This window comes from Moritella sp. PE36 (genome assembly GCF_000170855.1).
Lineage (GTDB): Bacteria > Pseudomonadota > Gammaproteobacteria > Enterobacterales > Moritellaceae > Moritella.
Genome location: NZ_ABCQ01000035.1, coordinates 1 through 50,117, shown reverse-complemented (window position 1 = coordinate 50,117; position 50,117 = coordinate 1). Strand labels below are relative to the sequence as shown.

Annotated in this window: 35 protein-coding genes and 5 pseudogenes; 15 read left to right on the top strand and 25 right to left on the bottom strand. The window is 41.3% G+C overall.

The genetic code is table 11. The features are described from left to right. Positions 1–237: 237 nt before the first annotated feature. Positions 238–423, bottom strand: coding sequence for a hypothetical protein (locus PE36_RS16690; protein ID WP_006033230.1), 186 nt, complete (start codon positions 421–423; stop codon positions 238–240). 271 nt (positions 424–694) lie between these two features. On the opposite strand from PE36_RS16690, the gene PE36_RS16685 reads away from it, so the two are divergent. Then, positions 695–1,462: a spermidine synthase gene (locus tag PE36_RS16685; RefSeq protein WP_006033229.1), complete on the top strand. Its 768-nt coding sequence runs from the start codon at positions 695–697 to the stop codon at positions 1,460–1,462. A 147-nt stretch (positions 1,463–1,609) separates the two neighbouring features. Here the strand turns inward: PE36_RS16685 and PE36_RS16680 are convergent, their stop codons facing one another. From PE36_RS16680 to PE36_RS16620, 13 genes are all read right to left on the bottom strand, one after another. Beyond that, entirely contained in the window at positions 1,610–1,957 is a 348-nt protein-coding gene (locus PE36_RS16680) for a DUF2956 domain-containing protein (RefSeq protein ID WP_006033228.1), read from the bottom strand. Between the two features lie 199 nt (positions 1,958–2,156). Continuing rightward, positions 2,157–3,116 carry an HlyD family secretion protein gene (locus PE36_RS16675; RefSeq protein WP_006033227.1) on the bottom strand — a complete coding sequence of 320 codons (960 nt, stop codon included), beginning with the start codon at positions 3,114–3,116 and terminating at the stop codon, positions 2,157–2,159. Continuing rightward, complete coding sequence (locus PE36_RS16670) at positions 3,116–3,442, bottom strand: DUF3302 domain-containing protein (protein WP_006033226.1); 327 nt, start codon at positions 3,440–3,442, stop codon at positions 3,116–3,118. The genes PE36_RS16675 and PE36_RS16670 overlap by 1 nt, the downstream gene beginning before the upstream one ends. A gap of 180 nt (positions 3,443–3,622) precedes the next feature. Next, positions 3,623–4,687, bottom strand: a complete 1,065-nt coding sequence (locus PE36_RS16665; RefSeq protein WP_006033225.1) for a TIGR01620 family protein — start codon at positions 4,685–4,687, stop codon at positions 3,623–3,625. Beyond that, positions 4,684–6,108, bottom strand: a complete 1,425-nt coding sequence (locus PE36_RS16660) for a YcjX family protein (protein ID WP_006033224.1) — start codon at positions 6,106–6,108, stop codon at positions 4,684–4,686. Before PE36_RS16660 ends, PE36_RS16665 begins: the two co-directional genes overlap by 4 nt. A 226-nt stretch (positions 6,109–6,334) precedes the next feature. After that, positions 6,335–7,291 carry a c-type cytochrome gene (locus PE36_RS16655; protein ID WP_006033223.1) on the bottom strand — a complete coding sequence of 319 codons (957 nt, stop codon included), beginning with the start codon at positions 7,289–7,291 and terminating at the stop codon, positions 6,335–6,337. Between the two features lie 88 nt (positions 7,292–7,379). After that, positions 7,380–8,315: a metal-dependent hydrolase gene (locus PE36_RS16650; RefSeq protein ID WP_006033222.1), complete on the bottom strand. Its 936-nt coding sequence runs from the start codon at positions 8,313–8,315 to the stop codon at positions 7,380–7,382. Between the two features lie 168 nt (positions 8,316–8,483). Beyond that, positions 8,484–9,779, bottom strand: coding sequence for a DEAD/DEAH box helicase (locus PE36_RS16645; RefSeq protein WP_006033221.1), 1,296 nt, complete (start codon positions 9,777–9,779; stop codon positions 8,484–8,486). A 192-nt stretch (positions 9,780–9,971) separates the two neighbouring features. Further along, the gene (gene nirC, locus PE36_RS16640) at positions 9,972–10,799 is read right to left on the bottom strand and encodes a nitrite transporter NirC (RefSeq protein WP_006033220.1); all 828 of its coding nucleotides are present in this window, start codon (positions 10,797–10,799) and stop codon (positions 9,972–9,974) included. A gap of 185 nt (positions 10,800–10,984) precedes the next feature. Beyond that, positions 10,985–11,311: a nitrite reductase small subunit NirD gene (nirD, locus tag PE36_RS16635; RefSeq protein ID WP_006033219.1), complete on the bottom strand. Its 327-nt coding sequence runs from the start codon at positions 11,309–11,311 to the stop codon at positions 10,985–10,987. Next, positions 11,308–13,869: a nitrite reductase large subunit NirB gene (gene nirB, locus PE36_RS16630; protein WP_006033218.1), complete on the bottom strand. Its 2,562-nt coding sequence runs from the start codon at positions 13,867–13,869 to the stop codon at positions 11,308–11,310. The genes nirD and nirB overlap by 4 nt, the downstream gene beginning before the upstream one ends. Positions 13,870–14,110: 241 nt before the next feature. Beyond that, positions 14,111–16,858, bottom strand: coding sequence for an HD domain-containing phosphohydrolase (locus PE36_RS16625; protein WP_304412100.1), 2,748 nt, complete (start codon positions 16,856–16,858; stop codon positions 14,111–14,113). A gap of 270 nt (positions 16,859–17,128) precedes the next feature. Beyond that, a complete protein-coding gene (locus PE36_RS16620) occupies positions 17,129–19,981 on the bottom strand; it encodes an HD domain-containing phosphohydrolase (protein ID WP_006033216.1) in 2,853 nt (950 codons plus the stop codon). Positions 19,982–20,479: 498 nt separating this feature from the next. On the opposite strand from PE36_RS16620, the gene PE36_RS16615 reads away from it, so the two are divergent. The 5 genes from PE36_RS16615 (at position 20,480) to PE36_RS16595 (ending at position 28,872) form a co-directional block, all read left to right on the top strand. Continuing rightward, positions 20,480–20,800: an isoamylase early set domain-containing protein gene (locus PE36_RS16615; protein WP_006033215.1), complete on the top strand. Its 321-nt coding sequence runs from the start codon at positions 20,480–20,482 to the stop codon at positions 20,798–20,800. A gap of 33 nt (positions 20,801–20,833) precedes the next feature. After that, entirely contained in the window at positions 20,834–23,095 is a 2,262-nt protein-coding gene (glgB, locus tag PE36_RS16610) for a 1,4-alpha-glucan branching protein GlgB (protein WP_006033213.1), read from the top strand. A 62-nt stretch (positions 23,096–23,157) separates the two neighbouring features. Next, positions 23,158–25,656 (top strand): glycogen/starch/alpha-glucan phosphorylase, encoded by a 2,499-nt coding sequence (locus PE36_RS16605; RefSeq protein WP_006033212.1) that lies wholly within the window; start codon positions 23,158–23,160, stop codon positions 25,654–25,656. Positions 25,657–25,833: 177 nt separating this feature from the next. Then, positions 25,834–27,150 carry a glucose-1-phosphate adenylyltransferase gene (gene glgC / locus PE36_RS16600; protein ID WP_006033211.1) on the top strand — a complete coding sequence of 439 codons (1,317 nt, stop codon included), beginning with the start codon at positions 25,834–25,836 and terminating at the stop codon, positions 27,148–27,150. Between the two features lie 153 nt (positions 27,151–27,303). Continuing rightward, the gene (locus PE36_RS16595) at positions 27,304–28,872 is read left to right on the top strand and encodes a glycogen synthase (protein WP_006033210.1); all 1,569 of its coding nucleotides are present in this window, start codon (positions 27,304–27,306) and stop codon (positions 28,870–28,872) included. A 179-nt stretch (positions 28,873–29,051) separates the two neighbouring features. On the opposite strand, the gene PE36_RS16590 is transcribed toward PE36_RS16595, so the two are convergent. The 3 genes and pseudogenes from PE36_RS16590 to PE36_RS16580 all read right to left on the bottom strand — a co-directional run bounded on the left by PE36_RS16590 (position 29,052) and on the right by PE36_RS16580 (position 31,364). After that, positions 29,052–30,326, bottom strand: a complete 1,275-nt coding sequence (locus tag PE36_RS16590) for a DEAD/DEAH box helicase (protein ID WP_006033209.1) — start codon at positions 30,324–30,326, stop codon at positions 29,052–29,054. Positions 30,327–30,578: 252 nt separating this feature from the next. Then, positions 30,579–30,821 (bottom strand): annotated as a pseudogene (locus PE36_RS16585) (GFA family protein); the annotation flags it as partial. A 123-nt stretch (positions 30,822–30,944) separates the two neighbouring features. Next, positions 30,945–31,364: a VOC family protein gene (locus tag PE36_RS16580; protein WP_006033207.1), complete on the bottom strand. Its 420-nt coding sequence runs from the start codon at positions 31,362–31,364 to the stop codon at positions 30,945–30,947. A 572-nt stretch (positions 31,365–31,936) separates the two neighbouring features. Between PE36_RS16580 and PE36_RS16575 the strand changes: the two genes are divergently transcribed. Beyond that, a complete protein-coding gene (locus tag PE36_RS16575; protein ID WP_006033206.1) occupies positions 31,937–32,554 on the top strand; it encodes a lipoprotein receptor-related protein in 618 nt (205 codons plus the stop codon). Positions 32,555–32,794: 240 nt separating this feature from the next. Continuing rightward, a complete protein-coding gene (locus PE36_RS16570) occupies positions 32,795–33,145 on the top strand; it encodes a hypothetical protein (RefSeq protein ID WP_006033205.1) in 351 nt (116 codons plus the stop codon). A 963-nt stretch (positions 33,146–34,108) separates the two neighbouring features. Here the strand turns inward: PE36_RS16570 and PE36_RS16560 are convergent. Together PE36_RS16560 and PE36_RS16555 are read right to left on the bottom strand one after the other, a co-directional pair. Next, complete coding sequence (locus PE36_RS16560; RefSeq protein WP_006033203.1) at positions 34,109–35,089, bottom strand: hypothetical protein; 981 nt, start codon at positions 35,087–35,089, stop codon at positions 34,109–34,111. Next, positions 35,086–39,909 (bottom strand): Ig-like domain-containing protein, encoded by a 4,824-nt coding sequence (locus tag PE36_RS16555; protein ID WP_157517801.1) that lies wholly within the window; start codon positions 39,907–39,909, stop codon positions 35,086–35,088. Before PE36_RS16555 ends, PE36_RS16560 begins: the two co-directional genes overlap by 4 nt. Before the next feature lie 394 nt (positions 39,910–40,303). Between PE36_RS16555 and PE36_RS25040 the strand changes: the two are divergent. Continuing rightward, positions 40,304–40,478 (top strand): annotated as a pseudogene (locus PE36_RS25040) (transposase); the annotation flags it as partial. An 85-nt stretch (positions 40,479–40,563) separates the two neighbouring features. After that, positions 40,564–40,848: pseudogene (locus PE36_RS25035) on the top strand (IS1595 family transposase); the annotation flags it as partial. A 207-nt stretch (positions 40,849–41,055) separates the two neighbouring features. On the opposite strand, the pseudogene PE36_RS24125 reads toward PE36_RS25035, so the two are convergent. Then, positions 41,056–41,184, bottom strand: a pseudogene (locus PE36_RS24125) (transposase); the annotation flags it as partial. 747 nt (positions 41,185–41,931) lie between these two features. On the opposite strand from PE36_RS24125, the gene PE36_RS16550 reads away from it, so the two are divergent. Continuing rightward, a complete protein-coding gene (locus PE36_RS16550) occupies positions 41,932–43,125 on the top strand; it encodes a DEAD/DEAH box helicase (protein WP_006033201.1) in 1,194 nt (397 codons plus the stop codon). A gap of 84 nt (positions 43,126–43,209) precedes the next feature. On the opposite strand, the pseudogene PE36_RS24120 reads toward PE36_RS16550, so the two are convergent. Then, a pseudogene (locus tag PE36_RS24120) lies at positions 43,210–43,424 on the bottom strand (integrase); the annotation flags it as partial. Between the two features lie 278 nt (positions 43,425–43,702). After that, a complete protein-coding gene (locus PE36_RS16545) occupies positions 43,703–44,119 on the bottom strand; it encodes a hypothetical protein (RefSeq protein ID WP_006033199.1) in 417 nt (138 codons plus the stop codon). Positions 44,120–44,582: 463 nt separating this feature from the next. On the opposite strand from PE36_RS16545, the gene PE36_RS16540 reads away from it, so the two are divergent. Together PE36_RS16540 and PE36_RS16535 are read left to right on the top strand one after the other, a co-directional pair. Then, positions 44,583–45,173, top strand: coding sequence for a glutathione S-transferase family protein (locus tag PE36_RS16540; RefSeq protein WP_006033198.1), 591 nt, complete (start codon positions 44,583–44,585; stop codon positions 45,171–45,173). Positions 45,174–45,410: 237 nt separating this feature from the next. Next, positions 45,411–46,277 carry a DNA replication terminus site-binding protein gene (locus tag PE36_RS16535; RefSeq protein ID WP_043994668.1) on the top strand — a complete coding sequence of 289 codons (867 nt, stop codon included), beginning with the start codon at positions 45,411–45,413 and terminating at the stop codon, positions 46,275–46,277. Between the two features lie 10 nt (positions 46,278–46,287). Here the strand turns inward: PE36_RS16535 and PE36_RS24615 are convergent, their stop codons facing one another. Continuing rightward, on the bottom strand, positions 46,288–46,722 hold the full coding sequence (locus tag PE36_RS24615; RefSeq protein WP_198138628.1) for a TM2 domain-containing protein: 435 nt from the start codon (positions 46,720–46,722) through the stop codon (positions 46,288–46,290). Between the two features lie 206 nt (positions 46,723–46,928). Here PE36_RS24615 and PE36_RS16525 point away from each other — a divergent pair, with 206 nt between their 5' ends. After that, positions 46,929–47,348 (top strand): HPP family protein, encoded by a 420-nt coding sequence (locus PE36_RS16525; protein WP_043994667.1) that lies wholly within the window; start codon positions 46,929–46,931, stop codon positions 47,346–47,348. A gap of 66 nt (positions 47,349–47,414) precedes the next feature. Here the strand turns inward: PE36_RS16525 and PE36_RS16520 are convergent, their stop codons facing one another. Further along, positions 47,415–48,677: a multidrug effflux MFS transporter gene (locus PE36_RS16520; RefSeq protein ID WP_043994666.1), complete on the bottom strand. Its 1,263-nt coding sequence runs from the start codon at positions 48,675–48,677 to the stop codon at positions 47,415–47,417. Between the two features lie 108 nt (positions 48,678–48,785). On the opposite strand from PE36_RS16520, the gene PE36_RS16515 reads away from it, so the two are divergent. Then, a complete protein-coding gene (locus tag PE36_RS16515; protein ID WP_006033192.1) occupies positions 48,786–49,280 on the top strand; it encodes a MarR family winged helix-turn-helix transcriptional regulator in 495 nt (164 codons plus the stop codon). Between the two features lie 63 nt (positions 49,281–49,343). On the opposite strand, the gene PE36_RS16510 is transcribed toward PE36_RS16515, so the two are convergent. Next, positions 49,344–49,868 (bottom strand): hypothetical protein, encoded by a 525-nt coding sequence (locus PE36_RS16510; protein WP_006033191.1) that lies wholly within the window; start codon positions 49,866–49,868, stop codon positions 49,344–49,346. Positions 49,869–50,117 lie beyond the last annotated feature (249 nt).

The window sequence follows — 50,117 nt, the reverse complement described above, 5'->3', positions numbered from 1 at the left end:
CATAATATGACAAATCAAAGAAAACGCAAATAGGGAACACTGTAAAGAGGAGTAAAGAACAAAAAGTGACCTTTACACGCCCAGTGCGTCTAAAGGTCAAAAATACGAATGTCGCTGAGTGATGACACTGTATATACTACAAGGAAATTATTTGTATCTACTACAAGAAAGACTATATCGAGTACTCATCAAATTACCCTGGTCTTGCACAAAGGTAAAAATCGTATTTCACTAAAACTAATTAATGGCGATTTGAATAAGGTCAATCAGCTCATTTTCCGTCGCAGGTTCACGCGCTAAATCGAGTTCAGGTCCCGCGCCACCACTTAAAGAGTAAACCTTCGAACCACAGTGATCGTAATGATACCAAGTACCATCAATACACACGTCCGTGTAACATTTAGGATTGCGTAATAGTTCCATCTTTACCACCTTTTAATCATGTGTGAATCACTTTACATACTGTTCACATGACTATAAACCCATAGGTTGATACCAGCCATTGATACAGATCAACTTACAATTAGTTGAACCCTTTGTAACCACTTTATTTCGATAACTTGCAACACAGGCACGCGTCATTTATCATCAAGGGGCTTAACTCCCTCACGATAAACTCGCTAAATGCGATGAACTCATCACAAAAATAAGCTTAGACGTTAGAGCTTGCAAGGCATAGAAAGGTTAAAATACGATGGATATTAATGGTACCTGTATTTCACACACAGTCGATGAGCACGGCCCCATTTATGTTTACGAAACAAAGAACAGCCGGATCCTCAGCTTTGATGGGAAGATCTATCAAAGTTTCATGAAACTGAATAACATTAATGGATTAGCGCTCGGCTACACCAAGGCTATGATGGCGGGGTTATTTTTTATTCCCACAGTAACAACAGCGACCATCATGGGACTCGGCGCAGGCTCAATGGCAAAGAACTTGCTCAATAGCTTCCCCGAGTTGAACGTACACGCGGTTGAATACCGTGAAGCAGTAGCTAAAACAGCAAAAGAATACTTCTACTTACCCGATACAGATCGTCTCGTTATTCATATCGACGATGCTGTAAATCACATGAAAAACACCGTCATGAAAAGCGATATTATCTTTTCAGATCTATACAACTCGGAAGGTATGGAACCGAAACAAGTACAAGCATCTTACTTGCGTGATTGTAAAAACGCGCTCAACGAACAAGGTGTCCTGGTACTCAATATCTGCCATACGACACTTGAATTACAAAAAGAGTTAGATGCATTACTCGCGCTGGAATTTGACAACCAATTGCTTAGTTTCGCCGTAGACAGTAGCAACACGATCGTACTCGCATTCAAAAACAGCATCCCTTCAATAACAAGAACAGAGCTGCTGAGCAAAGGTAAATGGCTGCAAGAAGAAATGAACATTCCGATGCTACGCTATGCTGAATTACTTTGGGATACGCAAGATTTATGCGGGTAGCAAGCGAACAACACCCACGATGTATAAGAATAAATGTCGTTGTATAAGAATAGGTGTCGTTGCATGACACCTATTCTTATATGCTAAATAGAGATTTGATGCGGTCTGCAACCTACTTCGTGCGTTCACGGGTAGGTAGCAAAACGATTAACCGAGTTTAATCACACCATTTTGTACAAGATAACCTGCAAAACCAGCCCAGCTTAGCGCTAATAATGCCCATGGTAATCGACTTGACCTTACTTGTGTTTGTTCAATTTCAATCTCTGCTTCATTTTCTTTTGCTGCTGTCGCTGTATTAGATCTTATTTTTTGTTTTTTCTGCTTATCAAGTTGTCGAGCTTTAGCTTTATGCTGCTTTTTGTATTCTGCGATGCCCTTCTCAATACCTGCTGCGATCAATTTAGTCTGCTCTCGACTTTGACCTGGTTTTTTAATGCCGCTAGCAATGCGTGTCGATTCAGTTTGCACTTCTGTTGATACTTTCTGTGTCATGGATTTTTCACTCTTAATTCAGTTAACTTGATGATAAATAACTCAGGTCCATGTTGCAAGTTGGAAAAATTAAATGGTGAGGATTGCTAACGGTTTGCTATATCTACTTACAATCATAAAGGTAGTAATAAACTATCCATAAAAAAGGATTATAACCGCAGCTATAACCCTTTTGAATAACGTGATTAACTAAACGTTTTTAATGGAACGGGAAGAAGTAGTTCATCCAAGACGCCATACGTAACAATATCTTACGCATAATTGCCACATGTTCAAAATGCGTTGAATAGATAGCAGTTTGACCATACGCACCGCCCATCATCACATCGCTATATTGAGCAAAACGTGGGTCATCAATTTCAAACAATACCGGGATACGACCTGGAACACGTGCACTCTGAACAGAAATTAACGTACCTGATGCCTGTATTTGCCCTTCAGGGATTGCCGGAATCGCACCTACCACTTTCGCGCTAAATACCTTACCTGGAAGACCATCAAAAATCACTTCAGCTTTAGAGCCTTTTTCAAGCCGTAGCATACTGTTTTGACGATACCAACCAACCAGCATTTTTTCACCTTGATGCTTAAATACCATCACAGGTCGCAATGGCAGACTCACCGCGCGCATACCAGGGCGTAATGCTTGCTGCACCACATAGCCATCGGTCGGTGCACGGACGACTGTACTATCAAGATCATGCAACGCAATCTCACGCTTAGCGGTTAAATCATCAACTTGGGCTCGGGTAAGATCAACATCACGTTGTTTACCTATACCTTTACGATACAGTGCCTTAGCGCGTTTAAAGTCAGATTCTGCAACTGTTAAATTCGCTTCAATTGAAGCAAGCTTGTCTTGAAATTTCTTAGGATCTAACTTAAATAGCACATCCCCTTTTTTCAATAACTGATTAGGTTTAACAGGTACTTCAATTACAGTACCGGTAACCGCTGGCATAATTGGCGTAGTGACATAATATTCACGACTAATTTCTGAAAACGGATGGTTATAATTCATCGTAAAGATCAAGCCGCCAATCAATATGATCCCGCCAAGAATAGCAGTTGGCACACTCCATTTGTTTAATGGGATCTTAAATATTTTGAATATGGCAATACATAAAGCGGTATACGTTAATATGAGTAATAAATCCATTATTCACTCCCTCCTTCTAACGCATTAAGACGTTGTTTTACTTCGGCTAATTCAAGTTCTAACTTTTCAATATGCTCTTTGCTTGAATGTCCATCCGAAAAACCCCAACCCTGATCAGTTCGGTATAAGGTTGCCCAGATCCATAAAAATGGCCAAATAACATTAAGTGTAAATAAACTGATCCAGCCTGCGACATGAATCGCATCTTGATGCGGGTGATTTCGGTGAACAGCAATTTCGTAAGGAATATCATGTATAACGATGACACCATAAAACAGCACAATAGCAACAAACACCAGTAAAGCTAGTGCAACGTATTCCAGCATAATTAACTCCTTTAATTGCTCAGAATATCTCTTACTTCTTGTAAGAATGAATAAGCCTACCATTAAACTTAAGTAAAACAATAATATAATTAGTGCTTACAAGCTTCAATAATAGACTATTCCGAGCGTAAATAAGGCAATTGGATCACGCTATCCTTGCCAGCGTTAGTGATTAAAGGTTTAACCATTCATGCGCTGTACAATACGCTTGATAAAATCTTTCAGTTTTGGTTTGTTGTCTGCAGAAAAGCCAATCGGTCTACATGCTGTCACGGCTGCTAAACCAATGCGAGCCGTATACACACCAGCGCCAATACCTTGACTTACACGTGCGCCAGTGATTCCCGCTAAGCTAGTGGTACCAAACTCTTGTAACATTTCATCAATCGCCAACTCAGTGACACCAATAAATGCTAAGTAACGGATCACGCTTTTCAATAATTTGTAACGGTTGGCCAACGAAGGACGCATCCCATATATCTGCCCTACTTCATCAATCATTTTCATGCTGCGCCATAATGCCAGCAACATATCCACCGCCGCCCACGGACTTGCAGCGACCACAACACCGGTTTGTAAACTGTGCTTAGATACGCGGCGTAATGCTTCTTTATCTAGAGGTACTAAAAACACTTGTTCCAAATGCACCATTGCTTCTTTATCATTACTGTAATCAGGCAATGATTTTATGCATTTAGCCAACAAGGGGGCTTGTGGTTTGCCTTTATAAAACGCAGTTAACTTGGTAATAAAACCTTTAGCCTGGCCAACATCATTGGTCGCTTTTAGCTGTTCAGCTTTATCTTGTATGCCTTGTAAAGCCGCCATGTTTTCTTTGTCAGACATAAAGCTAAATACGCTACGTAATGCCAACAGAACAACAATGATAATTAAGCCCGCAAAACCTGCTGCCGCGATCCAATGAAACGCTAACACACTTTTAAAAATGGTATAAATTTGCCACAACGACATCACTCCAAAGAGACTCGCAATACCGATAACAAACGATTTAAGACCTTTGATTGGCAGCGCTTCTAGCGTCAGCCCACTGTATGTTTCATCAACCGAATCATCTGCGGTAATTGATACTGGCACTTTACTCAAATCATTGTCGAGATCTGGCATAAATACTTTGGCTTCTCGACTTGGCGTCACCACAACATCTTCTGCGTGCATATTAATCGTTTTACCTTGATTACGCGTTGTCGCGCGGTCGATTACATTGCTATCTACTTGCTTGGTCATAGGCATTTATCCCCAATTAATTCATTTAAAATAGTATCAATTCGAATATGTGGTAATACGTCCTGATTACAGTACGAAAGCCCTTGTGGTGGATTTAACATAGGAACTTGCCAATCTAAAAATGGCTGCCATTGATCACCCTCCGGAATACGCGTTGGAATTGTCGGATGAATATAACCAATCGGTTCGCCATTCAAACCACAGCCCGCTATACCACGGTCGCCTTGATGTTTTATCTCTTTAGAAGAACGTACAGCAGCTGTTGCTTCACAAATCGGTTGCACGCCTTCATGCTGCGCACTCTTATAAGCTTGTTTGACAATCACACCTAAGAGCTGGCGAACAGCATCATGATCTTCACTTAATACCTGATCGATCTTCGTTGCTGCAAAGACTACCTTATCAATCTTAGGCTTGAATAACTGTACCAAACGGTTTTGTCTACCATACGAAAAGCTCTCGGTAATACTGGTTAATGCTTGGCGCATGTCATCAAGATAATCAGGCCCTGCATTTAAGGTATTCACCACATCCACCAGCACTAATTGACGGTCAATACGACTAAAGAAATTCTTGTAAAAAGGGTCAACTAATTGCGTCACATAACCTTTATAATTACGCTGGCAAAGCTTGTAATAGCTGTTATCAGCCGCTTCATTTAGCACATCGTCACTGTATTGCTGACAGCCCAGTAACGGCACAAAGTTTAATAACTCAGCATTCTCAACTGTACCCGGCAATAAAAATCGCCCGGGTTGGATCAAACTTAAACTGCTGTGTTTGTATTTACAGTCGTTAAGGAACTGCACAAACTTCACGTTTAATGATTTTAATACCGTTTCATCAGCAACTGCCAATGGGTCTAGCTGTGTTAATTCGTCGAATAAGTCTCCTATCAATTCACGCCGTGGTGATGCTTGATATTGTGCTTGGCATTGTTCACTCCAACGTGCAAAACTCATTTCACGTAAAGGTAAATCGAGTAACCATTCACCCGGATAATCACGAATTTCAAGGAATAAAGAGAACTGCTCTGCTTTTAACGGATTTAAACGGCGTCCAGCTCGCGATAGTCTTAATTCAAGTAAGCAGCCGCTAATATTTGTGGTTGATGCAGGCCATTGTGCTTGTGCTTGCGTTAAGCTTTGGTAGTTCTTTTCATAAGGAAATACTGGAATATCTGTATCCGCAAGTGGGTGCATTTTCACACCGAGTAGACGTTCACTCAATACCGGTGAGAACCCAGCCAGACTGGCATTCTCGTGGTGCATTAGTTGATTAATTAAACTGGTGATGAAGGTCGACTTACCACTTTTACTCAAGCCTGTTATACCAATACAAAAGTAACGGTTCTGCAGCTTAGCAATACTCGCCAGCCCTTCTTCTTTAAGAGAAGTCGCTTTGCGGGATGCTTTATTCATAAACTTGGAAAACTTTTTGTCTGAGTCTCGCATATACCTACTTCATGGTTAAAGGAAGGAGAACAATGATACTTTCTGTACCTACTATTAGTGTTACTAATATAGATAAAAATGTCTATAAATAGAAAGTTACTATAAATAAAGAGTTTACTATAAATGGGGAGTATACCCAAACAAGCTGAATGAGAGATGAAAGGATTTAGGACGGAACTTCAAGCATTACGCGTTATTGTTTAATGTAAACCGAGCTTAGATATGCCGAAATATCCACAATATCTTCGTCAGTAAGATTGGCAACAACAGGTTTCATCATGGCTGATAGTGCACCATTACGTGTATTTGATTTAAACCCATGTAATTGGCGCACAGTATAAATACCAAAATTACCCGCAATTGCTGGGCCAATTTGTGATCCAGATAAATCGGCGCCATGACAACTCATACAAGGAATTGTTTTACCACCACCCGTTTGTACTAAGTTCTTACCTCGCGCGATACTGCCGACTGGCACATAGCTAATAAACTCACTTAATGGCGCTCGTTTGTGCACAACGTTTTTATCAGCCGGTATTTCAATAATACGATTACCAATAGGTTCTGATGATGTCTTGGAAGTATCTATTTGACGCATGCGTGTGCTATCAACATAAGTAAGCGGAACGTTGCTGACTTCTTTCACTGTAATAAATTGTTGTGCAGGAAGGCTAGCAAACCAAGTTGATGCTTCTCGCATTTCCGTTTCTGTCATCAACGCTGCCATGCGGTTCATATGACCACTGTAGTCAATACGTTGACCTGATGCGAACGCTTGTAGTTGCGATGCCATGTAAGTTGCAGACAACCCAGCCAGTGTGGATGATTCAGGATGTCCCGTTCCAGACGCAAGGTGACAAGATGCACAAGCCCACACTTTTGGTTTTTTACCAAACTGAACGATGTTAGGCATAGCTGTATGCTGATTTGGAAACCAATCAGGGGCATTGAATTTGTTATCAATTTCACTTTGAGTATAACTGACTGTACTGCCTTCAAGCTGGCGTTTTACTGTAGGTTCGACAACCTCTGAAGTAGGAACACCACGAGCGGGCGTCGACCAAGCAGGCGCATTCGGAATTTGATTATCTGCTAATGCTGATGTGCTAATTAACAAGCTAGTCGCAAGCAGTAAATAATGTTTTTTCATATTCAGTCCATAGTTATTATATCCCCCAATAATATATGGCTTAATGTGAAATAAATGTCGTTACAACATTTAACCCGTGAAATACGATTCACAATCTTAATGGCGATATCGCTTTCCAACCATCGGTATCCTTCTCTGCCAGCGCAAATTTGAAAGCATAACCTATATGTCCTGTTTTCATTCTAAGATCAGTCGCAACTAATCGCCCCTCAACGTCTTCTAAACGAATAAACCCATTAGTAAACCAGTCCAGCGATGTTAACGCTGGTGTAGAGACATCAATCACGCCATAGCCTAAATCTTGCTTTGCCGAGATGTCCAAAGAGTTGGTCAGTACATTGAGTTTTACATCATAATAAACGCCATTATCCAGTACGATAGCCCCCCACCAATTAAGGCTAGGATAAAGCGGTGAGATAAATATTTTGTCCGTTGGTATTCCGCTTGATTGTAAGGCTATCTCTACCTTGTTTTGCATCTGCGTTTGCAGCAATACGCTCAATAGTAAATAGCCACTACTTAACATTAAACCAATATGGTTAACGCGTCTGGCTTTGCGCTTATCTTTACTCTCTTTACTGCGCCACAAATAAACACAACCGACTAATAACGGGATTGTATACAAGGGATCGATAACAAAAATAGAGGCAATAGAAACAGGATGTCCCGCTAACGGCCAAAACAATTGCGTACCATAACTGGTAAACGCATCAAGGAGCGGATGGGTAACTAAGGTTAAACAACACAGCCAAAACAGCCGTTGGTTGGAAATGACATCCGTTTTAAATTTCAATTTTAGCGCAGTAAAGCAGATAAACGCGAAGGGAAATAATACCAACAAGGAATGAGAGAAACTGCGATGTTCCGTAAAGCTTGCGACAGCATCTGCGGCTGGCAGAAACACATCTAAATCAGGTAGCGTACCCAACACACCGCCAATAATAAGCGCAGTTCGGCCAAGTTGTTTATGCGCAATAGCTGCACCAATAGCACCGCCTAATACGATTTGAGTGACTGAGTCCATAGAAGTCCTAACGTAAATAACATGAGTACTAACCTTAAGTACTATCGTTAAACTAATCGTATTTTATCTGCGAGGCAAGTTTTGGAGGGTGCGATAAACAAAAATGGCTAAGGTCTCTCAACCTTAGCCATTCATATGAACTTATTCACTTAACCAAACTCAGCCAAATTAACGACTTGGTTTTGTGTCTTTTTTCGCGCGATTATTGGTTTTCTTACCGTAAGAGCGATTCTTAGCACGGCGTTTGTCATCTGTACGACCATTACCTTTACCGCCGCCTTTACCACGACCATCATCAACAGGTTTGCTTAGGTCTGGTTCATAACCCGGTAACCACTGTGCAACTAAACGGGTATCAAGCAGTGTTTCGATTTCTTCTAATAACCAGTTTTCACCAATGCTTACTAACGACGTAGCAGTACCAGATAAACCAGCACGACCGGTACGACCGATACGGTGAATGTAGTCTTCTGCTTTAAACGGTAATTCAAAGTTGATCACATGCTTAAGCTGTTCGATATCAAGACCACGTGCAGCAACATCTGTCGCCACTAATGCGCGAACTTTACCATTTTTGAAATCTTCAAGACCACGTTCACGTGCGCCCTGTGATTTGTCCCCGTGTACTGCGATTGTCTTAATACCATCTTTACACATTTCTTTTGCAAGACTATCTGCGCCCTGCTTAGTACGAGTAAAGATAAGAACTTGATGCCAGTTACGAGAACCAATTAGGTAAGACGTTAACTCACGTTTACGATCATTATCTACCGCATAAACAATTTGTTCAACTTGCTCAGCTGCTGCATTACGAGTATCGACTTCGACTAATAATGGATCGTTTAACAAGCTCTTGCTTAGTTTAAAGATCGCATCATCAAATGTTGCCGAGAACAACATAGTTTGACGTTTTTTCGGTAAGTGTTTTAAGATACGACGAATTTCTTCCATAAAGCCCATATCGAGCATACGGTCAGCTTCATCGAATACGATCTTTTCAACAAACTCAAGTGTTAGCGTTTCACGATCTAATAGATCAAGTAAACGGCCTGGTGTTGCAACTAAAATGTCAGCACCTTGTACCAGTGCTTTTACTTGTGGGTTAATGCTAACGCCACCGTAAACAAGTTCAGACGTTAATTCACTGTCTTCGCTATAGGTCACAAAGCTTTTGTGTACTTGCTGTGATAACTCACGCGTTGGCGTTAATATTAAAGCACGAATTTGTTTTTTCGCTGTTGGTTCTGTTGCGTTAGCTGTTAACTGCTCGGCCATTAACTGGTGAATGATGGGCAATGCAAACGCAGCAGTTTTACCTGTACCCGTCTGTGCACCACCCATGATGTCACGCCCTTCCAGAATAGCTGGAATAGCCTGAGCTTGAATTGGTGTCGGCGTTTCATAGCCTAACTTGGTAACAGTATTAATTAAATTTTGATTCAGATTTAAAGCAGAAAAACCCATAATGACCTTACTAAACACAACAAAAACGATATGCCGCGCAGTTTAGCAGAAGTCTTACAAGATTACAGATAAAGTCGATAAAGCCATGATTTAAAGGATCTGAGGACTATAGACTGGATATAAAAAAACCAACCGTATTAACGATTGGTTTTCAGTTCTAATCTAGATTGGACTAGCCAATCAATCAATAAATTATGCTTTAACGGTCTTACCCGTAACTGCTGTCGTTTTTACAGCCTCTTGATTTACTACAGGACGTTCTGCTTTTGGTGTTGAGTACCAGTAGCCTAGCCCCATGAATGCAGTACCAGAAATAATGTTACCGAGTGAAACCCATAATAAATTATGACCGACACCCACTAGGTTGAATGCTTCTTGGCTATCACCGAAGTAAGACATTGCAAAGATAGTCATATTAGCAATCGAATGCTCGTAACCAGACGCAATGAACGCTAATAGACACCACCAAATAGCGATGAATTTACCCGTACCTTCAACACGCTGACACATCCATATTGCGAGGCATACTAGCCAGTTACATAAGATACCTTTGAACAGTAAGATCATTGCCGGTGCAGTCGTTTTCGCTAATGCAACTTTGTGCACTAAGCTTTCTGAGTTACCTAATAATTTACCACCACCAGCATAATAAAATAACGCGGCAACTGCGATGGAGCCAATAAGATTATATAACCATGTTTTTGGTAAGATGCGTAAGTTATCACCCCAAGTAATGGCACCCGTTTTAGCACCTAATGCTAAAAACATAGTGTGGCCAGTAAACAGTTCCGAACCCGCGATAATTACTAACGTTAATGCAATACCAAATGTAGCGCCCATGACTAACGGACGAATCGATGGATCAACCATGTTACCTAACGTGAAGATCAAAATAATACCAAGACCAACATAGGCACCCGCCATTGCACCGCTGATAAGAAAACTAATTGGATCAGTTTTATCTAACTTTACGATTCGAGCAGCGTTCGCTGAACATTTTTTTATCGTGTCTGCATACATAAGGAATACCCTTCTTTATAATTATTAAATTCTAAATTGATACACCAATAACGACCAACACTGTTGTCAGCAATTATTCGTTATTGGGATAGCAACTTTGTCATCATGTTGTTTATTTTAATGCCCCACTCACAACAAGTGAGGCATTGATTAACTTAAAACTTGGTTTTATTCATTAATGCAATTTAAGCATTAATCTCAACAGCGTCTTTATTCACTCGTACTTTATAAGTCGCTAGTGATACCAGATCATTTTCTAAACACTGACCTGTTGTTAAATTAAAGCGTTGTTTCTTTAACGGGCTTGCTACCCACAGTTGCTCGTCATGCTCACAAATAAGACCGCGTGAAAGCACATTTGATTTCGCAAACGGATCCATATTGTCGATAGCAAATAACTCGTCATTATCACGCGGACGGAAGATCGCAACTTGCTTACCGTTAACCAGTGCACATACACCCGTCTTTGGGGTGATATCGTTTAGTCGGCAAACGTTAATCCATTTACTCATGCGTGTTCCTCCACTGTGATGATATAGGTATTGGTATCGGTATCGGCTTTCTCTTCTATTGAAGCGGGACGATGTTGGTCACGTGCACTGACAAAGCGCACATTGCTGTCATGTTCATCGCTATTAATAAAGTGAGCGAAACGTTTTTGCTGTTCTTCACTTTCGACGACTTCAGACCATTCACATCGGAACTCATTAATCAGTTTATTAATGTCTGTTTCGAGTTGCTCATTAATACCGAGTTTGTCGTTAACAACCACTTCGCGTAAGTAATCAACGCCACCTTCTAAGTTATTCATCCACACCGACGTACGTTGTAACTTGTCTGCAGTACGCACATAGAACATTAAGAAACGGTCGATATACTTAAGCAATGTTGCTTCATCTAAATCTGATGCTAACAAGTCAGCGTGACGTGGATTCATACCACCGTTACCACACACATACATATTCCAACCAGCGTCTGTTGCGATAATACCTAAATCTTTACCTTGTGCTTCGGCACATTCACGGGTACAACCGGATACACCAAACTTCATTTTGTGCGGCGTACGGATACCTTTGTAACGGTTTTCAAGTAACACACCTAGAGCAACACTGTCTTGCACACCAAAGCGACACCAAGTACTGCCTACACACGTTTTTGCCATACGCAGTGCTTTTGCATACGCTTGCCCCGTTTCATAACCAGCAGCAATCAGTTTTTTCCAAATTGTTGGTAAATCACCTTTGTGTGCACCGAATAAACCGATGCGCTGTGCGCCAGTGATCTTAGTGTAAAGGTTATACTCAGCAGCAACTTCAGCTAATACCGCTAATGCTTGTGGTGTGACTTCACCACCAGCCATACGAGGGATCACTGAATAAGTACCGTCTTTTTGCATGTTACCAAGGAAGTTATCATGGGTATCTTGCAGGCCAACATTATCGCGACTTAATACATGGTCACCCCAGCAAGACGCTAAGATAGAACCAACGATTGGTTTACAGAATTCACAGCCGTACCCTTTACCGTATTTGCTTAACAGCGCTTCAAAAGTTTTAATGCCTTCGATACGAATAAGGTGGAATAGCTCTTGGCGAGAATACTCAAAATGACTGCATAAGTGGTTTTTCACTTCGATGCCAGATTTAGCTAGTTCAGCATTCAGTACTTGAGTAATAAGTGGAACACAACCACCACAACCAGTACCAGCCTTCGTTACCGCTTTGATTTCCGCCATTGTTGTATGACCATCAGCAACTGCAGCAGCAATTTTGCCTTTGGTTACATCAAAACAAGAACACAGAACTGCAGACTCTGGTAATGAATCAACACCCATCGCTGGTTTATTGCCACCCGCATGAGCAGGTAAGATCAAGCTATCTGGATGTTCAGGTAAATCCATGTCGTTTAATTTAAATTGTAATAGACTACCGTAATCTGATGTATCACCGATTAATACTGCGCCCAGTAATTTCTTGCCGTCTTCTGAAACAATAATACGTTTGTATACTTCTTCTGTTTCATCCAGGTATACATAACTCTTACAGCCCGGCGTACGGCCGTTAGCATCACCGATACTACCTACTTTTACACCAAGCAGTTTCAGCTTGGCACTCATGTCTGCGCCTTCAAATACGTTGTCGTTACCTAACAAATGGTCAACAGCAACTTGGGCCATTTTGTAACCCGGTGCAACGAGACCAAAGAATTGTTCATTCCAAGACGCACATTCACCAATCGCATAAATATCATTATCGCTGGTGATACAATGGTCACTGATTGTGATACCACCACGACGACCTGTTGCTAATCCAGATTGGTGTGCCAGTTTGTCTTGTGGGCGAATACCCGTTGAAAAAACGATGAAATCGACTTCAAGTTCAGTACCATCGGCAAACTTCATGGTGTTACGTGCAGTTTTACCTTCAGCTACAATTTCTAATGTGTTTTTACTGGTATGCACTTGCACGCCCAGTTTTTCGATTTTCTTACGTAGTTGCTCGCCGCCTTCACGGTCTAGCTGTTCAGCCATTAACACTGGCGAGAACTCAATTACATGTGTTTGCACACCTAACGCTTTTAATGCGCCAGCAGCTTCAAGTCCTAATAAACCACCACCGATAACAACGCCGCTTTTACTGCGTTTAGCTGTTGCTTCAATGGTTTTTAAATCTTCAATGGTACGGTAAACAAAACAGTCTTTGCTTTCGTTACCTTTAATTGGTGGCACCCAAGGTTTTGACCCTGTCGCCATAATCAACTTGTCGTATTTAATTTCACGACCCGAGTTTGAATAAATTGTTTTTTGTGAACGGTTAATATTGATAGCACGTTCACCAATCAATACATTGATATTGTGCTTTTCGTAGAAACCTTCTTTTACTAATGATAATTCATCAGCAGTGTGGTGAGAGAAATAAGAAGAGAGGTGGACACGATCGTAGGCAACACGGGGTTCTTCACAAAAAACGGTTACATCAAAATCTTCAATTGCAGCTTTTTCTACTAAGTCTTCAATGTAACGGTGGCCAACCATACCGTTACCAATAATAACCAGTCTGACTTTGCTCATAAGTATTCCTATATATTTATTATGTAGGTATTTTGAGGTATTACTTAAGAGATAATAATGATGCAGATCAATTTTATTAGCGAGGTAATGTGACAGAGATCAAAAGTGTGAAGCTGGACGTCATTTAATAACGCTATATGGTATTTAAAAGCAAGAAATTGACTAAATAGTGCCGTTAATGTGATTTAAAAACAACAAAACACATCAGGAAAGAGGTATGCAGGTGTATTTTGTTATTTTATTACATTTTAAGGTAAATGGCCCTCAGCGCATCAACATCGACAACATCAAGTTGCTCTGGCATCAAGTATTCATCCGCATACGCTTGATAAATACCTTGCGTTAAGAACAGATCAAACACGTTGCCATCAAGGTGCTCATCCTTCACCATGAAGGCCATGATCTTAAGTGAAAGACTTAAGGTTTTAGCCGTTTTATAAGGACGATCACACGCTGTTAATGCTTCAAATACGTCAGCCACCGCAATCATACGGCCACCAATCGGGATCTCTTCGCCTTTTAACTGCAGTGGATAACCTTGACCATTCATTTTTTCGTGGTGGCTACCCGCAATTAACGGCACATTTTTCAAATGCTCAGGGTATGGCAGTTGATCAAGCATTAAATACGTTTGCACAATGTGGTCATTAATGTTGTAACGTTCTTCAGGTGTTAATGTGCCACTTTTAATCATCAAGTTATGCAGTTCACCGCGATTGTAACGGTATTCAGGCTGCACCATTTTAAAGTCACGTTTGCTGTTTGCTTGTAACTGCTTTTTCTCTTCCCAGACAAACAAATGTTCGGGTTTGTCGGCAAGGACCTGCTCGGTAACAGGCAGAGTCTTGCTCACGTTATTCTTTTTAGCTAACTCTTGCTGTGACACGCCAATATCATCAGGTAATGTTCTTAACCAAGTACGTGCACCGATTTCAACTAAACGCAGCTGTTTTTCAGGGTCTAAAAATTCACTACCAGGATTACAACTCGCAATAAACGCAAACTCTTTATCAAGTTCGTCTTTTAAAGCATCACAGGTTATTTGTGCTTGGGCTTCATCCATGCCACCCGCAATCGATTGCCAATATGTTACTTCTGCATCACGCTTTAATACTTCATAACGCATACGGATTTCATGAATTCGATCATAGATGGTCTCTAATTTTGTCGCTTTATCCATGACATAATCAGGTGTTGTCACCTTTCCGCAATCATGCAACCAAGCAGCCACTAATAATTCTTCCCAGCTTTTCGATGTTAATGAAAAATCAGCAAATTTATCAGTATCGGACTCTGCCGCTTTGGCCAGCATTTTTGTAATTTTTGGTACGCGTTGACAATGTCCCCCTGTATAAGGAGACTTAATATCAACAGCGGTTGCCGTCATTTCAACGAATGAATGGAATAGATTACGTTGTTCCTCTACTTTTTCTAAATGTTCTAATACAATCTCATTGAAACCGATAAATTCACGCACAAAACGCAAACGATTACGGGTATCATCAGTAATGTCGCCCATGAAACCGATGAGTAACGCACCGGTATTATCATTATTGCGATTAAATAACGGAATAATGAAACCGGAGTGACATTCTAGATCAGTCAAAATATGATTAGCTTCACTCTTGGTCAATTCATAAATAGATTGAGTAAAGGCGTCTGGGTTATGATCATACAAGCACTGCAACTCAAACTCTGGCGTTGTACCCGACTTCGCTGACAATTTAAATTCGCCACGACTATCAGGTGAGTTAGTAAATAACTGGCAATCATCCGCCGATAGGATCTCTTTTACCTGCGTTACAATGGATTCAGATAGCTCTTCTGGTTTAGACGTACGCGCTACATTGCGTAAATTAGTGAAGAAATCCAATAACACATTCTCCATCAACCCCATGGCTTTGTTTAGCTTATCGATCTCTTGAATATGTGACGGTTGGTAGCGTTTACGCTGAAAGCGAAAACGTTGAATATTTTCAATCGAATCGGTGAGATAAGTCAACGGACTGGCGATACGACGAGCAATATAAAAAACAATGATGAATGAAATAATAACTGAAACAAGCGAAATAATAATAAGATCGTTTCGCAGATTTGATGATGTCGCAAACAAATCATCGTGAGACACAAAATTAACGACCCGTAACATATCGCTATCACCAAGCGTCAATGGCGAGATCATCATTTCCCATGTTTTACCCTGCCAAACAACGGTTTTAGCGGATAGCTGTGATTGATGTTCAGTTTCAAACTCTTCGATTAATGTCGCAAATTCAAGGTCTTCAGCAGTAAATAATTCTTTGCCTATCATTAATGAGAACAGTTGATTACTGGCAATAATTTCAGCATTACTATTTAATAGAAAACTATTAGAGTTAGTTGAAAATTCGAAATACTGTACCAATTCCGAGAGTTTCTTCAGGGTGATATCAACTCCAACAACGGCGTCACCAGAACGTGATTTACGCGAAAAAGTAATACCATCCTGCGCAGGATTAGAGAAATTGTAAGGTCCAGTCATGTAAATCTGGTGATTATTGTCAACGTCGCTATACCATACTCGCTCACGAGGATCGTAGTCACTTTTAATATCAATTTCTTTCATCAAAACCATATTGGTATCGTAAAACTGAATACGCTGCGAACCGAGATTGTAATAACGCACCATTAAGCGCGCATCAACCGGTGCTGATAGGCTTTGTTTCACATTTTTATCATAGAGAGGCTGAAAAAGAAAAGCACTGCCGTTTTCTTTGCCAAAATACATCGAGGCTAAATACTGATTTTTTTCAAGTATTCCCGTCATCGCATCAAGCCACGCAGGATCCGGTTTACCCACATTGCGTTCGGTAAATTGGCCCATTGCTAATGTGTTTAATAAGCTACTTAATGGTGAGGTGACTTTCTCAATTTTAACGCTTAGTTCGTTGGCGTAGTTGGCCACAATATCTTTCGATAACGTTTTTGATATTTCTTGTGAGTGCTGCACGCTCACATAGATTAACGCAGCACTAAGCAAAGATATTATTGAAATAAAGATACTTGCTATGTACCGCCTAAATGACATCGACTTAACTACCAAACCATGACTCTTTAATGTTCCGAATTGCGCGTATAATAGTGCTTCATCACGATGAAAGATATTAATTTACGGCTTAAATCCAAAGAAATATGCTTTTTATACGGCTCTTTATAAGCTGATATTATTCTATTTTAAAATTGCTCTAGTTCATACTATCAACTTAAGCAGCGTCCATCATTAAGACGTTAACACCCGTTTTAGCGCACTTATATCAACCGTATCAATCTGCGATTTTTGCAAATATTCATCCGCATATTGTTGATAAATACCTTGAGTTATAAACAGCTCGAATAAGTCAGCATCTATTTCGCCAACTTTGACCATATTTGCCATAATCATTAGTGATTCATTCAACGTCTTGGCTTTTTTGTATGGCCGTTTTGCTGTTGTCAGCGCTTCAAACGTATCTGCGATCGCGATCATACGGCCACCAAGCGGGATCTGCTCACCTGTTAGTTTTAGCGGGTAACCACTGCCATTCATTTTCTCGTGGTGAGACCCGGCAATAAGTGGCACGTTTTTCAGATGTTCAGGGTACGGTAATTGATCAAGCATGACATATGTTTGTATCACATGATCATTGACGTTGTAACGTTCTTCGGCCGTTAAGGTACCGCTTGCGATACGTAAATTATGTAATTCCCCTCGGTTGTATTGATACTGAGGTTTTACTAATTTGAACTCACGCCGGCTTTGCGTTTCTAATCTTTTACTTTCTTGCCAATTAAACAAATGCGCTTGTTTGTCTGCAAGTATATGCTCGGTAATCGGTAACGTTTGACTGTCTTTATCTGTTTTATCCAATGCTTCTTGCGATAGACCAATATTATCAGGCAGTGTGCGCTGCCAGGTTCGATTAGCAATTTTATCTAAACGGCATATCGCTTCAGGCTGCAAGGATTCGTTACCGATATTACACTGTGCAATAAATGCAAATTCATCTTCTAGCACTGCCTTTTGTTGCTCACAGATTGCTTTTGCGGCTACGTTATTTTGCCCTTGCGCAACGGCTTTCCAATACACAATATCGGCATCTCGTTTCAAAACCTCATAACGCATTCTCACTTCATGAATACGATCATAAACAGTTTCAAGCTTCGTGGCTTTATCCATCACATAGTCAGGCGTGGTGACTTTGCCGCAGTCATGTAGCCAGGCAGCCACCAATAACTCCTCCCAACCATCCTCAGTTAATGAAAACTCATTGAATGCTTGGGTATCTTGCTCAGCCGCTTTTGCGATCATTTTAGTAATTTTAGGCACACGCTGGCAATGGGCTCCTGTATAAGGTGACTTGATATCTACAGACGTTGCCATCATTTCCACAAATGAATGAAATAACGCACGCTGCTCATGCTCTTGTTCAAGTTGTTCGAGAACAATTTCATTAAAAGCTAAAAACTCTCTAACAAAGTGTATGCGGTTACGTGAATAATCTTTGATACCAGCTGCAAAGCCAATAACTAACACGCCAATGTGTATATCAGCACGATTCAATAAAGGTATAATAAACCCGGTTTTACAGTGCGTATCAGCAAACAATATTTTGCTGTCTTTTCGTTTTAGCTCATAGATTGATTCAGTCAAAATAGCGTGGTGGTGATTATAAAGTGCTTGTATGTTAAAGCTGTCACCCGCTTCTGAGTTAGCAGTCATCTTAAATAATTGGCGGTCAGAAGGTGTATTAACAAATAATTGGCATGCGTCACAAGCAAGGATTTGTTTTACCTGCGTGACGATAGATGTTGATAGCTGTTCAGGCTCTGAAGTACGCGCGATATCTCTGAGGTTTTGGAAGAAATCAACTAACGCATTTTCCATCAGATTCATGGCTTCATTCAGTTCATTCACATCACTGATATTTGATTTTTTATAGGCCTTACGCTTAAAACTAAAACGTTGAATGTTTTCAACTGACTGAGTTAAATAAGTCAATGGCTTCGCTATCTTGCCTGTCATTATCAGGATAATAAGAAAAGCGATAATCACCGTAATTAAAGAAATAATAATCAGTTCATCACGTAATATTGACGATCTATATAATAGATCTTTATAAGCCACAAAATTAACTAAGTACAACACATCTTTACTGCTAATTTCGAGTGGCGTCACCACCAGTTCCCAATCTTGGTCTTGCCAAAATATGGTACTAAATAAGGTTTGCTCTAGTTTAATGTGATTAAAATCAGGTAAAAAATCTGCGATCTCCAGTTCTTCCGCGGTGAATAGCCGTTCGCCATTGATGAGCGCTAAATCTTGATTACTGGAAATAATACGTTTTGATTCAGTTAATAATAATACTTTAGAGTTGTTGGAATACTCCATTTTTTTAATTATTTGCGTGAGTGAATCTAAAGTAAAATCAACGGCGATCACACCTTGCTTATTTTTCATCATTCTCGAAAATGTAATACCAATTTTACGCGAGAAATAAAATGCGTAAGGTTCTGCCATATGAATATTCATATCAGCGCTGGCGTTTTTAAACCAAGGGCGGGTACGCGGATCATAATAGGCACTATGTGATCGTTTCGAGCCAATACGTCGCATTTTGTGATCAAAGAACAGTTGCTGCTGCTGGCCATTATTACGGTTAATCTCCAACATAAGAACCGTCGTATCAGGGGCAGAATAACGTGTTTTTATATCTTGCTTGTACATAGCGCGGACAAAATAAGAATTACCATTGTTAGCACCAAAATAAAACGAAGCAATGTGTTTATTTTTAGCTAACAACATGTCCAGCATCTCAAGCCAATGGACCGACGGCTCATAAAATTCAGCGGCAGTAAAACCTGAAATGGCCAAAGTGTTAAGCATGGTAATGAGTGGCTTGGATAATTCATCTAATTCAACTTTCAGTTCATTAGAATAATTTTTGACAATGTCTTTGGATAACGACACTGAAACAGCTTGGGAATGTTGTACGCTGACATAAATAAGAACAGCACTGAGTAAGGATGCAATAGAAAGAAATATACCTGAGATATACCAGCGAAATGAAACCGTACGCATGCCTTGCCAACCCATAAATAAAATTCTTATTAAACTTCGCGATAGAATAACCTTTAAATAGCACTCCGCATATTAGGTTATAGAAATAAAGACCAATCGACACCGATTTATCCGTTATTTTATAAACCATTAAATAAATGACCGCATATATTGGCCACATGATCCTAGTGGTTAAAAACTATGCTACTTAGAACTAAATCTACGATGATATTAGGTTGTAGCGGCAAGTATTTTACTCATCCGTCCAGACAAAAAGTATTACTAATTGGTTAATTTTAAATTAGAATAAATAGAAATCGTTACCCATACATAAGAAACGACCATTAGTTACGAATGAAAGACATCAAGTGTGACGCCGATCGCAAAGCATCTTTTAAACACTTTAAACAAGCTCCAAAACCGACGATAATACCTACATATGAATACCCATTTAGATAGTGAATCTAAATTTTGGTACGTAAACGAAACTTGGCTTAAGTTATTAGAGCTACGACATATAACAAGGAAGATACAATGTTAAAAAAGCGTTTTTTTAAAACCAAAGCCGAAGCCGATATCACGTTTGAACTCGCCTGCGACACGAATAACGCGTTAATGAGTGACGATACCGTTGAGTTGTTTGCTGATTTTAATGATTGGCAGGCCTTACCAATGAAATACATCAAAAAAGAGAAAGTCTTTCGCACTAAGGTTCGTTTGCCAGAAAACAAACAGTTTCACTTCCGCTACTTAATTAACAGTAACGAGTGGCATAACGATCATAAAGCAGACTTATACTTACCCAATTCTTTCGGTACTGATAACAGCGTTGTATCTACATTACGTACTGCATAAATAGCTAACAATACGTTTAATCCAGGATGGATCATGAGTGACATTTCGACTACACCAGCAATAGCGACTCGTTTTGAACATCGCTTTAACCATGAAATAGATGCCCTTAACCAAGGTAAACTCTATGACCCGTTTGCTTTTTTAGGTCCACACCAAGTAAGTGAAGATGAGTACGAACTCAAAGTATTCATCCCCGGTGCACAGCAAGTTTTTTATCAAGACAAAAACCAGCAGTTACGTTATCAACGTATCGGTACCAGTGATCTGTTTGTCCTTAGCCTAACAACCAAGCAATACAATGCAGATTATCAATTAACGATCGCCTATCCATTTGCAACGCTTGTCGAGCAAGACCCTTATAAATTCTCATCGACACTTGATGCCAACGCCGTTTACTTATTTAACGAAGGTACGTTAGAGCAAGCACAACGTCATCTAGGTGCGCATTGGACGATCACGAATAATGTTGAAGGCGTACGCTTTACAGTTTGGGCTCCTAACGCGGCTTCAGTAAGCTTAATTGGTAACTTTAACCATTGGAATACAACACGTCATCCGATGCGTAAGCACCCTGGTGCCGGTATTTGGGAAATCTTTATTGCTGATATCGCAGACTCTGAACACGATAACAATTATAAATTTAGCATTATTACCGAAAATGGTGAGCGTTTAGAAAAAGCGGATCCGTTCGCATCATCAATGCAACTACCGCCACAAACAGCGTCATGCGTACCAACCAAAGCACGATCTGCAGTATGGCAACAATCTCCAGCACAAGCGTGGGCACAGCGTGCAGAACGCAATGCGACCAATGCTCCAATAAGTATTTATGAAGTGCATGCAGGTTCATGGAAACGTGATGAGAACAACCATTTCTTAAGCTACCAAGCCATGTCTGAACAGCTTGTGCCTTATGTAAAAGAACTTGGTTTTACCCATATTCAATTAATGCCAATCAGTGAGTTTCCATTTGATGGTTCGTGGGGTTATCAACCTGTTGGTTTATTCGCACCAACCAGTCGTTTTGGTAGTTTGACTGATTTCCAATTTTTTGTTGATGCTTGTCACGAGGCCAACATCGGCTTATTAATCGATTGGGTGCCAGGACACTTCCCTGCAGATGCCCATGGTTTAGCACAGTTTGATGGCTCACACCTGTTTGAACACGCAGATAAACGCCAAGGCTTTCATCCCGATTGGAAAACCCACATATTTAATTATGATCGCGCTGAAGTACGAAGCTTTTTAATTTCAAATGCGCTGGCTTGGTTTGATAACTTTGCCATTGATGGTCTGCGTGTTGATGCTGTGGCCTCTATGTTGTATCTCGATTACAGCCGCAAAGAAGGTGAATGGATCCCGAACAAATATGGCGGCAGAGAAAACCTAGGGGCGATTGAATTACTCAAACAAGTGAATCAACGCTGCTACAAAAACCACCCTGGCATCATGATGGTCGCAGAAGAATCAACCGCTTGGCCAGGTGTGACCAATTTTACCGACCAAGGCGGTCTGGGTTTTGGTTACAAATGGAATATGGGTTGGATGAACGACAGCTTAGAATACATGAGTTGTGACCCACTCTATCGCCAACATCATCATCACGAGATGACCTTCTCATTAGCATACGCATTTAGTGAAAACTTTATCTTGCCGCTAAGTCACGACGAAGTGGTACACGGCAAAGGTTCACTGCTCGAGAAGATGCCCGGTGATGATTGGCAAAAATTTGCTAATTTACGTGCTTATTACGGTTTCATGTGGGCACACCCAGGTAAAAAGTTGCTGTTTATGGGCTGTGAATTTGCTCAACGTGCAGAATGGAATCATAACCAATCGCTGGACTGGCATTTACTTGCGCAATCTGAGCATCAAGGTGTGCAAGCTCTCATAAAAGCATTAAATAACAGTTACTGTCATCAAACTGCCTTATTTGAGTTAGACACTGATCACCAAGGTTTTGATTGGATTGACGCCAGTAACGCCGAACAGTCTGTGTTTAGTTTCTTACGTTATAACAAAGCCAAAGATGAACATGTTGTCGTGGTATCGAATATGACCCCTGCATGCCAGTCAAATTACCGCATTGGTGTCCCAAGTCTTGGTGACTATGACGTGCTCGTTAATACCGATGATACGCAATTTGGCGGCAGTGGTTTTGCAACCCAGACAAGTTACATCGCAGAGTACGTTGAATGGCAAGGTTTTACCCAAAGTATTTGTATCGCCCTGCCGCCGTTATCAACCGTGTACTTAGTACCCAAAACAAATAGCTGTGCACGAAACACCAAATAGCATAAATAGGCAACCGAGTTGCGGCTCGGTTGTAGCCCAAATGTCATAATAAAGGACGTTATATGTCATTAAAGAAACAAAAGTCTAAAGCAAACAAAGTTTGCACGTTAGCGACAAACAATGGGCCAGTGGTTAATGCCAGCACCTTGCCTGATGATTTAAAGCGTCATTTCCATTATACCCTTGGCCGCGATGAAGTCGGTGAATCCCCACAATATTTATATCACGCACTGGCATTAACAATCCGTGACCGTTTGATGGAAAAATCACGTGCAACGAAGAAACAACAGCAGAAGCAACCGACTCGCCGTGCCGCTTATCTTTCATTAGAATTCTTGATGGGTCGCGCTTTGGGTAATGCAGTTCTAAACCTTGATTTAGAAGACAGTGTACGTAAAGGCCTGAACCATTACAGCTGTGAATTAGAATCAATCGCCGAGTCAGAACACGATGCGGGTTTAGGCAATGGTGGTCTGGGTCGACTGGCGGCTTGCTTCCTTGATAGTTGTGCTAGCTTAGCATTACCTGTCACTGGTTATGGTATTCGTTATGAATACGGTATGTTTAATCAAAGCATCGAAAATGGTCATCAAGTCGAACATCCAGATAACTGGTTACGTGATGGTCACCCGTGGGAAGTTGCTGCACCTGAGCATAACCGCAGAGTTAAATTCTTTGGTCATGTTGATACTTATCAAGATAAAGAAGGCCGCACCCATCACCAGTGGATAGGTACCGAAGATGTACTTGCTGTGCCATATGATGTACCCGTTCCAGGGTATCAAAATGATATCGTTAATACGTTACGTCTGTGGAAATCAGCGGCGACAGACGAGTTTGATCTCGGTGAATTCAACGCCGGTAGTTATACCGAAGCCGTTGCCCGTAAAAACTTAGCTGAACAAATTACCATGGTACTTTACCCAAATGACGCCAGTGAAAATGGTAAAGAGCTACGTTTACGTCAGCAATACTTTCTGACGTCTGCCAGCTTACAAGACATTCTGGCTGAATGGGTAAAAGTACACGGCAGTGATTTTACTGATTTTGCTAAGTACCACGTATTCCAACTTAACGATACCCACCCAAGTGTGGCGGTTGCTGAGTTAATGCGTTTATTACTCGATGAACATGATCTGGATTGGGACTTTGCCTGGCAGATCACCACATCTACGATGGCTTACACCAACCATACCTTATTGCCAGAAGCATTGGAAAAATGGTCGGTACGTTTATTCGCACACCTATTACCTCGCCTACTTGAGATCATTTATGAAATCAACGCGCGATTCTTAACGGAAGTTGCGTGTCATTGGCCAGGTGATGTTGATAAGCAACGCGCTTTATCCATTATCGAAGAAGGTGACGAGCCACAAGTACGCATGGCTTATCTCGCCATTGTGGGTAGCTTCTCGGTTAATGGTGTGGCGGCATTGCATACCCAGTTATTAAGCGCGGGTTTATTCAATGACTTCTATCAGTTGACGCCAAACAAATTTAACAACAAAACCAACGGTGTAACGCCTCGTCGTTGGTTAGCACATTGCAATCCAAAACTGAGTGAACTAATTAGCGATAAAATTGGTAATAATTGGACGCGTGATCTAAGTGAAATAAGCAAGCTGCGTCGCTATTACGACAACACCAAATTCCATGCTAAATGGCAAGACGTTAAGCAGCAAAACAAACAGCAACTTGCCGACTTAGTAAAACAAGCATGTGGTGTTGAATTCGATACCAACATGATGTTTGACGTACAAGTTAAGCGTATGCACGAATACAAACGTCAATTACTTAATATTCTGCATGTTATCCATCTTTATGATCGCATCCGTCGCGGTGATACCGAAGGTATGACACCACGTTGTGTATTAATTGGTGGTAAAGCTGCGCCGGGTTACTTCATTGCTAAGTTAACAATCAAATTAATCAACAACGTTGCAGCAACAATTAATGCCGATCCGCTAGCACAGCCTTGGTTACGTGTGGCCTTCTTGCCAAATTACAACGTCACTGCAATGGAAACAATCTGCGCAGCAACGGATTTATCAGAACAGATATCAACGGCAGGTAAAGAAGCATCGGGTACAGGCAACATGAAGTTCATGATGAATGGCGCTGCCACTATCGGGACGTTAGACGGTGCCAATGTCGAGATCAGAGATGCCGTAGGTGCTGATAATTTCTTCTTATTTGGCGCTCGCAGCGAGCAAGTAGCAGATATCCGTGCACACTATGATCCTGCACACATCATTGCTAATGACAGCAAGCTAAATAACGTAATGAAATTACTTCGCAGCGGACATTTCAACTTGTTTGAGGGTGGGCTATTCCAACCGTTAATCGACGCTATTTTGAATCCATATGATCAATGGTTAGTTGCACACGATTTCGCGAGCTATTGCGAAGCACAACAAGTCGCAGCCCTCACCTATCAAGATAAAGAAGCTTGGACACGATTAAGTATTTTGAATACCGCAGCAAGTGGCTCGTTCTCAAGTGACCGAACAATTAATGAATACAATCAAGATATTTGGAAGCTAATGCCACTTAATGCTTGATGCTGTTATTTATAACAGAGTATTTATCACAAAGTGTTTGTAAGACAGATGTTTTATAAAAATAATGTTAACCATTTATTTAGGCCCTTGATTACGCTTACTTGCTGATAAAGCATTAATTCATTTCAAGGGTAAATAATTAAACCGAATTTCGACAAAAGCTTATGGAGAAGTAATATGTCAAAAGGTACACATCGTTATATTAGTAACTTAACTAAAGATACTTATGCCCTGATTCTTGCAGGTGGCAGAGGTAGTCGTTTACATGAGTTAACTGATTGGCGCGCAAAACCAGCTGTATTTTTCGGTGGTAAATTCCGCATTATCGATTTCCCATTATCTAATTGCATTAACTCTGGGATCCGCCGCGTGGGTATTGCAACGCAGTACAAATCACATTCACTAATTCGTCACGTAAACCGTGGTTGGGGACACTTCAAGAAAGAATTGTCTGAGTCTGTCGAGATCTTACCGGCATCACAACGTTACGGTAACGATTGGTATTCAGGTACGGCAGATGCAGTATTCCAAAACATCGATATCATCCGTGCGGAAATGCCAAAATACGTGATGATCTTGTCTGGTGATCACGTATATCGTATGGATTACGGTGATCTGCTTGCTAAACACGTAGAAAATGGTGCTGACATGACGGTATGTTGTATCGAAGTGCCGACAGAAGAAGCGGCTGGTCAGTTTGGGGTAATGACAGTAGACCAAGATAACCGTGTTAAACGTTTCGACGAAAAACCAGCACAACCAAATGAGATCCCAGGTAAACCAGGACAGTGTTTAGCATCAATGGGCAACTATGTATTTAATACTGAGTTCTTATTTGATCAACTAGAAAAAGATGCGACACGTACCACATCAGACCGTGATTTTGGTAATGACATCATTCCTGCCATCATTGAAGATCATCAAGTATTTGCATTCCCATTCAGCGATCCAGATAGTGATCAACAACCGTACTGGCGCGATGTAGGTACGCTGGATTCATTCTGGGAAGCGAATATGGAATTAGTGACACCAGAACCACAGCTTAACCTTTATGATTCAAACTGGCCGATTTGGACATACCAAGAGCAACTACCACCCGCTAAATTTGTTTTTGACAATGATGAACGTCGCGGCATGGCTGTTGATTCGACCGTTTCTGGTGGTTGTATTATTTCTGGTTCTACAATCCGTAAATCTCTGCTATTTTCGAACGTACATGTTCATTCATACTCAACAATTGAAGAGTCGGTAATATTACCGGGGGCCGATATCGGTGAACATTGTCAATTACGTCGTACTATCGTTGACAGCAAATGTGTCATACCAGCTGGTTTAATCGTCGGTCACGATAAAGCACAAGATCTAGCTAATGGTTTCCGAGTTTCGCCAAAAGGTATCACATTGGTAACATCGGATATGCTGAAGAGAATGGCAGAAAAAGACGCTAAAGCAGCACTAGAAAAAGCCGCTAAACAAACTGCAGAACTCGTTTAATCGATAACTGATAAACTGTGATCTATCAATAATAATCTAAAGCAATAAGTCACTTAACTAAGTGACTTATTGCTATTTTTGTTTTATAACTTTAATTTCACAACTATTTCTAATAACACAACTTTAATATTCTGCTTTAAGGACAATTTATTCATGCACGTTTTAATGATAGCAGCCGAAAATGATGCGATACCAGGTGCTAAAGTTGGTGGCGTTGCTGACGTCGTTCGGGATTTACCAAAAGCCTTACCTCACCATGATGTAAGTGTTGATGTTGTGATCCCTGATTATGGTCAGTACGCGACAAAGTTTGAGTCTCGTCAACTGGCCAGAGTCAATGTTGAGTTTGCCGGCCAAACAGAAACAGTTACTTTGTTCGAACTGTTCTTTCCTGAAACGCCAAATAAAGTCCGCCAATTTGTAGTACAACATCCGCTATTTGGTCAAGGTGGTCATGTTTATAGTCACGATGAAGGTAATCGCCCTTTTGCCACTGACGCAACCAAATACGCTTTATTCAACCTTGCCGTATGCCAACTTCTTATCGAGTCAGAATTAACCCGGCCTGATGTATTACATTTACACGACTGGCACAGTGCAACAATCGCGGTACTAAACCAATACGCGCCGCAATATAAAGAACTTGCTAACATTCACTCAGTCTACACTGTGCATAACATTGCCTTGCAAGGTATCCGCCCGATTGCAGACGATGAATCAAGTTTACGCCACTGGTTCCCTACCCTTAACTTTGATCAGAGTGTTATTGCCGACCCGCGTTATACTCATTGTTATAACCCGATGCGTGCTGGTATTAATCTTTGTAACAAAGTCCATGTAGTATCACCAACATATGCAGACGAAGTATTACATGCCAGCGATGCGCATAACGGTTTCTTTGGTGGCGAAGGTCTAGAGAAAGACTTAGCAGCAGCAAAACAGCAAGGTCGCTTAGTCGGTATTTTAAATGGCTGTGAATACACAGAGTCAGTATCAAATAAACGCACTAAAACACCAGCACTGAGTAATTTTTTGGTACCTGCACAACAACAAGTAAAACGTTGGTTAGCACAATCGGCGCAATTGAAAACAGTACATTACCTAGCTAATGAACAGATCAATAACTGGCATAGCCAGGCACCATTTACTGATTTCTTAGTAACCAGCATTGGCCGTTTAACCGATCAAAAAGCACTATTATTACGTCAGCCTTATCAGGGTAAAACGGTACTGGCGGTATTACTTGATGATCTTGCGAGAGTGAATGGTCGGATGATTATTCTTGGTTCTGGTGATACGCAAATCGAATTTGAATTCATGCAGTTAATGGCAAGTCATGACAATTTCTTATTCTTGAACGGTTATGGCCAAGCGTTATCCGATCAAATATATCTACATGGCGATCTATTCTTAATGCCAAGTTCATTTGAACCTTGCGGTATTAGCCAAATGCTAGCAATGCGTGATGGGCAACCTTGTTTAGTGCATGCAGTTGGCGGTTTAAAAGATACGGTTCAGCATTTAGAGAATGGCTTTAGCTTTAACGGTTCATCGTTACCAGAACAAAGTGATAATTTGATTACCGCTTTTAACGATGCAATTAAACTGCATGCGAAAAAACCGAAGACATGGGCCAAAATTGCAGACAATGCAAAATCAGCCCGTTTTAGCTGGCACGAAAGCACCAAACAGTATCTAGACTTATTATATACACCTGCTTAGACGGTTATATAAACACGACTAGGCTGATTATATAAAAAAACCACCCTGCTATGCTCGGTGGTTTTTTTATAGTAAATAGTGAGGTCGAACTTCTCAACACCCACTTTTTATAAGGGTAGATTTATCTTTTATTCAGGTTTAAACCAGAAAGAGTGATTATCTATTTATTCTGATTGCTATCAAGATTTATTCAACCAGATATCAGCATTCACAGGCGCTTTATTTTTACGCTTTTTCTTACCGCTGCCTTCAGGTGGCGCCATCGGTATATATGCTTCGACAGCGTCATCGACTTCAAACCCTACTTCTTGCTCACGCTCAAGTCGGATCTTGTTCTTCTTTTCGATGGTGCTGAAATGATGATAATCTTCATGATCGATAAGCGATAACGCCAAGCCAACTTCACCAGCACGGCCACTTCGACCAATACGGTGCATGTAGTCTGATGGGCTTCTTGGTAAGTCAAAGTTGATCACGACAGGTAGTTTTTCAATATCGATACCACGTGCAGCAATATCGGTTGCGATTAGTACGTGAACCTGGCCAGCTTTAAAGCCGTCAAGTGTACGAATACGAGCGCTCTGACCTTTATCGCCATGAAACACTTGCGAGGTAATGCCACGTTTAGCAAGTTTGTCCGCTAAGTGATTACAGCTGTGTTTAGAATTAACAAAAATAAGCACTTGTCGCCATTCATGTCGTTTGATCAAATGCGCTAACAAGGCTGTTTTCTCGCCTTTAGTAACAGTAAATACGCGCTGTACTAAGGTACTGGCATCTGCACTTTGCAATTGAATTTCAACAGGGTCATTTAGCAATTCTTGAGTTAAAGCTTGAACTTGCTCAGGAAAAGTTGCTGAAAATAATAAAATTTGTTTTTGCTTTGGCGTTAATGCCAATAGCGCAGATAGCTCTTCAGTAAAACCGAGGCTTAACATGCGATCGGCTTCATCTAGCACTAAGGTTTTAACTCTATCGAGCTTAATCGCATTGCTTGAAATCAAATCGAGTAATCGACCAGGCGTTGCAACCAAAATATCTGTGCCGCCGCGTAATGCGAGCATTTGCGTATTCGCAGATACACCACCAAAAACAGCAAGCGTTTTAATCGCGCCGTTTAAATGTGCTGCGTAAGATTTAATGCTGTCAGCAACTTGTATAGCGAGTTCACGGGTAGGCACCAAAATTAGTCCAGTAACATAGTTACCTTTGCTGCTGGTGTCACTCAATTGTTTTTCAGTATGTAGTTGCTGCAATAATGGCAGTGCAAATGCAGCTGTTTTACCCGAGCCGGTATTAGCCCCTGCAATTAAGTCACGTCCCGCTAATACACTTGGGATAGCTTGTGCTTGAATTGGCGTTGGCTGCAGATATTCCATCTCAGTCAATCGAGTTAATAAAGGTGAAATAAGGCCAAGTTCAGTAAAGTTTGCAGGTGCTGTTACAGTGGTCATTAATATATAGAGCTCAAAATAAGATAATAGCCGGCTATTTTAGCGTATTTATGCCCTGTTAAGTTAGTTAAATCGTTCTACACCTGCGGTAATGTCATTAAATCCCTGAATAGACCGAGTTTTATTCGACGTAACGTTCCAAGAGCTAAGTAACGCATCCGTTTAAGCGGCAGATAATTGTTGGCTATAACGGTGTAGCGAAGCGGGAAAGAGTCAACTGTTTTGTGCCGTTTAAACGCCTGGTTATAACTTTTACATACGATCTACTGGGTGGTTAACACCGTCATATGTTGGAACATTTTCTAGCGTTAAGGGATTAACACCTTCTAAGCAAGCGACATTAAAACCATATTGTTGTGGGTTTGAACGCCTTTGATGATGAGTGTAAATGCCACATTTAGAACAAAAATAGTGTTTCGCTGTTTTCGTATTAAATTGATACAAGCTCAACAATTCAGAGCCTTTAATAACTTTTATACCATCAAGTGGTATTGAAGCAACAATGACATGACGCTTTGTGAATTGATTGAATATCCATTTCGTAAACGCCATTAAATGCGAAAGTTATAACGTCCGCCTCAACTGACGGAAGTCAGATTACAGGCGCTTGCTATATTTTTATTCATATAAATATTTTTCGCTAGGATTCTCGGAGGTGTATTCAACCAATTCCCACTCGAAGCCGAAATTATCAAAGAAATACAATCTCTTACGGTATTTCTCTGTAGGAGTTTCAATACTCCGTTTATATCCAGCTTTTACTAACTCATTTTCAATTTTTGAAATATCATCAACGACAAGAGCAATATGGTTAACACCATAATTCTTATATGTTTTTCGTGGCTTATCTGCTTCTGAGCCTATATGTGGTTCTTGAAGAGCAAAATAATATTCATCATTACCTATATGAGCCCAACGATAACTGGAAAGTGGTTTTTCATCCTTTCTTACCTTGAAATCCGGAGCGACTATCTGAATGAACTTTATCGCTTCATCTATATTTGGAACAGTGATATTTAAATGTTCAATTTGCGTCACGAATTACCCCCAGAGGTATAAAGTTTAATTACACGGAATTCCGTTTCAATTTAATTACCATCAACACTATCAAATTTATCATTAATTACAAATGGATATGGAAAAATAATGGGTCTCTATCAAATAAAATCAGAACGTAAACAAGAACCCTATTTATACGGACCCGTGTAACCCGTGTAAATAGACACATAAAAATTAAATTGTTTATTTTCAATTAACTAAGTTACATCTAGGCTTGAAACAAAGACTATTTGGCAGTATCAATATTTCGTAATCTTGATCTGAGCGAATAACACGAGAGTCCCCACAGTTATCTTTAATAAGCGTCACATTTCGCCCGACGACTTAACTCATGCTTTTTAGATGCCTATCTTTTCTAATTATTTCCGGAACTATTAAACCTTGCTGATAACCATAATATAAATGTGTGTATGAACTATCATTTGATAGATACTCAGTCCATAGCAAGCTGAAAAAGCATATTGGACTGAATGTAAATCCGAGGCCGATTTTACTTATACACTTTACTTGTAGTGTATAAGTAAAACACACATGCACTAGAGGGTTTCACCATGAAAATGAAAGCGTTAGGTATACTTCCGACACTTATTTTGGTTAGCACTTTAATAAGCGGATTTACATTTTCGGCTTCAACTGGAAAGATATATTTCTCTGATTCTAATAATTCAGGAAATGCGGTAGCGAAAGTTCTACGAGCCAATTTGGACGGCAGTAACGTCAAACTTCTAGTCACTCCACCAAGCCTAAATCCTCGTTATATTGCACTGGACATCGCAGGAGGCAAGGTATACTGGACCGACATCGGAAGTATCCGTCGCGCGAACCTTGATGGGAGTAATGTCGAGAACAGCCTGGTCCATGGACTACCGGGTCCTTCGGGTATTGCTTTGAATCTTATGGCTGGAAAGATCTACTGGACTGATGGAGTCACGAACAAAATTCAGCGATCAAATCTAGATGGCTCGAACATTGAAGATATAGTTACTGGCTTGGGAGACCCGCGTGGACTTGCCATCAATATTAATGCTGGAAAAATTTACTGGACGGACACGCTTACGGATAAGATACAGCGTGCCAATTTGGACGGTTCAGAGTTAGAAGACCTTGTTTCAGGGCAAAGTTTTCCGCAAGGTATCGCTCTGGATGTACCGCGCGGAAGGATGTATTAGGCACAAGGTAACTGGATTTGGAGTGCTAAGTTAGACGGTACAGATGCTAATCCGGAGTTTCAGTTCAGTGGAGCGATTGGAATTGCACTCGACCTTAAGGACAGAAAAATTTACTGGACCAACAATAACGATAACAAGATTCAAAGGGCAAATTTTGATGGTACCTTAATAGAAGATCTCGTTACCAGCGGATTAGATACACCGTGGGGGATCGCGTTACAAATTCCCACAGCAATTAAAGTGACGATAGATCTGAAGCCCGGCAATAGGAAAAATACGATCAACCTCAATTCGGCTGGGGTGACCCACCTCGCTATTCTGAGTTCCCAAACCTTTGATGCGCTAACAATCGATGAGGAAACTATATGGCTGTCGGGAGCTAACGTAAGGCTTGCTGGCAGGAATTATATGTGCCAAGAAAGAGATGTCAACCGTGATGGTTTTATGGATTTGGTTTGCGGCATTGAAACCTCGAAATTTATGATTGAACAAGGAGAATACACTGTCGAGCTTACAGCGGTGACTGAAGACGGCATCCAAATCCGAGGAACAGATCTCATAAAAATAGTCCCCTCACTAGTTAAAAAATAACAGTGTCCGCTTCGGGTCCGTTAGCGACCAATGGGCTGCCGAAGGGGGTGGTAAGCAATCATTAATGTAGGCTCTTCCAAAATCGATTTCTAAGTCGATTTTGAGGCGAAAGCGAGATAGCTTCTAAAGTACACGTTCACCGAAAGCGAACCTGAAATAGCGGCAGTTCAAAAACCAGCAAGTCTTGCGCAAAGCTCGGTTTTGGGAGAAACGGAGCTTAGCTGACACTTAGCAACACTCTTCACCTCGCATAAATTCGGGTATCGAAAAGTAGCATTAACAGCCTGTGAATGAGTTATCACTCTAACGTGATGGGCAGAAACGGCTTAGCGCTATTGCTCTAAGCCGAAGTTGGAAAAAATGGCTTAGAGTATAAACTTCAAAGCACACGGTTCGCATTACAGAAAGTATGGGCAAATTACCAACGCCGCATTAAGGGGTGGAAAATGCCTACCCCAAAACTGAATTTGACCACCGTAAACACAAAAGTGGATTCAAATCGCGAATGCCACGCGTTTTAAATCCCTCTTAAATGCTTTTATTATGCAACAGTTTCGACTATTGTTGCCATATCAATATCTAACACGATTGATACTGGTCGCCATCAATTAAGTTCTGCATTATAGGTTCAATGGTTTCGATAGATTGTAACTCCTCAAATGAAACGTTTATTTTTCCTGAGTACTGTGTGGAAACGCTCTCCGACAAGTCACCCCCCTACTATTCATGCTATCCATGTCAATATCTCTAGCTATCTCAAAATAGCTCCCGTAATTGCTTACATAATGTAGCGCAGCGATAGTTTTAAAGGATATGTCAGCAGTAAATTCAGTTTCAGATAAACTGATGAAAGAAGCGGTATAAAAATTAGCTAAATGAGTGCCAACTGTCTTAAAAAACACCGATATTAGAGTCAGGCTGATAGGTATCTTTGACTCTAACATCGGATTAATTATTGTCACTCTATAGAATTGGTACATTCAGGCCATCATCAGGCAATATCCAACTATCTGGTGAACCATCTCCGTTGGCATCATTATTTGAGTCCTGATACGATGCTTTCAATGGATTCGAGCCATTCGTGCCTTCAACGTTATCCCAAACGCCATCTCCATCCGAATCTGGCTCCCCAGCGCTTTGGCAAGGGGGGTGACCTAAGTCTTCTGATGCTATGGAATATGGCACACTACATGTACCTAATTCATCGATATTTGGTATGCCGTCTCTATCAGTGTCGTGGTAATCATAGTAATCGCTTAACGTGCCTGTTAATTTTGCGTTCACGCTAGTGCTATCGCCACCGAAAGTTCCATACCCCCAGGTGGTCACTGAACCGTCGGAGTGCAGTGCGGCAAAAGCATAGCCAGTCGAGTCAACCTTAACAACTGACTTACTGCCATCAAGCTTGTCGCTCACACTGCTGCTATCGCCACCGTAAGAACTATGCCCCCAGGTTGTCACTGAACCGTCGGAATGCAGTGCGGCAAAAGCATAGCTAGTAGAGTCAACTTTGACGACTGGCTTGCTGCCATCAAGCTTGTCGCTCACACTGCTGCTATCGCCACCGTACCTTTCATCCCCCCAGGTGGTCACTGAACCGTCAGAGTGCAGTGCGGCAAAAGCATAGCGAGTCGAGTCAACCTTGACGACTGGCTTGCTGCCATCAAGCATGTCGCTCACACTGCTGCTATCACCACCGCCAGAGTTAAACCCCCAGGTGGTCACTGAACCGTCAGAGTGCAGTGCGGCAAAAGCATAACCAGTCGAGTCAAGCTTGACGACAGGCTTGCTGCCATCAAGCATGTCGCTCACACTGCTGCTATCACCACCGTCAGAGCCATCCCCCCAGGTGGTCACTGAACCGTCGGAATGCAGTGCGGCAAAACCTCTGTCAGTCGAGTCAACCTTAACGACTGGATTGCTACCATCAAGCTTGTCGCTCACACTCGTGCTATCGCCACCGTAAGAGCCCCCCCCCAGGTGGTCACTGAACCGTCGGAGTACAGTGCGGCAAAACCGCCCTCAGTCGAGTCAACCTTAACGACTGGCTTGCTGCCATCAAGCTTGTCACTCACACTCGTACTATCGCCACCGTAAGCGCCATTCCCCCAGGTTGTCACTGAACCGTCGGAATGCAGTGCGGCAAAAGCAAAGGTAGTAGAGTCAACTTTGACGACTGGCTTGCTGCCATCAAGCTTGTCGCTCACACTGCTGCTATCGCCACCGTGAGAGCCATTCCCCCAGGTTATCACTGAACCGTCGGAATATAGTGCGGCAAAAGCAAAGAAATTCGAGTCAACCTTGACGACTTGCTTGCTGCCATCAAGCTTGTCACTCACGCTCGAGCTGTCGCCACCGAAAGAGCCACCACCCCAGGTTGTCACTGAACCGTCGGAATGCAGTGCGGCAAAAGCAAAGCGATTCGAGTCAACCTTGACGACTGGCTTGCTGCCATCAAGCTTGTCGCTCACACTCGTGCTATCGCCACCATTGGAGCTACTCCCCCAGGTGGTCACTGATCCGTCGGAATGCAGTGCGGCAAAAGCAAATAAATTCGAGTTAATGCTTTCCACTCTTTGTGATGCTTGAGTCACTATCAAGGTGTATGCGTCGTTTTGAGTCAGGTAGTTCGCGGTTTGTGCTTCGCTGGCAGTAACAGTGGTTTCACCCGCGCTAACCAGCGTGACAACGCCGATATCGTTCACCGTGGCGACAGCCGTATCAGATGACGCGTAGGTAATAGCGCCCCCGTTACCGCCAGAAGCTACTTGAGTAAAGGATGCATCATCGGTGGTTTTACTGATGTCAGTCCCTGCACTCAATAGAGTGCCATCACCGCGTGCTACGATTAAGGTGTATGCATCGTTTTGAGTCAGGTAATTAACGGTTTGCGCTTCACTGGCAGTCACAGTAGTTTCACCCGCGCCAACCAGCGTGACGACGCCGCTATCGTTTACCGTGGCAACAGCCGTATCGGATGAAGCGTAGGTAATAGCGCCCCCGTTGCCGCCAGAAGCGGCTTGAGTAAAGGATCCATCATCGGTGGTTTTACTGATGTCAGTCCCTGCACTCAATAGCGAGCCATCACCTCGTACTACGGTTAAGGTATATGCGTCGTGTTGAGTCAGGTAACTCGCGGTTTGTGCTTCGCTGGCAGTAACAGTGGTTTCGCCCGCGCCAACCAGCGTGACGACGCCGATATCGTTCACAGTGGCAACAGCCATATCAGATGACGCGTAGGTAATAGCGCCCCCGTTACCGCCAGAAGCTGCTTGAGTAAAGGATCCATCATCGGTGGTTTTATTCATGTCCACGCCTGCATTTAATCCAGTGCCATCACCGCGAGCTACGGTTAAGGTGTACGCATCGTTTTGAGTCAGGTAATTAACGGTTTGCGCTTCACTGGCAGTAACAGTGGTTTCGCCCGCGCCAACCAGCGTGACCACGCCGATATCGTTCACCGTGGCGACAGCCGTATCAGATGAAGCGTAGGTAATAGCGCCCCCGTTGCCGCCAGAAGCTACTTGAGTAAAGGATGCATCATCGGTGGTTTTACTGATGTCAGTCCCTGCACTCAATAGAGTGCCATCACCGCGTGCTACGATTAAGGTGTATGCATCGTTTTGAGTCAGGTAATTAACGGTTTGCGCTTCACTGGCAGTCACAGTAGTTTCACCCGCGCCAACCAGCGTGACCACGCCGGTATCGTTTACCGTGGCAACAGCCGTATCGGATGAAGCGTAGGTAACAGCGCCCCCGTTGCCGCCAGAAGCGGCTTGAGTAAAGGATGCATCATCGGTGGTTTTACTGATGTCAGTCCCTGCACTCAATAGCGAGCCATCACCTCGTGTTACGGTTAAGGTATATGCGTCGTGTTGAGTCTGGTAATTCGCGGTTTGTGCTTCGCTGGCAGTAACAGTGGTTTCGCCCGCGCCAACCAGCGTGACGACGCCGATATCGTTCACCGTGGCAACAGCCGTATCAGATGACGCGTAGGTAATAGCGCCCCCGTTGCCGCCAGAAGCTGCTTGAGTAAAGGATCCATCATCGGTGGTTTTACTGATGTCAGTCCCTGCACTCAATAGCGAGCCATCACCTCGTGTTACGGTTAAGGTATATGCGTCGTTTTGAGTCTGGTAATTCGCGGTTTGCGCTTCGCTGGCAGTAATAGAGGTTTCACCCGCGCTAACCAGCGTGACGACGCCGGTATCGTTCACCATGGCAACAGCCATATCGGATGACGCGTAGGTAATAGCGCCCCCGTTGCCGCCAGAAGCGGCTTGAGTAAAGGATCCATCATCGGTGGTTTTACTGATGTCAGTCCCAGCTCTCAATAGCGTACCATCACCTCGTGTTACGGTTAAGGTATATGCGTCGTTTTGAGTCAGGTAACTCGCGGTTTGTGCTTCGCTGGCAGTAACAGTGGTTTCGCCCGCGCCAACAAGCGTGACCACGCCGCTATCGTTCACAGTGGCAACAGCCGTATCGGATGAAGCGTAGGTAATAGCGCCCCCGTTGCCGCCAGAAGCGGCTTGAGTAAAGGATGCATCATCGGTGGTTTTATTCATGTCCACGCCTGCATTTAATCCAGTGCCATCACCTCGTACTACGGTTAAGGTGTATGCATCGTTTTGAGTCAGGTAATTCGCGGTTTGTGCTTCGCTGGCAGTAACAGTGGTTTCGCCCGCGCCAACCAGCGTGACGACGCCGGTATCGTTTACCGTGGCAACAGCCGTATCAGATGACGCGTAGGTAATAGCGCCCCCGTTGCCGCCAGAAGCTGCTTGAGTAAATGATCCATCATCGGTGGTTTTACTGATGTCAGTCCCTGCACTCAATAGCGAGCCATCACCTCGTGTTACGGTTAAGGTATATGCGTCGTTTTGAGTCTGGTAATTCGCGGTTTGCGCTTCGCTGGCAGTAATAGAGGTTTCACCCGCGCTAACCAGCGTGACGACGCCGGTATCGTTCACCATGGCAACAGCCATATCGGATGACGCGTAGGTAATAGCGCCCCCGTTGCCGCCAGAAGCGGCTTGAGTAAAGGATGCATCATCGGTGGTTTTATTCATGTCCACGCCTGCATTTAATCCAGTGCCATCACCGCGAGCTACGGTTAAGGTGTACGCATCGCTTTGAGTCAGGTAATTAACGGTTTGCGCTTCACTGGCAGTCACAGTAGTTTCACCCGCGCCAACCAGCGTGACCACGCCGATATCGTTCACCGTGGCAACAGCTGTATCGGATGACGCGTAGGTAATAGCGCCCCCGTTGCCGCCAGAAGCGGCTTGAGTAAAGGATCCATCATCGGTGGTTTTACTGATGTCAGTCCCAGCTCTCAATAGCGTACCATCACCTCGTGTTACGGTTAAGGTGTATGCGTCGTTTTGAGTCAGGTAACTCGCGGTTTGTGCTTCGCTGGCAGTAACAGTGGTTTCGCCCGCGCCAACAAGCGTGACCACGCCGCTATCGTTCACAGTGGCAACAGCCGTATCGGATGAAGCGTAGGTAATAGCGCCCCCGTTGCCGCCAGAAGCTACTTGAGTAAAGGATCCATCATCGGTGGTTTTACTGATGTCAGTCCCTGCACTCAATAGAGTGCCATCACCTCGTGCTACGATTAAGGTGTATGCATCGTTTTGGCTTAGGTATTTCATACTTTGTGCTTCTATCGCTGTGATTGTTGCAGTACCCGCATCTAAGACTGTTACATTACCACTGCTATCAACCATAGCTACCGCGTGATCGGATGAAGTATAGGTTATTGCACCTCCATTCCCTGCGGTTGCCTCTTGTCGATATCCCATATCACCCACAGATTTATTAACTGTAGGCCCAGCGATGAGTGGGATACCAGCTTCACGCTTGAAATCAATCCAGCTATTAATATCATCTTGTTCTGCTGGGAGAATTTCCTCTTGTTCAATAATTTGGGTAACATGAGCAGACATATTGTCTAGCCATGTAGAAATCTGTCGACCATTATCCAAAAATATGCGAATATCATCCGCCTTAAATGTACTGCCCGTATTTATCTCAGGTATTTCATGGACAAAAGGGTCTAGAGATAAGTCTATATTCCATGCCAGCTCTATTTGAACTACAGCCTCTTCTTTCGATTCCATATCGGCTGTTTGCTCAAGGTGGTGTGCAATAAAGGTACTAATAGGTGTAATGTTACAATCATGACGTTCAGTACTATTAATACATACAGCCTTCATTTCGGCTTCAAACACAGAGCCATCAGACATGAAACCAGTCTGAGCATCAACCACTAGCTTATATCTGTTTAGATTTAGAGTATTGGAAAAGCGGTAACGTCCATTTTCATCTGTAATTGTACTTGCATGTTCTGTTGAACTGTCGAATGATAATAAGCGAACTGTTGCACCAATAAGAGGGTCATCTATCACTAATCCTGTGATGTAAGGAACCACCACCACTGTCACAATTTCCGTAACCATATTACCTACAGAGCTAAGTACCGTAGACTCAAACTCCAATGTTAATTTAGTCTCTGTCGTTGGTGAGAAGAACACTAACGTAGAACTATTAACATCCGACAATTCAATCGATTTACCACTAATTTGTCGCCATTCAATATGGTCAGTATTGGAGGTTGCTACATAAGCTGATGTTAATTCAACTTGTGAATTTTCGTCGACATAAATAACACGTTTCATTGTGCTACCATTTGGATCATTACAACCAAACAATGCAAACGAAAGCAGAACAAAAAGCCAATTCTTTAGTATTGAATTCACTATTAACCCCTTTAAAATCAATTTATTATCATTCGGCATGGTTAGCTTTATGTTTATAGATTAGATGCATAAAAAATAAATGTTAATTGTTACAATAATCATACAAAAGCTAGTGAATTAGTGGTAAAAATACATTACTATAATTAATCGATTGAGATTACCGATGGCTCGATATCCTTTTGGCAAAGCGCGGTTTATAGCTTCACGAAAACCGATCTTCAATTCTAAAAGAAGCAATGTTTACGCCAACTGGAAAATTTTAATGAATAAGACTTCCTGGTTACCCACTTAACTCAACCACTATTAACTCAAAAAAACTATATTTATAGTGATACGTTGTGAAGATTATGGCTACGAGAAAAAGTAAACTCAGCAGCACCAAGGGTATAGTTTACTGGAACTATTCAAAGATTATGCCTCAGAAGAACAATGTATTGAGGCTCTGTTCAACTGGAAATGGCCTGATGGTTTTATCTGTCTTGCATGCTCTTCTCATCGCTATTGCTCATTAAAATCAAGAAATATTTATCAATGTAATCGCAGTCACCACCAAACGTCTGTTATCACTAACACAATGTCCAAATATTCAACATGACCTGTAATGAATTGTTTTATAAGTGTTTATTAAGCATTCAAGTTTAAATTGGCATATAAGCATTATCACTTAAACATCAAATTGGTGCCTCTTACAATTCAGCTTGAAGAATTAAGCAAAAAACCATGCAGATCATGAAATAGCGGGATGACAAGCGACTACTATCTGGTGTCATTCAAGTAGATGATGTTTATTATGACAGTGAACGTCATGGTGGGAAGCGAGTGCGAGGCTCCGAAAATAAGACCCTTTTCATAGCATTAGTTTCAACGAATGAAGAAGAATATCCTATCTATATGAACTTCAATGTAGTTAAAGGATCTCGGTTATCAGAGGTAGCACGATGATTGGTAATGTAGAATGATGATGGGCTAACTTAGAAGTGTTCTCAAGAAACAATAAAATCGTAGTTTGAAATGTATAATTCGCAATTTGCAATGCGATATAACAAAGTACATATTGCATTATGCATTATGCAAATACTTCAGCACAACACTGGGGACGAATGATGGGGCGATCAAGGATATATGTCATGCTGTTAATACTCAACATCAGATCGGTTTTAGGCAATACGCAACCGGACCAACCAGCAAGTTCAACATAACACCATGCAAGCTTCGATGGCGATAATGCTCAATTTTAGAGATGTTTTTAATTTGGTCATTGATCGTTTCTATGATGAGGTTAGTTACGTGATTTCTGGAATGTCCCCCCCGTTTTTAGGGAGGTTACTACCGATTCTGTATGCCTTACATCCATGATTATTATAGTGGCAGCATTTCTTTTTTCATTTTAAACCGAGCTGAATTAACTGGCAAAACGAGAATACTATTATCAAATAACACTGGGGGACACAATTAAATGTGCAATTGAAAAATCGTATGTTTTTTTGGATAAAACGGTAGTTTTGTCAGTTTAATTTATTAAGCGTTTAAGTGCAGGTGGATACCTTATAAATAATGCATGAGAAAATATATGACAAATCGATATGAATATATTATAAGTGAGTAACTTCTTTAACGCAGAAAGGGTCAGTTTCGGCTTAGAGCTATCACCCTAAGCCATTGATGGACAAAACCGTGTTAGAGCGCTGACTTCATTTCCCCCCCCCTACTCGATAATATTTTGGAAAACAAATTGTAAATACCAACTGCAAAAGTAACATTACAATTGGTTTAGTTACACTAACTCCATTGAGAAAAGGAGCAACATTCTCAATCATAAAATACATAACCATTACAGTCTGGGCTGACCTAAGGCCGAACGTAAATCCAATCTACATGCTTTGTTCTATAAGGCTCAGAACACTTAATTACTGAACTGTTTTTGTGAGGATTTGTCAGAAAAAGTCACCTTGAATACGTCTTAAATATGTTAAAGCATTCTGTTAGAATAATAGGCTATTGATTAAAGAATACCGAGGCAGCATGTCCGAGTTTAAAGAATTTTCACTTTTAGAGTCAATTATTGACCGCGTTAGTCTTAAAGGCTATAAACAGCCCACACCAATCCAAAAAGAATGTATCCCAGCTCTTATTAATGGGAATGATCTTCTTGGTATAGCGCAAACGGGAACAGGAAAAACTGCGGCCTTTTCATTGCCTATTATCAATAATTTTGGGCGAAATAAAATAGATATCAACGCTAAGAGCACGCGTTCGCTCATACTAACGCCCACGAGAGAGCTTGCCTCGCAAATAATGCAAAACATTGATGACTACGCTGATGGTTTAGGGCTTAAAACTAAGGTGGTTTATGGTGGAGTAGGAAGACAAAATCAAGTTGACTCTATCGCACTTGGACTTGATATTTTAGTGGCCACACCCGGCAGGTTATTGGATTTAATTAAAACCGACGATATAAACTTTAAGGCGTTAGAAGTATTTGTGTTAGATGAAGCAGATACAATGCTTGATATGGGGTTCTTTAAGGATGTTCAACGCATCATATCTAAGCTGCCAAAGAACCGACAAACACTCTTGTTTTCAGCCACTATGCCTGCTGAAATCGAGATACTTGCAGACGCAATATTAACGGACCCGACAAAAATTCAAATTACGGCGGAAACGGTTACTATCGAGCGGATTAATCAAAGTGTATACCATCTTGAAAAATCGAATAAAGTGCCTTTGCTACTTAATATCCTTGAAAAATCTCACTATAAAAAAGTGCTCATTTTTTGTAAAACAAAGCCTGGCGCTGACATCATTGTTGAAGCTCTAGAAGAAGCATCAATCACTGCCGCTAGCCTTCACAGTGGTAAAACACAAGCAGTTAGGGAAGAAGCGTTACAAAACTTTAAAGATTCTAATTTAAGCGTATTAGTTGCAACTGATGTTGCTGCTCGTGGCATTGATGTTGATAATATTACTTTAGTCATTAACTATAACCTTCCTGAAGATCCAAGAAACTACATACACCGTATAGGACGAACTGCTCGTGCCGGGAAAAGTGGAATAGCCATTTCATTTGCTGTAGAAAATGATATAACGTTATTAAATAGTATTGAAAAAAGCATAGGGAAAGCCATTCCTGTTGCTACAGAACAGCCTTTCCATAAAGAGTTTTCAAAAGTGCCTAAAAAAGTCAAAAAAAAGGTTAAAAAAAGAAATAGAAGGTGAGAATATCGAGTCTGAGTTACGACTCTAAGCCACTTTGGGGTATGTTTGGTCTTCAACTATAGTGGTTGAAGACCAGAACTAAAATTAACTATCCGTTTCCTCAGATAACTTCAGGGCATCTTCAATCTCAATGCCAAGTATCGAATTGTGTTATCTACTTTTGTATGCCCTAAAAGCAGTTGCACTGCACGTATATTTTTAGTCCGAGCATATATCAGCGTAGCTTTTGTTCGTCTCATCGAATGCGTACCATATAAGTTATTATCCAGCCCTAAGCTTAGCGCCCCTGACTTGATAATCTTCGAGTCTAAATGGCTTCTTAGCTCCATGTCCGTGATGTGAGTTCTTTATAACCATCATTACCTCCTATTGCTGATAATGGTCATGATGATTGTAGGATGATAGAGGTACAGGACTTAGATCTGGACAACAGTGGCTTAGATATTGAGCTTTAAATGGCAAAGTTTGCATTACAGAAAGTATGGTGAATTTTAGATTCGCGGCTAGCGCAGCGGCTTGTTATTACGCAGTAGTTTAAGTGGCGGTTTGACAAGTCCGTTACTGCTATTTATTACATTTACTTTTTAGAACCCACTACTTGGAATTGGTCAACAAACATTGCCTGACTTACGATCCACTTGTCTTTAGGTTTGTAGAAATAAAATTCCCAAACAACTGGATGAATATCATATTTGGCAACTTGTACGATTCTGACTAATGATGGAGATAGCTCTTCCTTGGATATATTTTCATTGCCAATAAGATTTCCATATAAGACTGATACCGATGCAAGCTGCTGCTTTAAAAAAGTTAATGCTTGAACTTTTTGCTGCATAGCAGGATTATTTGAATAAAGATTATCTATAGATTCACTTACCTTCCTATTTGATTGATCTTTAAAAAACATCTCAACTTGTTTGGTGGGAGCACCATCATATGCTAATGAAATAGATGAAAAACTCATTAGTAATAGACTTAATATTATCGACTTCATTTGACTTCCTAGTTTTAAGATTGAATGTAACAAGGTATTTACGGAATTTCGTATAATACCTAAAAAATCACTAACGTTAAATGATTAATTTTCTGTTTAATAACAATAAATTACACCATATCTAGCATTGAGCTTATATTCCATCTTATTTAGATATATAAAATCATGTTATTTATGCAGAACCGTACAAATAATGACGAAATATATAAATAAATTACTTAATGAAGGCCTCGTTTACAAAGAAAGTCCATATAAGGAAAGAGGAAAATTAAGCTTAACGTTATTGCACTAAACTGCAAGTCTACGTACTTTATATTGTTAAAGCATACACATAGATTCGAAGAAATTACCCTTGTGCTTTAAAGGCCTTTAATGTCACACTCATTCCCAATACGATAAAGGATTTATGCATAGGCCAAATTGCCAATAACGGTTTTGACCAAAAGTGACTCAAGGAATTATTATGAAATTATACGGAAGCTACACTTCTCCATTTGTTCGTCATTGCCGCATTGCGTTATTGGAAGGCCAACTAAATGGCAATTTAGCGTGTGAATTCATTGAAACCGATGCTGATAGTAGTGCGAAACTGTCTCCTACGAAAAAAGTTCCATTTCTTCAGGATCAGAAAGCAGGTAAAGATATTGGTTTAACAGACTCTGCTAGTATTTTAATGTATTTGCGTGAGCAGTCAGGGAAATCATTTTTAAAAGATGCTCAAGACTTTAATTTATTTTGTAATGTAAATACGGTATTGGATGCTGCGGTAAACCTATTCTTTCTTGAAAAGTTTGATAAGATTACGCCTGAGCAAAGCAGCTATTTGACCCGCCATAGAGATCGTGTTGAAAGTGCCTTACTTCACATGAATGAAAGTTCTTATAGCAGCCAAGCGCCGTTCACCGATGGTGAATTACGCTTAGCCTGTTTCTTAGACTGGGGTTTATTCCGCAACCGCATCAATATCGACGGTTTAGATAACCTTCAGGCGCTGTTAAAAGCGGCTCGCAGCTTTGATATTTTTGCCCAAACAGCACCACCTATTGGCGCATAAGAAGTATTGGGGGCGATAATTAATCGGTAAGTGGAGCTACGCAGCAAAATTGCGCTCGCAATAGTGTTTGTATGAGCTGTTGCGATATGACAATGCCATTTAAACCACAATATCGATCAACGAATGATCAGCGATGATCACATAACGATCACCCAACCCCGCCCCCTATTGCATGATGGTCTACTCGTTACTATGCTAGTTATCAATACCAAGTTTTCATTGATACTAGGATTAAAAATGACTGATATTAAAAACTTATTTGAGCAACTCACGACTAAATTGCAACAATTAGAAAAATTATTAGCGACCACACAACCAGTGCAAGCATTGGTCAGCCGGATCCCCGCTGTGCTAAAAGGTCAGGAACAGGCAGTCATAAACCAAATCATGCCCGAGTTAGTCACCGACATGCTAGCGATGAAGTTAGCTGCTGAAGCCTTTAAAGACATTCATATTAAACACCCCTTCTCGCAAAAATCGGCCCGGCGCTACGTAGGTATTATTCATTTACACCCAGAGAACCAGAATAGCGCGAAGATCGTCACTTCAATTGAAGACATTAATACTATCAAAGGCGCAATCGAACATGCGGTAGTCAGCGAAAATGAATCTCGTCAAGCACGTTTCAGTGCGATCCATGATAATTGTCCCGGTGTAATGACAGTGCACTTGTATCGCAAGATTCATTGCTTGGAAAATGAATATGTTAAATCGGTACGTTTCAGTTGGCAGCGTAAAGATTCATTACACCAACCTGACAAGATAAAATTATTAGGGGAAATTACCGCAGAAAAAGAGAGAGCCACGCCTGATAATCAGCTGGCACTAACACAGCTTCATCAACAAATAGCGACGACAGCAGAGCATCAGTTACGTGTGCGCAGGCCAGTTAAGGTTCAACCAGCGGCAAATATTGTGAAGGTCACAGGGTTAAAAACAGTCACAGCCCCATTACCGATAATCGTAGTACAAAAAGAACCACTCGAAACGCATGAAGTCGCTGACTTTATTGCATCTCACATGCGCAAGCAGCGCTCAGATAAACGTAAGAATGTTGTGTTAGGGACTTTTTCGGGTAAAACAATTGAGAAAGTAATGGCTTAAACAAGTAACACTAAAACCAAGGACGGTTTTCTAACACATAATCTTGTTCAAATTCGACTTCTGATTTACACAAATAAATCACAAATTCCACCAAGGCAATGATGGCAATAACCGTCGAAGGCAAACCGAGTAAAAAATAACCGAATACAAACAATACCAACATGCATAGGCCCTGTTTGTTATAGCCTAAATAGAATTTATGAGCACCGAGTGCACCAAAGAAAAACGACAACAATACCGCCCCGGTTTTCTTGGATTTACCCACAGTCACCATGGTGGCGGAGGCAAGTATTCCTGACTTTATAGTGAAATTAACTTTACTACCAACCCGAGGAGTGCCCTTATGCATCCACTGATTCATATTAAATGTATAATGACATCCATCCTCATCAGAAATAATCCCTTCTTTACTTCCAATATTGAATTCAAGGACCGATCCCTTCATAACAAACTCCATCCATAATATATAAGTAGCTAAATTATCACACAATTATAAACAATCACACTAAAATGACAGCTGGTTACATCACGATACAAAAATAAATAAACAATTAAATATCCAACTGTATTATTTTGTTGAGCCTCAACATCGCATTCTATATATAATGGGGTATACTGGAAAGTAAATATTATATAACACGGAGTTAGTGTATGAAAGTAAGAGATATAATGGCAAACAATGTTATTTGTATTAGCCATAAAGCCACTTTAAAAGACGCACATGAATTAATGCAAACGCGTGGGGTACGTCACTTACCTGTTATCTCCGAAAATGATGGTACCTTGATTGGGGTTCTGACACATAAAAAAATGATCAGTGCGGTCATGACAATGATCAACAAATACGGTACTGATGCACTAGCGAGAAAAGAACGCGGTCAGTTAATCGAAGATTTGATGGCGACAGATTTTCAAAAACTAACAGAAGATGAGCCACTGAAAATTGTTGTTGAATATTTCATTGATAATAAACTGGGTTGCCTACCCGTTATTGATAATGAAAATAAGGTGATTGGTATCGTTACTTCATCTGATTTTGTTAAATTATGCGCGCACTTACTGAATAAATAACAGCTGCTATTCGTATTTAATAGTAGGCTGATGATCCTTCATCAGCCTATGAACCACATTGATATTTTAACCTGCTGTATATTGACGTGAATAGCGAGCAGCAATCGTTGCTCCCAGCAGTGCGGTGACAGATGAAACTAGCATGATGATAACCACAGGTTGCACTGATCCCATACTGATAAATGCGGATAACGCACTCACCGTTCCACCGACGGTGTATTGAGTTGCCCCTAATACCGCAGAAGCAGAACCGGCATTTCGGCCAAATCGTTTCATAAAACAAGCACTGGCATTTGAGATAACCGCGCCATTGGCTGAGATCGCAATAACAAACCCTGCGACAGTCACATACAAAGCGTCAGGAACCATCACAGATGCAGTCACTAATATTATGCCACCGAGTACTTGCAAGCTTAAGAAGGCTTTTAGCAATGTCTCGGGCTCAAATTTCGCCAATAAAAATGTGTTAGCACGATTGACTACAACCAAACCGCAAATATTTGCAAAAAATAACATTGAAAACTGTTGCGCCGTTTGATCAAAGACTTCCATATACATCATCGACGCATTGGTTAAAAAGATCATCATTACCGAGTAAGCAAATGCTTGGGCAACCATGAAACCTAACGCTCGTTTCTCACTGAACACCGACAATAAACCAAGCTTTGGTTTAATCTCATCCGACTTATCTTCAGCTATCGTCTTCTTAACTGGTTTCGGCATATAGCGCATCACCAGAATCGCCACCAACACAGCCATGATTGCCAATGTATAAAAGATCCAACGCCAATCAGCTACCGACATGATAATCGTCCCCACAGTCGGCGCGATTGAGGGGGCTATCATCATAATAAGCGCAATTAGTGAGAACAGCTTAGCCGCTTCTTTACCACTTGTGGTATCACGAATAGTTGCTGGTACTCCAACAACCGCCATACCGCCACCAATAGCTTGCACCACGCGCCATAACCATAACACTTCAATTTCTGTTGCTGTCGTCAACAATATACTGGCAATTGCAAATACAATTAAACCAGCAATCATGGCATAACCACGGCCTTTTTTATCGGACAAAGGCCCGCCGATGAGTTGTCCTATCGCAAGACCAAAAATATATAAACTTACTGTCACTGACATCAAAGAGATATCAACACCCATTGCTTTTGCCATCGTTGGCATCGCAGGTAGGTAACTATCAATCGTAAATGGGGTTAAAGCAAATACTGCAGCCAGCGTCAGTATTAACGTCTTACTCATTTTTCCGGCTGTATCTGTATTATCTATGTTTACCTCATTCATTATGATTGAGGATGTATTATTCGCTGTCATTTTACGCCTCCAATTATCTTTCTGGAAAGATAATAACTGGACTTTAGCTTTCTGGCAAGATATATTATTGGCATTGTTAAACCAGCATACATAGATAGGGAATAGATCATGACCAATAACATTAACGAAATACTACAAGCAATGGATGATAACTGGCCTGACTGTGCTGACGGCGTATCACCTGCTTTATTACGCTTGCTGCAGGTCAGCAATCTATTTCACAATCAGATGGAAGCACTGGTCGCTAGCTATGATCTACAACGTGCAGAGTTCAGCGTATTAAGTACGTTAAGACGCAGCCCTGCTCCCTACTGTCTATCCCCAACAGTGCTATACCAGTCGATGATATTTAGTTCGGGCGGACTGACTAAGGTATTGAATCGTTTAAGCCAAGCGGCGTTAATTGAAAGAATTGATAACCCTGAAGATAAGCGCAGTAAACTGGTACTGCTCACAAGCAAGGGTAAGCAATTAATAGAGACTGTCATGCCTGAGTTACACCAACAAGAAAGAAATGGATTAAGTGTATTATCGGCAGATGAGCTGCAACAACTCGATTCTATGATGCAGCGGGTGTTAGCGAACAATAAGTCCACAAACTAATGCACCGGCCCTATTATGATCACCGATGATCAGTGCTATCAGACTAATCGTTATAATAGTGACTTAAAAGCGACGGATGCTCATCTCAACATTTACATGGTTAAATACCTGCAAAGATGGCAGTGATGGAATTGTCACTGTGTTCGCATTGGTTTTGAGAAACAAAGAAACCGGAAATTGTTTTGAGGATGCAAAATAAATCGACAGTAGTTGTAATCCATCTTCTTGGTGTAACGGCTGCATTTCTACCGATAAGGCTTCGAGTTTGTCGGCGTTTTCTAGCCATGTCAGAAACCCTTTAAAATCGTCTTCAAGCACTTCATCACTGGCAAAACTAACTCTTAAAAAATCCAACTCAAGAAATGACCATAGCGGCTCAATCTCTGATTCGTCACACAGATCAATCTCGATATTAATGCCATTAATACAATGACCATAATGTGTTAGGTGTTTGATCTGACTAATATAAAAAGCTTGCTTAGTATTAGCAATATTAATTTTAGCATCTGGAGTGTGCTGTAACAGGGTTTCTACTTCTTGTGCTGTCGGCACGTATTCGAACATGACTTCTTTGCGGGGCGATTCCATTGCAATACCTTATTTATCCATATATTTAAAATCTGAACACACGGTCTCATTTGAGCAGACTATTACATATATAAAATAGGGTAAATATGTCGTATTCAATAAATATGAGCAAAACGACATAAACATGGAAATAAAGAGGTATTTATGTGATAAAGATTAGAAAAAACAATATTCACCCGCTCATACAGATAACATTTCAATAACAAACTGAAACATGTAAACTATAATATATTCAGTCATTTAGATATT

Excerpts from the sequence above, each read along its gene's own strand:
- PE36_RS16690 (WP_006033230.1), bottom strand. The coding sequence starts at position 423 with ATGGAACTATTACGCAATCCTAAATGTTACACGGACGTGTGTATTGAT.
- PE36_RS16685 (WP_006033229.1), top strand. The coding sequence starts at position 695 with ATGGATATTAATGGTACCTGTATTTCACACACAGTCGATGAGCACGGC.
- PE36_RS16680 (WP_006033228.1), bottom strand. The coding sequence starts at position 1,957 with ATGACACAGAAAGTATCAACAGAAGTGCAAACTGAATCGACACGCATT.
- PE36_RS16675 (WP_006033227.1), bottom strand. The coding sequence starts at position 3,116 with ATGGATTTATTACTCATATTAACGTATACCGCTTTATGTATTGCCATA.
- PE36_RS16670 (WP_006033226.1), bottom strand. The coding sequence starts at position 3,442 with ATGCTGGAATACGTTGCACTAGCTTTACTGGTGTTTGTTGCTATTGTG.
- PE36_RS16665 (WP_006033225.1), bottom strand. The coding sequence starts at position 4,687 with ATGACCAAGCAAGTAGATAGCAATGTAATCGACCGCGCGACAACGCGT.
- PE36_RS16660 (WP_006033224.1), bottom strand. The coding sequence starts at position 6,108 with ATGAATAAAGCATCCCGCAAAGCGACTTCTCTTAAAGAAGAAGGGCTG.
- PE36_RS16655 (WP_006033223.1), bottom strand. The coding sequence starts at position 7,291 with ATGAAAAAACATTATTTACTGCTTGCGACTAGCTTGTTAATTAGCACA.
- PE36_RS16650 (WP_006033222.1), bottom strand. The coding sequence starts at position 8,315 with ATGGACTCAGTCACTCAAATCGTATTAGGCGGTGCTATTGGTGCAGCT.
- PE36_RS16645 (WP_006033221.1), bottom strand. The coding sequence starts at position 9,779 with ATGGGTTTTTCTGCTTTAAATCTGAATCAAAATTTAATTAATACTGTT.
- nirC (WP_006033220.1), bottom strand. The coding sequence starts at position 10,799 with ATGTATGCAGACACGATAAAAAAATGTTCAGCGAACGCTGCTCGAATC.
- nirD (WP_006033219.1), bottom strand. The coding sequence starts at position 11,311 with ATGAGTAAATGGATTAACGTTTGCCGACTAAACGATATCACCCCAAAG.
- nirB (WP_006033218.1), bottom strand. The coding sequence starts at position 13,869 with ATGAGCAAAGTCAGACTGGTTATTATTGGTAACGGTATGGTTGGCCAC.
- PE36_RS16620 (WP_006033216.1), bottom strand. The coding sequence starts at position 19,981 with ATGGGTTGGCAAGGCATGCGTACGGTTTCATTTCGCTGGTATATCTCA.
- PE36_RS16615 (WP_006033215.1), top strand. The coding sequence starts at position 20,480 with ATGTTAAAAAAGCGTTTTTTTAAAACCAAAGCCGAAGCCGATATCACG.
- glgB (WP_006033213.1), top strand. The coding sequence starts at position 20,834 with ATGAGTGACATTTCGACTACACCAGCAATAGCGACTCGTTTTGAACAT.
- PE36_RS16605 (WP_006033212.1), top strand. The coding sequence starts at position 23,158 with ATGTCATTAAAGAAACAAAAGTCTAAAGCAAACAAAGTTTGCACGTTA.
- glgC (WP_006033211.1), top strand. The coding sequence starts at position 25,834 with ATGTCAAAAGGTACACATCGTTATATTAGTAACTTAACTAAAGATACT.
- PE36_RS16595 (WP_006033210.1), top strand. The coding sequence starts at position 27,304 with ATGCACGTTTTAATGATAGCAGCCGAAAATGATGCGATACCAGGTGCT.
- PE36_RS16590 (WP_006033209.1), bottom strand. The coding sequence starts at position 30,326 with ATGACCACTGTAACAGCACCTGCAAACTTTACTGAACTTGGCCTTATT.
- PE36_RS16575 (WP_006033206.1), top strand. The coding sequence starts at position 31,937 with ATGAAAATGAAAGCGTTAGGTATACTTCCGACACTTATTTTGGTTAGC.
- PE36_RS16550 (WP_006033201.1), top strand. The coding sequence starts at position 41,932 with ATGTCCGAGTTTAAAGAATTTTCACTTTTAGAGTCAATTATTGACCGC.
- PE36_RS16545 (WP_006033199.1), bottom strand. The coding sequence starts at position 44,119 with ATGAAGTCGATAATATTAAGTCTATTACTAATGAGTTTTTCATCTATT.
- PE36_RS16540 (WP_006033198.1), top strand. The coding sequence starts at position 44,583 with ATGAAATTATACGGAAGCTACACTTCTCCATTTGTTCGTCATTGCCGC.
- PE36_RS16535 (WP_043994668.1), top strand. The coding sequence starts at position 45,411 with ATGACTGATATTAAAAACTTATTTGAGCAACTCACGACTAAATTGCAA.
- PE36_RS24615 (WP_198138628.1), bottom strand. The coding sequence starts at position 46,722 with ATGAAGGGATCGGTCCTTGAATTCAATATTGGAAGTAAAGAAGGGATT.
- PE36_RS16525 (WP_043994667.1), top strand. The coding sequence starts at position 46,929 with ATGAAAGTAAGAGATATAATGGCAAACAATGTTATTTGTATTAGCCAT.
- PE36_RS16520 (WP_043994666.1), bottom strand. The coding sequence starts at position 48,677 with ATGACAGCGAATAATACATCCTCAATCATAATGAATGAGGTAAACATA.
- PE36_RS16515 (WP_006033192.1), top strand. The coding sequence starts at position 48,786 with ATGACCAATAACATTAACGAAATACTACAAGCAATGGATGATAACTGG.
- PE36_RS16510 (WP_006033191.1), bottom strand. The coding sequence starts at position 49,868 with ATGGAATCGCCCCGCAAAGAAGTCATGTTCGAATACGTGCCGACAGCA.